Source organism: Halobacillus seohaensis (assembly GCF_042663045.1).
GTDB lineage: Bacteria > Bacillota > Bacilli > Bacillales > Halobacillaceae > Halobacillus_A > Halobacillus_A seohaensis.
The window spans coordinates 57672-115342 of record NZ_JBHSZV010000011.1; the positions used below are offsets into that span (position 1 = coordinate 57672).

The 57671-nt window shown below is 40.9% G+C and carries 46 protein-coding genes, 2 tRNA genes and 3 pseudogenes (2 of these 51 cut by a window edge); 13 read left to right on the forward strand and 38 right to left on the reverse strand.

Going from position 1 to position 57671, the window contains the following annotated elements:
• On the forward strand, positions 1-900 hold the 3' portion of the coding sequence (gene dnaB / locus ACFQIC_RS04125; protein ID WP_204708859.1) for a replicative DNA helicase. Its footprint begins 360 nt before the window's first position; only the last 900 of its 1260 coding nucleotides appear in the window; its start codon lies off the left edge, out of view; its stop codon occupies positions 898-900.
• 182 nt (positions 901-1082) lie between these two features.
• Here the strand turns inward: dnaB and ACFQIC_RS04130 are convergent, their stop codons facing one another.
• From ACFQIC_RS04130 to ACFQIC_RS04225, 20 genes and pseudogenes are all read right to left on the reverse strand, one after another.
• Positions 1083-1382 carry a DUF2254 family protein gene (locus ACFQIC_RS04130; RefSeq protein ID WP_390216959.1) on the reverse strand — a complete coding sequence of 100 codons (300 nt, stop codon included), beginning with the start codon at positions 1380-1382 and terminating at the stop codon, positions 1083-1085.
• 119 nt (positions 1383-1501) lie between these two features.
• Entirely contained in the window at positions 1502-3784 is a 2283-nt protein-coding gene (locus ACFQIC_RS04135; protein ID WP_204708858.1) for a glycoside hydrolase family 65 protein, read from the reverse strand.
• A gap of 12 nt (positions 3785-3796) precedes the next feature.
• On the reverse strand, positions 3797-4471 hold the full coding sequence (pgmB, locus tag ACFQIC_RS04140) for a beta-phosphoglucomutase (RefSeq protein ID WP_204708857.1): 675 nt from the start codon (positions 4469-4471) through the stop codon (positions 3797-3799).
• 43 nt (positions 4472-4514) lie between these two features.
• On the reverse strand, positions 4515-6599 hold the full coding sequence (locus tag ACFQIC_RS04145; protein WP_204708856.1) for an amylo-alpha-1,6-glucosidase: 2085 nt from the start codon (positions 6597-6599) through the stop codon (positions 4515-4517).
• A gap of 15 nt (positions 6600-6614) precedes the next feature.
• Positions 6615-7634, reverse strand: coding sequence for a LacI family DNA-binding transcriptional regulator (locus ACFQIC_RS04150; protein WP_204708855.1), 1020 nt, complete (start codon positions 7632-7634; stop codon positions 6615-6617).
• A 42-nt stretch (positions 7635-7676) separates the two neighbouring features.
• Complete coding sequence (locus ACFQIC_RS04155) at positions 7677-8363, reverse strand: YesL family protein (RefSeq protein WP_204708854.1); 687 nt, start codon at positions 8361-8363, stop codon at positions 7677-7679.
• A 25-nt stretch (positions 8364-8388) separates the two neighbouring features.
• Positions 8389-9225, reverse strand: a complete 837-nt coding sequence (locus ACFQIC_RS04160; protein WP_204708853.1) for a carbohydrate ABC transporter permease — start codon at positions 9223-9225, stop codon at positions 8389-8391.
• Complete coding sequence (locus tag ACFQIC_RS04165) at positions 9225-10100, reverse strand: carbohydrate ABC transporter permease (RefSeq protein ID WP_204708852.1); 876 nt, start codon at positions 10098-10100, stop codon at positions 9225-9227. The genes ACFQIC_RS04160 and ACFQIC_RS04165 overlap by 1 nt, the downstream gene beginning before the upstream one ends.
• Positions 10101-10193: 93 nt before the next feature.
• The gene (locus ACFQIC_RS04170) at positions 10194-11444 is read right to left on the reverse strand and encodes a sugar ABC transporter substrate-binding protein (RefSeq protein WP_204708851.1); all 1251 of its coding nucleotides are present in this window, start codon (positions 11442-11444) and stop codon (positions 10194-10196) included.
• Positions 11445-11790: 346 nt separating this feature from the next.
• Positions 11791-12075: pseudogene (locus tag ACFQIC_RS04175) on the reverse strand (butanediol dehydrogenase); the annotation flags it as partial.
• Between the two features lie 612 nt (positions 12076-12687).
• Entirely contained in the window at positions 12688-13293 is a 606-nt protein-coding gene (locus ACFQIC_RS04180; RefSeq protein WP_204708850.1) for a pyroglutamyl-peptidase I, read from the reverse strand.
• Positions 13265-16243, reverse strand: a complete 2979-nt coding sequence (locus ACFQIC_RS04185; RefSeq protein ID WP_204708849.1) for a M14 family zinc carboxypeptidase — start codon at positions 16241-16243, stop codon at positions 13265-13267. Before ACFQIC_RS04185 ends, ACFQIC_RS04180 begins: the two co-directional genes overlap by 29 nt.
• Before the next feature lie 8 nt (positions 16244-16251).
• On the reverse strand, positions 16252-17154 hold the full coding sequence (locus ACFQIC_RS04190) for an ABC transporter permease (protein WP_390216960.1): 903 nt from the start codon (positions 17152-17154) through the stop codon (positions 16252-16254).
• Positions 17154-18086: a nickel ABC transporter permease gene (gene nikB / locus ACFQIC_RS04195; RefSeq protein WP_204708848.1), complete on the reverse strand. Its 933-nt coding sequence runs from the start codon at positions 18084-18086 to the stop codon at positions 17154-17156. Before nikB ends, ACFQIC_RS04190 begins: the two co-directional genes overlap by 1 nt.
• A gap of 68 nt (positions 18087-18154) precedes the next feature.
• The gene (locus ACFQIC_RS04200) at positions 18155-19717 is read right to left on the reverse strand and encodes an ABC transporter substrate-binding protein (RefSeq protein ID WP_204708847.1); all 1563 of its coding nucleotides are present in this window, start codon (positions 19715-19717) and stop codon (positions 18155-18157) included.
• Positions 19718-19720: 3 nt separating this feature from the next.
• The gene (locus tag ACFQIC_RS04205; protein WP_204708846.1) at positions 19721-20533 is read right to left on the reverse strand and encodes an IclR family transcriptional regulator; all 813 of its coding nucleotides are present in this window, start codon (positions 20531-20533) and stop codon (positions 19721-19723) included.
• Position 20534: 1 nt separating this feature from the next.
• Complete coding sequence (locus tag ACFQIC_RS04210) at positions 20535-21536, reverse strand: ABC transporter ATP-binding protein (RefSeq protein ID WP_390216961.1); 1002 nt, start codon at positions 21534-21536, stop codon at positions 20535-20537.
• On the reverse strand, positions 21514-22530 hold the full coding sequence (locus ACFQIC_RS04215; protein ID WP_204708844.1) for an ABC transporter ATP-binding protein: 1017 nt from the start codon (positions 22528-22530) through the stop codon (positions 21514-21516). Before ACFQIC_RS04215 ends, ACFQIC_RS04210 begins: the two co-directional genes overlap by 23 nt.
• 661 nt (positions 22531-23191) lie before the next feature.
• Entirely contained in the window at positions 23192-24232 is a 1041-nt protein-coding gene (locus ACFQIC_RS04220) for a 5-methylcytosine restriction system specificity protein McrC (RefSeq protein WP_204708843.1), read from the reverse strand.
• Positions 24207-26672 (reverse strand): AAA family ATPase, encoded by a 2466-nt coding sequence (locus ACFQIC_RS04225; RefSeq protein ID WP_204708842.1) that lies wholly within the window; start codon positions 26670-26672, stop codon positions 24207-24209. Before ACFQIC_RS04225 ends, ACFQIC_RS04220 begins: the two co-directional genes overlap by 26 nt.
• A gap of 215 nt (positions 26673-26887) precedes the next feature.
• Between ACFQIC_RS04225 and ACFQIC_RS04230 the strand changes: the two are divergent.
• From ACFQIC_RS04230 to ACFQIC_RS04265, 8 genes and pseudogenes are all read left to right on the forward strand, one after another.
• Positions 26888-27430: pseudogene (locus tag ACFQIC_RS04230) on the forward strand (GntP family permease); the annotation flags it as partial.
• 1037 nt (positions 27431-28467) lie between these two features.
• Positions 28468-29442: a sugar-binding transcriptional regulator gene (locus ACFQIC_RS04235; protein ID WP_204708841.1), complete on the forward strand. Its 975-nt coding sequence runs from the start codon at positions 28468-28470 to the stop codon at positions 29440-29442.
• Positions 29439-29885 (forward strand): transcriptional regulator GutM, encoded by a 447-nt coding sequence (locus ACFQIC_RS04240; RefSeq protein ID WP_204708840.1) that lies wholly within the window; start codon positions 29439-29441, stop codon positions 29883-29885. The genes ACFQIC_RS04235 and ACFQIC_RS04240 overlap by 4 nt, the downstream gene beginning before the upstream one ends.
• A 1-nt stretch (position 29886) precedes the next feature.
• Positions 29887-30447 carry a PTS glucitol/sorbitol transporter subunit IIC gene (srlA, locus tag ACFQIC_RS04245; RefSeq protein WP_204708839.1) on the forward strand — a complete coding sequence of 187 codons (561 nt, stop codon included), beginning with the start codon at positions 29887-29889 and terminating at the stop codon, positions 30445-30447.
• Complete coding sequence (srlE, locus tag ACFQIC_RS04250; RefSeq protein WP_204708838.1) at positions 30440-31450, forward strand: PTS glucitol/sorbitol transporter subunit IIB; 1011 nt, start codon at positions 30440-30442, stop codon at positions 31448-31450. Before srlA ends, srlE begins: the two co-directional genes overlap by 8 nt.
• A 24-nt stretch (positions 31451-31474) precedes the next feature.
• Positions 31475-31837, forward strand: a complete 363-nt coding sequence (locus ACFQIC_RS04255) for a PTS glucitol/sorbitol transporter subunit IIA (RefSeq protein WP_204708837.1) — start codon at positions 31475-31477, stop codon at positions 31835-31837.
• A 48-nt stretch (positions 31838-31885) separates the two neighbouring features.
• Positions 31886-32686 carry an SDR family oxidoreductase gene (locus ACFQIC_RS04260; RefSeq protein ID WP_204708836.1) on the forward strand — a complete coding sequence of 267 codons (801 nt, stop codon included), beginning with the start codon at positions 31886-31888 and terminating at the stop codon, positions 32684-32686.
• A 73-nt stretch (positions 32687-32759) separates the two neighbouring features.
• Positions 32760-33443, forward strand: a complete 684-nt coding sequence (locus tag ACFQIC_RS04265) for a transaldolase family protein (RefSeq protein WP_204708835.1) — start codon at positions 32760-32762, stop codon at positions 33441-33443.
• Positions 33444-33835: 392 nt separating this feature from the next.
• On the opposite strand, the pseudogene ACFQIC_RS04270 reads toward ACFQIC_RS04265, so the two are convergent.
• The 3 genes and pseudogenes from ACFQIC_RS04270 to ACFQIC_RS04280 all read right to left on the reverse strand — a co-directional run.
• A pseudogene (locus ACFQIC_RS04270) lies at positions 33836-33991 on the reverse strand (NAD(P)H:quinone oxidoreductase, type IV); the annotation flags it as partial.
• A gap of 306 nt (positions 33992-34297) precedes the next feature.
• Complete coding sequence (rlmH, locus tag ACFQIC_RS04275) at positions 34298-34777, reverse strand: 23S rRNA (pseudouridine(1915)-N(3))-methyltransferase RlmH (protein ID WP_204708834.1); 480 nt, start codon at positions 34775-34777, stop codon at positions 34298-34300.
• A 160-nt stretch (positions 34778-34937) separates the two neighbouring features.
• Positions 34938-35909 carry a DUF3231 family protein gene (locus ACFQIC_RS04280; protein WP_204708833.1) on the reverse strand — a complete coding sequence of 324 codons (972 nt, stop codon included), beginning with the start codon at positions 35907-35909 and terminating at the stop codon, positions 34938-34940.
• A gap of 168 nt (positions 35910-36077) precedes the next feature.
• On the opposite strand from ACFQIC_RS04280, the gene ACFQIC_RS04285 reads away from it, so the two are divergent.
• Complete coding sequence (locus ACFQIC_RS04285; protein WP_204708832.1) at positions 36078-36473, forward strand: hypothetical protein; 396 nt, start codon at positions 36078-36080, stop codon at positions 36471-36473.
• A 103-nt stretch (positions 36474-36576) separates the two neighbouring features.
• On the opposite strand, the gene asnB is transcribed toward ACFQIC_RS04285, so the two are convergent.
• The 3 genes from asnB to ACFQIC_RS04300 form a co-directional block, all read right to left on the reverse strand.
• The gene (gene asnB / locus ACFQIC_RS04290; protein ID WP_204708831.1) at positions 36577-38490 is read right to left on the reverse strand and encodes an asparagine synthase (glutamine-hydrolyzing); all 1914 of its coding nucleotides are present in this window, start codon (positions 38488-38490) and stop codon (positions 36577-36579) included.
• A 189-nt stretch (positions 38491-38679) separates the two neighbouring features.
• The gene (locus ACFQIC_RS04295; RefSeq protein WP_204708830.1) at positions 38680-38844 is read right to left on the reverse strand and encodes a hypothetical protein; all 165 of its coding nucleotides are present in this window, start codon (positions 38842-38844) and stop codon (positions 38680-38682) included.
• Positions 38845-39261: 417 nt separating this feature from the next.
• Positions 39262-39705, reverse strand: a complete 444-nt coding sequence (locus ACFQIC_RS04300; protein ID WP_204708829.1) for a hypothetical protein — start codon at positions 39703-39705, stop codon at positions 39262-39264.
• Positions 39706-39932: 227 nt separating this feature from the next.
• Between ACFQIC_RS04300 and ACFQIC_RS04305 the strand changes: the two genes are divergently transcribed.
• Positions 39933-41264 carry an FAD-dependent oxidoreductase gene (locus ACFQIC_RS04305; RefSeq protein ID WP_204708828.1) on the forward strand — a complete coding sequence of 444 codons (1332 nt, stop codon included), beginning with the start codon at positions 39933-39935 and terminating at the stop codon, positions 41262-41264.
• Positions 41265-42573: 1309 nt separating this feature from the next.
• Here the strand turns inward: ACFQIC_RS04305 and ltaE are convergent.
• From ltaE to ACFQIC_RS04365, 12 genes are all read right to left on the reverse strand, one after another.
• The gene (gene ltaE, locus ACFQIC_RS04310; RefSeq protein WP_204708827.1) at positions 42574-43596 is read right to left on the reverse strand and encodes a low-specificity L-threonine aldolase; all 1023 of its coding nucleotides are present in this window, start codon (positions 43594-43596) and stop codon (positions 42574-42576) included.
• Positions 43597-44505: 909 nt separating this feature from the next.
• Positions 44506-45723, reverse strand: coding sequence for a S1C family serine protease (locus tag ACFQIC_RS04315; protein WP_390216962.1), 1218 nt, complete (start codon positions 45721-45723; stop codon positions 44506-44508).
• Between the two features lie 74 nt (positions 45724-45797).
• The gene (locus ACFQIC_RS04320; protein WP_204708826.1) at positions 45798-46592 is read right to left on the reverse strand and encodes an MBL fold metallo-hydrolase; all 795 of its coding nucleotides are present in this window, start codon (positions 46590-46592) and stop codon (positions 45798-45800) included.
• 20 nt (positions 46593-46612) lie between these two features.
• Positions 46613-47518 (reverse strand): two-component system regulatory protein YycI, encoded by a 906-nt coding sequence (locus tag ACFQIC_RS04325; protein WP_204708825.1) that lies wholly within the window; start codon positions 47516-47518, stop codon positions 46613-46615.
• Positions 47499-48842, reverse strand: a complete 1344-nt coding sequence (locus ACFQIC_RS04330) for a YycH family regulatory protein (RefSeq protein WP_204708824.1) — start codon at positions 48840-48842, stop codon at positions 47499-47501. Before ACFQIC_RS04330 ends, ACFQIC_RS04325 begins: the two co-directional genes overlap by 20 nt.
• Positions 48842-50680, reverse strand: coding sequence for a cell wall metabolism sensor histidine kinase WalK (walK, locus tag ACFQIC_RS04335; protein ID WP_204708823.1), 1839 nt, complete (start codon positions 50678-50680; stop codon positions 48842-48844). Before walK ends, ACFQIC_RS04330 begins: the two co-directional genes overlap by 1 nt.
• Positions 50681-50689: 9 nt before the next feature.
• Positions 50690-51394 (reverse strand): response regulator YycF, encoded by a 705-nt coding sequence (gene yycF, locus ACFQIC_RS04340; protein ID WP_204708822.1) that lies wholly within the window; start codon positions 51392-51394, stop codon positions 50690-50692.
• 127 nt (positions 51395-51521) lie between these two features.
• Entirely contained in the window at positions 51522-52901 is a 1380-nt protein-coding gene (locus ACFQIC_RS04345; protein WP_204708821.1) for a peptidoglycan DD-metalloendopeptidase family protein, read from the reverse strand.
• Positions 52902-53906: 1005 nt separating this feature from the next.
• Positions 53907-53979: transfer RNA gene (locus ACFQIC_RS04350), tRNA-Phe, on the reverse strand.
• A 64-nt stretch (positions 53980-54043) separates the two neighbouring features.
• Positions 54044-54120: transfer RNA gene (locus tag ACFQIC_RS04355), tRNA-Asp, on the reverse strand.
• Positions 54121-54212: 92 nt separating this feature from the next.
• Positions 54213-54767 carry an LOG family protein gene (locus ACFQIC_RS04360; protein ID WP_204708820.1) on the reverse strand — a complete coding sequence of 185 codons (555 nt, stop codon included), beginning with the start codon at positions 54765-54767 and terminating at the stop codon, positions 54213-54215.
• Between the two features lie 103 nt (positions 54768-54870).
• Complete coding sequence (locus tag ACFQIC_RS04365; RefSeq protein WP_204708819.1) at positions 54871-56160, reverse strand: adenylosuccinate synthase; 1290 nt, start codon at positions 56158-56160, stop codon at positions 54871-54873.
• A gap of 235 nt (positions 56161-56395) precedes the next feature.
• On the opposite strand from ACFQIC_RS04365, the gene ACFQIC_RS04370 reads away from it, so the two are divergent.
• Positions 56396-57160 (forward strand): DeoR/GlpR family DNA-binding transcription regulator, encoded by a 765-nt coding sequence (locus ACFQIC_RS04370; RefSeq protein ID WP_204708818.1) that lies wholly within the window; start codon positions 56396-56398, stop codon positions 57158-57160.
• Between the two features lie 4 nt (positions 57161-57164).
• On the forward strand, positions 57165-57671 hold the 5' portion of the coding sequence (locus tag ACFQIC_RS04375) for a Cof-type HAD-IIB family hydrolase (RefSeq protein ID WP_204708817.1). Its footprint extends 348 nt past the window's final position; the window shows 507 of its 855 coding nt (coding positions 1-507); it begins with the start codon at positions 57165-57167; its stop codon lies off the right edge, out of view.

Here is a 57671-nt window from a genome sequence, read left to right on the forward strand (position 1 = left end):
CTCGATACGCTGATGCACCGCTTAGAAGAATACCGCGGCGAAAGCATCGTGGAAGAAGAAACATCAATCTATGAGACCTTAATAGAAATCGCCAGCGACATGATCACGCCTCCTGCTGAAGGCATGACCGGATTTGCGACCGGCTACAAAGAAGTCGACGATATGACCGGAGGCACCCAGCGCGGCGATCTCATCATACTAGCCGGCCGTCCCTCCATGGGAAAAACAGCCTTCGCCTTAAATATAGCCGCCCACCACTGCCAACAGCAAGGCAGTGTCCATCTCTTCAGCTTAGAAATGGGGCAAAAATTCCTGCTTCAGCGTATGATTTCCGCCCAGGCTGAAATCAACGGACAAAAATGGCGCTCCATGAGCTTTTCCTCCGCCGATTACGAAAGATGCCTCACGGCTATGGGAGAAGTCGCCGACTGGCAACTCCACATCCACGAGAATCAGCAGACCGTCGAAGGCATCCGGGCATGTGTACGCGAATCGATCAGAAAGACAAAAGAAACAAAGCCGATGATCATTATCGACTACCTGCAGCTCATGGCTCCCTCCGGCCGCCACGAACGCCGCGACCTAGAAGTAGGCTCCATCACACGTCAACTGAAACTGCTGGCTCGCGAGCTCAACGTGCCGGTCATTCTCTTATCCCAGCTCTCACGCGGCGTGGAGCAGCGCAAGGACAAGCGCCCGATCATGGCAGACTTAAGGGAATCTGGCAACATTGAACAAGACGCCGATGTGATCGGCTTCTTGTACCGCGAAGATTACTACAACCGCAATGCCGAGGAGAAAGATGAGGTGGAATTTTCAATCAGCAAGCAGCGGAATGGTCCAGTGGGGAATGTGCAGCTGAGGTTTAGGAAGGAGTATGGGAAGTTTGTGAGGGCTTGATACAGGAACTTATTGATGTTATCAAGTGTAATCTTGGGGTCACCTACCCGAATTTTTCAAGATATGATTTTATACAATCTTATCATCTGACTTATGAGTAGAGTTATTATCAAGCTACATTTTCAATTTCAGATTTCCTGTTAAATAAACTACACCGAGCACATGCTGTGTGATTCTGCTCTTCATAAAGTCTGCAAGGTACGAGGAGAGAACTGTGTCGTATACGTAGTAAGGACAACCAGGATGGTAGAGAAACTGATCGTCGTCATCGTAAGTATCGAAGTGATCAGGGATCCGCACATCGCCTGTGCCACGCTTTTCTCCATGAAGAAAAAGAAAGGCATACTGTCCTGAATGAGAGGGACAAGCCACGTATCCAATCCATTCACAATAGTTACCATAATCAGCGCCAGCAGGCTGTACACTGCAGGGAGAAACCAGAAACTGTCACGAATTCTCACCCATACTTGCGTTCTGTTCAATGTCATCACTCCTTCTTAGTATGTACAGCATACCACCTGGATGCATTACAAAGCTGATAACAAAAAAGCTCTCATAGAACAGGGTTACTGTTTCCATAAGAGCTTATTCACATCGTTTATTAAACTTTTGTATCTTTCTCTACAGGGATGCCCGATTCCAGAGTCACTTCCGCACCGTGATGGAAGATATCGACAGGTTTTCCTTCTACTAATGTATAAACGACCTTGCCTTTTGTCAGTTTGAGATTGATCAAACGACCCCTGTACCTGATATTGAACTCTAAGGATCCCCACTGCTCAGGCAGATAAGGAGAGAAATGTACATTCGATTCTTTCACTCTCAATCCTGCAAAGCCGTAAACGATACCCATCCAAGTGCCGCCCATGTTAGCCATATGCAGTCCATCTTTGGTGTTGCCATGGAGATTATCCAAATCCAATCGAGACGTTTTGCTGAAGTAGTCGTACGCTTTTTCTTTCTGATCGAGTTTGGAAGCCATGATACTGAAGACACAGAAAGATAACGATGAATCATGTGTAGTGACAGCTTCATAGTAATTATAGGAATTCTCGATCGTTTCCTGGTCAGAGAAATCCTCGAGCAGAAAATGAGCAAGAACGGTATCCGCCTGCTTACATACCTGATAGCGGTACAACAACAATGGATGATAATTCAGCAGTAGCGGATATTTGTCTTTAGGTGTGGCGTCGAGGTCCCATTTCCCTTTTTGCAGGAAGGTATCGTCCTGTTCATTGATTTTCAACGCTTCGTTGTACGGGAGGAACATTTTCTCGGCAGCTTCCTGCCACTTTCCGATTTCCTCTTCATCTGCGTCCAAGTCGCTCATCAATTCTGATAGTCTCTGCGGATCTTCACTCTTCAGGTGGTCGTAGACTTTCCCTGCCCACAGCAAATTATTCTTCGCCATGACGTTCGTATAGTAGTTATTGTTCACGATACACGTATATTCGTCTGGACCGGTAACACTATCGATTCGGAATTGTCCCTCATGAAAGTGGCCTACTTCGAGCCAGAGACGGGACGTTTCAAACAGCACTTCCGCCATTTCCTTTTTGAAGAAGTCTTCGTCCCCGGACACCATATAGTATTGGATGTAGCTATAGGCTATATCGCCATTGATGTGGTACTGTGCGGTGCCCGCAGGGAAGAACGCAGAACTCTCTCCTCCGGTAATGGTACGCCAAGGGAACAACGCTCCTCTCGTATGCCCGATTTCTTTCGCCCGCTGACGCGCACTATCCAATAACGAATACCGATGCAACAGCAGGTTCTTCGCTATCTCCGGGTTCGTCATCAGGAAGAACGGAAACATGTATATTTCCGTATCCCAGAAATAATGGCCTTCATATCCTTCTCCAGAAAGTCCTTTGGCTGCAATGTTGCTTTTAGGGTCTTTCCCGACGGATTGCAGCAAATGATACATATTGAAGCGGATGCCCTGCTGCAGGTCATCATCACCTTCAATGAGAATATCAGACGTTGCCCAGAAGTCTTCCAAGTATTGAATCTGTTCTTTCAGGAAGTCATTGAACGTATAACTTTTTACTTCTTCCTGAAGCTGTATCGCTTTCTCTTCAAGGTTCTTTCCGTATCTTAGAGAGTCCATGTAGACGTTACGTTTCGTGAAGGTGACTTTCTCTTCTCCATCAAAAATGTACGTCTCCTGTGCTGTCGTTCCTTCGATGTTACTCTCATAGGTATGGTTTTCCTTATCCGAAAACGTTTTCGAAACGCAACAAACGGACATCCTCGTTTCTAACGTCTCTGCCCCGGTGACATGACACCCATTCTTTTCATAAATGTCCTCTGCGGAAAGTCGCTTAGCATGCCCTGAAGCGACACGCGGATCGTCCGGGTCCACAAAGTTGGATACATCGCTCTCAAGCTCAGAATAGATGGAAATCCTGCTGACATCCTTAATCGGCTCTATCGTAATCTCCTGCACAAACACTTCTCGTTTCACAAACGACACTAGTCTTTTAAAGCTGATGTTCACTTCTTTGCCTTGCGGAGATCTCCAGTGCACGGTTCTTTCCGAGTATCCTTGATTCATCCAAAGATTACGCTGATAATCCAAGAGCTCCCCTTCAAAAAGGGAAAAACGTTCATCATCCACCCAAATTTGTACGCTTTGGGCATCCATGATATTTAGCAGTTTCTCCTGCGTATCCGGGAACCCATGTAACTTTTCCCCATATTCAATATCTACCTTGTCATGGAAAGCGTTGATATAGGTGCCGCGTATGGATTTATAATCTTCCGGGTATCCCTCTTCGAAATTGCCCCGCACACCGAGGTAACCATTCCCCAGGAAAAAGAGACTCTCATTCGTCAGTAAATCACTCTTGTTCAATTTGCTGCTTTCAATATTCCATGACATAGCTCTCATCCTTTACTTGCTTATATTTTCAAACCGATTGATGATTGTTTCGAATTTCAGTTCTGCCGTGTCTTCCACGACGTAATCAGCGTGCTTTAAGTGTATTTTATCGCCCACACCTATCGACAACATTCCTGCCTCGTTGATCGCTGTAACCCCGGCTATAGCATCTTCGATTCCGACGCACTTATCATACGCCACGCCCAGCTCGTCCGCCGCTTTCTGGAAAATATCCGGAGCAGGTTTTCCATTCTCGACCGTTTCCGGATCGACGACGTAATCGAAATAATGCTCAATCTGCAACTGCTTTATAATGAAGGGCGCATTTTTACTTGCAGACCCCAAAGCAATTTTTATATCGTCATCCTTCAACTTCTCCAATAACTCACCGATTCCCGGGTAAATGTCTTCAGGCTCAATGGACATAATCAGCTTGCGATAAGCATCGTTTTTCTTCTTCATCAATTCAGCTTTTTCTTCCTCTGACAAATGAAGATCCTTGTTTAAGTTTAGGATCTTTTCGAGAGAATCACCTCTCGACACTCCTTTTAAACTTTCATTGAACTTTCTATCAATCTCTATACCGATCTCCTGCGCCATTTCTTTCCACGCGATGTAATGTTGCTCGGCTGTATCAGTGATCACTCCATCTAAATCGAAAATGAAAAGTTGCGGATATAGCTTCATGGTATTCCCTCTCCGTATCAGAATTCTTTTTTGATAATGGCTTCTACTCCATTACGAACTTTTCCCTGAAAGTGAGCTCCCATCCTGAAGTGTTCTCCAACACTTCAAACTCGTAACATTCCTCTTCCTTCGTAATCTTAAGTGATAGTTCCCCTTTCCCGATACGCATACCTTCTACTTTCAAATGGCTCATGCCTTGAGGAAAAGCAGGCTCAACAATGATCTGTTCCTGATAGGCATCCGGCTGCACTCCAGAAATGGACTGAAGGAACACAAATGAAGCTGTAGCTGCCCAAGCCTGTGGAGAACACGTCGTCGGGTAAGGTACAAGATGATCGTCTTCTTTACTGTAGCCGCAGAACAATTCTGGTAAGCGGAGATGCTCAAAGTATTCTGCCGCTTCCAACAACCCTTCGATGACTTTCACCGCTTCCGCTTTGCCGACCTGAGATAGACCTAGAAGAATCATCGCATTATCGTGTGGCCAGACGCTTCCGTTGTGATAACTCATCGGATAGTAGCCTGTGGAATCTTCGGACATCGTACGGATACCAAAGCCACTGAACAGCGATTTCCCGACTAATTTCTCCGCCACTAGTCTGTTGCGCGTCCCTTCACTGATTCCTGACATCAATACGTGTCCCGGGTTCGAAGTGAGAGCTTTGATTTGGTTCCCTTCTCCGTCTAATCCAAGCGCATAGAATTGTTCTTCTTTCATCCAGAATGCTTCCTCGAATCGGTTGCTGAGCAGCTCGGCTTCTTCTTTCAGCTGCTGGGCCCTATCTGTTTCTCCAAGCTCTTCATAAACAGCAGAGAGAGTATTCTTCGCCTGATAAACGTAGCCCTGCACTTCCACTAGTGAAATCGGGTCCTCGGCAAGTGTTCCATTTTGATGAACGTTCGAGTTGTCCGAATCTTTCCATCCCTGGTTCACGAAACTGTCGGCAGTCGTCTGCTCATATTGGACGAACCCGTCCCCTCGTATACTTCCGTATTGATCGATCCAGTCGATGGCCTTTTCAAGAGATGGTTTGATTCTTTTGATGAACGCAGCATCTTTTGTCCACTTGTAGTACTCCGTAGCAAGGATTACGAACAAAGGCGTCGCGTCTACCGTTCCGTAATAAGGTGTAAACGGCACCTGACCTGTCGAAGCCAGCTCACCAGAGCGGAGTTCGTGCATGATTTTGCCTGGCTGCTCGTCTCTGTATAAGTTTTCTTCCTTACCCTGATAATGTGCCAGTGTCTGCAAAGTCCCTTTGACTTCTCCCGGATGAAACGGCAGTAGAAACAGGGATGTAATCAAACTGTCCCGACCAAAAGGGACGGAATACCACGGTACTCCTGCTACGGGTACGTTCCCGAAGCCGACATCAGTCATCAGCATACGCGTATCCATCACTCCGCGTTGATATACTTTGTTGAAAATAAAATGATCACTTTCCACTTTCGTTCCCTGATCAATCCACTCTTTATAAGAGTTTTCAAGACGCCCGAGAGCTTCATCAAACCCGAGGGTCTGCTTTCTTTTTTCGTTGATTATCGGCTGAACCATAAATGTGAGTGTTTTTCTCTCCTGAGGCGCGAGCGTCCATTTCGCTTCCACTTCCCCTTCTTTAATGACACGAGCTTCCGATTCTTTCCATTCAATCAGTGTTTCACGTGAAACATCGTCTTTTCCTTTGTAGCCTATTTCCATAGATTGATCATTATATGTAAAGCCCGTTTTCTCCCCAGTTTCCCCCGTGAAGAAGTCTCGCACGATAAACATATCCTGAAAGTCTACGTCGAATTTGACATTCACTTTCAGCTCTCTCGCTTCAAGGAAATAGTTAGTGAAAGTGATCCTTTCATACAAAATACCCTCGTAGATAAAGCGCTCACGAAAAGCTTCTGTAGCACCCTTATCCTCTTCTACTTCCACAAGACGCATAGAAGCCATATAGTTTTTATCATCATTGGAAGAGAAAAGCGACGGTCTGGAATCATTAAGCATCAATTCGAACTTACTTAAGAATCTTGTATCTCTTGTATAAAGCCCGTATCCCATCTCTTCAGACCCTTCAATATCCCCGTTCTTCTCTGTAGTCAGAAACAAATCATCTTCTTTGATTACGCTATATTCCATTATCTTTCTCCTTTATCATTTGTGTAAATCTTTCACGCTTCCCCGTCCAACAAGCTCATGCTCCACCATGACATGCTGGCTCGATTGCTTCTTCTCCATAACTTTCACGAGGAGCTGTGCTGCTTCATTCCCTATATCAAAGAAATTCTGGTTAATCGTCGTAAGCGGCGGATCGGTTATAGCACTGAAAGGCAAATCATCGAACCCTATCACAGAAACATCCTCCGGAACATCGAGACCTGTTTCTTTCACCGCCTTCATCACTCCGTACGCCATCAAGTCACTGCAGCACAGAAACGCGGTAGGCTGTCGTTTCTTCAACACCTTCTTCGCTTCCTGATAAGCTTGGTTTTCATCAAAATCGGCATGGATGATCGACTCCTCAGGCAAAGGAATTCCGTGTTTACGAAAAGATTCCCGGGCCCCTTCCAATCGTTTGGTATTGACGAAGGTTTCTTCCACTCCACCTATAACAACGATATCCCGGTGACCCCTTTCCAATAGATGATCCGTCATTTCTATTCCGGCGGCATAGTTATCAATAGAAATACTGCCTATATTTTCGGATTTTTCATCAGTAATAAGGTCGATATAGACACAGGGGATATTCGTATCCACCAACTCCTTAAAATAAGGATCATCGGTACGCAACCCCTGAAGAATAGCTCCACCTATATTTCGTTCTCTGCAAAACTGAGTGTAGCTTTTCTGCTTTTGTTTTTTGGAATTTATCAGAAAAATGGACAACTCATGATCGTTGTCCTCGATTCCTGTGTAAATGCCTTTGATCACTTGATAAGCGTTCGTATCTTTCTCACTTGTATTGAAGACAGCAGATGAGATCAACCCGATGTTCATCTGTTTTTTCGAAGAAAGGTTCCGCCCTGCCAGATTCGGAGAGTAGTTCATCTCCTCAGCAATTTTCACTATACGTTCCCTCGTATCCGGATTGATGTCTGGATAATTGTTCAAAGCTTTCGATACAACACTGACTGATACGTTAGCCGCTTTTGCTACCTCTTTGATCGATGTCATACACTCATCTGCTCCCTTCCCATTGCCTGCCTTCTATCTAACCTATATATTACAGGCTTCCTGGCGGATTTTTAAGTAAGATCTATAGAACAGATAAAAAGAGATGGTAGCTATCAGGGAACCTGCGAAAAAGATGATGACAAACCATAGGGTACTCGCAATATAAATGATGAAGGAGACGATCAAAGCTGTAATTACAGTAACGCCCGGACGTCCGACCGTCATATAAAAGCTGTTGAAGAACCGTTCACGTATCGTCATTTCGTAATGGACAATCATGGAAAGAAAGTGTATGTTCATCACAACGAGCAGTATCCCCAAAATCGAAAAGACGGTAGCCAGTAAATCGTTATTCTCAGCGAAGAAGCGGAAATCGAGGATCCAGATGCTCCATAGAAGTGTCCAGATCAATCCTGATACAAAGCTTGTTCTATAATTACTCCTCAGGTAAGCGACATACATTTTCAAAAGAGAATCGTGCTCCTCATCTCTCATCCAATCCCTTGCCATCGCAAATAGAGCAGCTGAGGCCGGATAGAAAAGAAGCGGCAGTAATACAACAAGAGGCAGAGCATATATATGCGTTCCTTCATCATTGATGAGATACGTCCAGACCACTATCGTTACCGGAATATTAAGAACAAACCATAGAAAGTTAGTGACAGATAACCTCATGAACCATGAAGCCAGCAAGTAGATGAAACCGAAAATACCATTATAATTCTGCATAGGGCTCTCCCTCCTTCTTTTCGTATTATTTTACTGCCCCGTCTCCTATACCTTGTATAATGTGCTTCTGTGCCAAAGCGTAGAAAATGATGACCGGGATAACGGTCATGACAAGTCCGGCCATGGCGAGGTTCCATTCAATTGTGAATTCACCGAAGAAATAGAATGTCGAAAGCGGAATGGTCCGCAAGTCTGTAGACGTCAAAACCAGAGATGGTAATAGATAGTCGTTCCAGATAGTTATGACATTGATGATCAGAACTGTCACTGTAATCGGTTTAAGCATAGGGAATATGATTCTCCAGAACACTCCCATTTTAGAGGCTCCATCGATCGTCGCCGCTTCTTCCAAAGAAATAGGGATCGATTTCACAAATCCGTGGTATAGAAATACGGAAATAGCTGAATTGAATCCGACGTGCATGAAGATCAGACCTCCACGTGAATCAAGCATCTTGAACCCTGTGATATCCATGATCCAGCCCATTTCCTGTATCAAAGGCATCATAATCGTCTGGAACGGGATGAGCATCGTAGAAATGAACAGCATGAAAATGATGTTACTGATTTTATGCGGAGTCCGGGCAAGCATCCAAGCCGTCATGGATGAAAGGATGACGATGATGATGACGGAGATCGTCGTAATAACAAAGGAATTGAACAAGGACATCATGAAGTTCATATCATCAATCGCCTGCACATAATTTCCAAAATTGAACTCTGTAGGGAAGGCCAGTACGTTTTCATACAGGGAGGCACGATCCTTGAAGGAGTTTACGGCAATGATGTAAATGGGAGATAGAAATACAAGAGCCAAAAGGAAAAGCGATATTTCTCTGATATAGGCATTCGACTTTTTCATTACATCTCGACCTCCCTTTTCTTCGTAACATATACTTGTGTCAGAGCTACCACGGCGACGATAAGGAAGAAGACAATCGCCTTCGCCTGGCCGTATCCGTAATTACCATAACCGAAGATTTCATTGAAAATATTCATCGCGAACAACTCTGTCGCATTCGCAGGGCCACCATTGGTCAGTGATAAGTTGACGTCATAGATTTTGAACGCCATCGATAGCGTCAGGAACAGACTGATCGTGAATGCCGGCATTAGCAAAGGGAACGTGATGCTTTTCAGCTGTTGCCATTTGTTAGCTCCGTCGATGTGGGCAGCTTCAATAATATCTTTCGGAATGCCCTGCAAACCTGTAATATAGATGATCATGACATACCCTGCCATCTGCCACGTAAAGACGAATACGAGTGCATATAGAGCGAACTCCGAATCATTCAGCCAGTTGAAGAATACGCTGTCCCATCCTGTCCATTTTCCCACCATTTTCAAAACGTCAGAGAAAACGAATTGCCAGATGTAACCGAGAATCAAGCCACCGATCAAGTATGGCATGAAGAACATCGTGCGCGCCGTATTGGCAATTTTCAATTTGGAAGTTACGAATAAAGCAAAGCTCAAGCCGACGACATTAATAGTAATTACTGAGAATACTGTAAATTTCACCGTTAGCCAGGCAGATTCAAGAAACCGTTGATCCTCAAACAGATTTTTATAGTTTTCAAGCCCATTGAACACCATCGGGTTTGCGCTGATTCCATCCCATTGAAAGAAAGAATAGAACGTTCCTATAATGAATGGAACGATGACGACTGTCAGAAATATAAGCAGTAAGGGTCCGGTAAATAGTAAGAACCAACCCCATTTTTTACGTTTGGTCACATTTATCCCTCTTTCTTCACCGTGCTTTGTCTGAAAAGAGAGCGTGGACACTCTCTTCTATTAGAGTGTGCCCACGGATTCTCTTGTTGCTAGTTATTTCGTTGCGTTGTCCCAGGCACTGTCAAGACCTTCGATCAGGTCTTCCTCCGTTGCATCTTCGTTCAGGAAGAATTCCTGTGTTGCAGGGGTAAAGTCATTCTGAATGACTCCTGCAGGGAAGTAGTTGATCGCCCACGGAATCGTTTCGCCGCTATTGGAAGCTTCTAGTACATCCTCGGAAAGCGGGTCGACTTCTCCGGCGTCAATGTTCGTCATTGCCGGCAGGAATCCGAATTCTTCTACAACGTACTGCTTACCAGTTTCACTTGTGTGCATCCATTCAAGAAAATCATTTGCTGCTGCGATTTCTTCTTCGCTCTTCGTACCGTTTACTGCCCAGTTCCCACCTACACCTACAGACAATTTATCATTACCCATAAGTGGGAATGGCATCATGCCGACTTCGAAGTCCAGGTCATAGTCCTGAAGAACTCCGTAAGACCAGTTCCCCTGGTGGACCATTGCTGTTTCGCCGTTCGCAAAAGCTCCCATCTGTTCATCGTAGTTCACATCCATCGGGTTGACCCCGTGTTCTTTGATCGCTCCCATGAACTCACCGAACTTCTGGAACTCTTCCGTTTCTGTCATCGATGTATCGCCAGCTGTCAGATCATCGATATATGTTCTATAGTCATCCTGAAGCGCGAATGGATAGTTGCTTGGATGGCCGATAAGGAAAAACGCTTCCTTAGAAAGACTGATTGGATTGACGTCCTCGCCTTTCAATCTCTCCATTTCACTTACAAACGACTCATAATCCGTGATGTCTTCTTCATTTACAAGATCCTTGTTATAGACAAGGCCGAACCCTTCGATACCATAAGGGATGCCAACAAGCTTTTCACCATTCATCAGCCCCATGTTAGGAGCGATGTTCTGCGTATAGTCCAGATCGCTCATGTCATGGACGTAAGACTCAAGTTTTTTTGCTTCCCTTTCATTTCCCAGGGTAAAAATAGAAGCGCCCTGCTCACTGTTCAACTTGATCTGCAGTTGAGAGAAGTAATCGTCACCGGTCGTACCGACGATTTCCACTTCCACCCCTGTTTCTTCTGTGTATTTGGCAGCAAGGTCTTCGAGCGCATCAGAAATTTCAACCTTACTTTGGAAAATGGTGATTTTCTCCCCATTTCCGCCTTCCCCGTCTCCGGAACCTTCTTCACCGGAATCTCCTCCGCAAGCTGCTAGAACCATTAATAAACTGATAAAGACCAACGAAAAGAGTGACTTCTTTCCCATTTTCATTTGAGTTCCTCCCTAAATGTTTTAAGATATACCTTGAAATGAAAGAATCATTTCCCACGAACGCCGTTGTCGAAAACGTTTTCGTGAAAAGGCTTACATGTAGTGTAGTCCTTTATCCTTATCGGAGTCAACACTATTTCACGAATATGTATATACAAATTTACAGAGCGGCAAATGAAACAGTGAAAAATGTTGATTTAACGGCCCTCCAGAGGTTTTAATAATATACGATTTTTTGTTGAAAAATCTGACGTTTCAATAAAATAAGAGGTGAATTCCTATAAAAAAGGACTCATGGAACAAATCAACTGTTCCATGAGTCCCTTTTCTCTATTATTATTAAAAGTTACTTTTCCCCACTCAATTCCACTAGAATCTTCGCTTGGGATTTGTCGTTACTAAGAGCTTCAAATCCTTTATCTACAATATCTTCGAGTTGAATCTTATCGGTAATGATACCTCGTGGATCCAACTGCCCGGTTCCTATAAGGTCGACCGTCTGCTGAAAGGTGGTCGGTGAATAAAAGATGGTTGATGTCACTCTCATCCCACTCCCGGTCAGCTGCTTTGGATTCCAGTCGTTCGATTTCGCAAAAATAGATACAACAAACATCATTCCAATCATCTTGGTTTTCGCCTTTTAATCTCTATATTCAATTCCAAGATGGTTTTTCACCCACTCCTAGAAAGGAAGAAGTTTGGAAAATGAACTTGGTGATGAGAATTCCAGCTAACAACATTCAGGCGCAATTAGGCATGGAAATAGTAGCTGAGAATGACAATGGGTCATGAACAATCAGAGAAATGAAATTTGGGGATCAAAAAAAAGCTTTACCAGGATTAGAACAAATTATAAACAAGAAGAATTTAATAATATTATTGATCAATAGGAAGAAAATGGAGAAATAATTGTGCCACTTGAAGATGTCTATGTCCTAGAAATGGGCTATATTTTAAAATTTAAAGAACGGGATATTGTAACATTCAATTAAACCAAAATTATGTGTTGATTAAAATTAAAATTAATTATTATCGTATTCTATAGGAAAGCGCGGGGACGGTTCGAGACCAGTGAATATAAAACTACAAAAACGCTTACCACCAAGAGTTAAAACCCTTGGTGGTAAGCCATTATTTAGTTCTCTAAGCTATGTAGTGAGGGAGGCACCGGCATTTAGGAAGCGCACGAACCGTCCCCGTGCTTCACCCGCGCTTCAGAGAAGTGTTTATTGCCCCTTCCCCATTAAGGCAGTAATTGAACGATATGTTTGACGGCATCTGTCAAATCTTTTTGGGACCAGCTTGGTAATTTCCCGTGCTGAACGGCGAGTTCATGAGAAGCCGGAATATGGATAAATCCAGAAGGTATTTTCAGATGATTTGCATGAAAATGATAAAGCGCTTGATACATCACATGATTACATAGGTAAGTTCCAGCGCTATTTGAAACCTCAGCCGGATACCCTTGCGATTGTAATACTTCTACAAAGCTTTTTATTGGTAACGTAGAAAACAATCCATCCGGTCCCTCGTTTTGGATCGGTTCTCCATCTGGTGTATTTCCTTCGTTATCTTTTTCATTACTTTCGTTGCAGTTGATTGCAATCCGCTCAGGTGTGATTTTGTGGCGGCCGGCAGCAAGTCCGAGCGAGATGACTGCATCCGGTTCGACGTCATCTATATGCTCTAAGACTTCACGGCCTGACTTGTTATAATCTACGGATAGAATCCTCCCTTCTATCCGGTATCCATTCAACTCTTTTCCTTTCAACTCCTCCACGATTTGATTTGTTGGGTTTATCGGGAAGTCGAGGAATGGTTCAAATCCTGTGAGTAAGAGTTTCTTCATTGATTGTTTCTCCTTTCATGATTAAAGGTCTTTTTCTTTCGATAATGTGATATCCACCTTCTTGATAATTGGATGTGGATTGTTTATGAGAGATTACTTCTAAGATTGATGTATTAAATACTTTCTGTGCTTCTATACATAGCTTTAAGTCGTTCCCATATACCGTTTCGTCTGCCGCCTCAGATATCAAATCCGCACTGACCCAGTCTGGGAACCTTGAAATAGCCACATGAGATTCCGGGTCTGGATGTGTCTCCCATGTAAAAAACAATAATGATCCTGTTTGCTCTACAGGGAAGACATCAGGGAGCCACTGGTGGCCATACTTTTTATATCGGTCCATCCATTCCTTATTCTTCTCCTCAAGTATGGTTCCCTGGACCTTTTCCATCATATGATTTTGGATTTGTTCTAATAGGTCCCTCTGCTTCTCATACCTGGATCCTTGCAACTTACGCGCAATGCCGTAAATTAAAGCATTAGGAAGCCAGTAAGATTTCTTAAAACGCGGGGGGCTATTATATCCAGCAAAAGGCTGGATCCATTCATGAGCCGGAATCCCATGATTATCAATCACAATGTCAGGAGCCCAGCGGTGCATAATATCAGTAACGACTCGGGCTTCCCCGAATGGAGTAGATTGATAACGATGTTCCGCATACTCCAATCCGACAGCATTATACCTTGCCGCATGATGCTTCCATTCTGGGTTTTCCTTCGTCATTTCCTTGTGAATACAATCTCCATCTGGGTTTGCATTAGGGATGACAACTATGTTCAAATGATCGATCCTCTTCTTCTCAGATAATTCATCCATAAGTTCAATGACGGATGGGCGACTAGAGACCTCATTAGCATGGTGTCCGGCTTCTATGAGAACAGTAGGCTTATAGACAGAAAGTTTCTTCCGAGATAGGTAAGATTCATTGGTTTTTGTAAACCATTCATAAACAGGGATCCATCTCCCTTTATAGGATTGCTCAGGAATCCACCTAAATGATGCACTTTTACTGTTTAGTACATGTTCACCAACTTTGATGGAACTCGGGGGAGGAGACGATGTCTTCTCCGATTTGAATACGCCGTCTATATCCTTCATGATTTCGGTTGGATACGTGTGGTTTGAAGAGAAAGTGAGACCAATCACAGCCCCCTCTTTAAAGCCTGCATGTTCTCTTTGATAGATTTTAATATAGGCTTTAGGTTTAGAGCCTTCCCGTACTTTCATAAATGGGTAGACCCCACCCGGAGAATGCTGATTTTTGCTATGGATATCAAAGAAATGGAGCGTATTAAAATACAGATCTTCATGTAAAGCTTCCAAGGAAGAAATACGCTCATGTTCTACAGGAAGCTTTTCCTCTGGTTCACTCATTTCAACATCGATTTCTATTCTGTCGAATAACGGCTGGCCTTCATTCATTTTCAAGTTAGCTAAAAAGGAGTCTAAGACGTGTGACTGATAAAATTGGTAAAAGTTTTGACGGTCGGTTGAAAAAGCTTTCTGTTTACATACTTCGCCACCTACCATCCAACGAACCTCGTTTGAAACAGGATAAACACGTTTCTTTCCATCTACATAATTCATAGAATCAATCGGGACGAGAATCGTTTCTTCTAAAATAACACACCCGCTTTTATCATAGACTTCCATAATAACCTGAGAATCTTGTTCATCATTCAGTTCAAAGGTAACGACATCCTTATGTAAAGAAAGTTCTTCTCCAAGCCATTCATCCAAAGGATAAAGCTCCTGAATCCAGCGAATAGGTAACTCACACCCATCTGCATTCATTTCTTCCTTACAAACAAATTTGATGTGACCAATCTCTGAAGCTACTTTCCTCAAACCTTCAATCCAATCTTCCATCACTATACAGACAATCGGTTTGAAAGAAGAGTAAACATTCACCTTTTCTACACCCGTCATCTTTTGAACTTTGTTTCTGATTTTCTTTCTTTCAGATAATGGCTCTGATAAGAAAATGGTGATTTCATCAGCTTCATTTGAATGATGGGTGCGGATAAGGTCTAAACAAACAACCGTTTCACGTTCACCTTCCCACTCTAAACTTGAAACGACATACTCTTCCTGTGTTGGATCTAAATCAGGCCGTTCCCAGAACGAAACATTGCCGCCTTCACGCCAATGCTTATCATGCAGCAAATAACGGACAGCATGACGTAAGGCAAGGCCTTTCCCTTGTACCTTTATCCTTTCTCCTTCTAACTTAATTTCACACTGTCCTTTGTTCTGAGTCTCAATTTGAAGAAAGACATCGGCCTCCCCAACGTTTGTCATTGGTAATTGCAACGCTGTGGATGACATTCCTATTCTAGCTGCCCCATAACAAATATCGAGGAAAATTTCCTGGGAAATACCTTTATCAACATGAATAGACAAGGATTGTTTGTGAGTAGGATTTGGTGTCGAATCACTAATAAAGGCATCATATTCCCAAAGCTCTGTGAGACTTTTGACTGCACTTTTTTTATATTGGGGATCTTCATCACATTTCGGAAAAGAAACAGGGGTTTTCTCCCCTTGTTCCACCCACCATTCTTCCTCACTAAAATAAATCGTTTCCACGGGCTTTTTGTCCATATCGGCTACCGGCCACTCGCAAGCAAGAAATTGAAGGAACCGACTTACTTCCTGCTCAGACCTGTAGTGAACAGATAATCGTCTGGATGTTTGGTGAAGTTTCAATGCCGTGACCTTCTCATCCTGAACGAAGTCCATCTGATATTCTGCTTGTTCGTTCCCGTTGAGAAAGTCAAAAGTCAAAGCAGTGGTTTCAAAGCCAAGCCGGGCACAAAAATCAATAAGACCTGAAGGAGTGAACTCTTCAGGCAATTGAAGGTTGACGTTGATGTGATCTGGAACTCCGTCTTGATTTTGATCAGCAATGAGATAACCTGGTTCCCAAAACTCTTTTAAATCATTCATTTTTTCACCTACACATCAAGATTTGGATCAAACTTATCCCTGAGCCAATCGCCGAATAAATTGAACCCTAATACAGTAATCATAATCGCAATACCTGGGAATGTAGCGGTCCACCACGCTGAACTGATGTAGTTACGACTATCTGATAACATACCTCCCCAGGAAGGAATCGTTGGATCCACTCCTAAACCTAAAAAGGTGAGAGAAGCTTCGAGTAATATGAACTCAGCAATGAAAAGTGTACTTAGAACCAAGATGGAGGAAACTACATTAGGGAAGATGTGTTTCCCTATAATTCTAAGATGAGACCCGCCAACCACTTTTGCAGCTTGGATATATTCCAGTTCTTTCAGCGACATGACCTGTCCCCTGATCAGACGGGCAAAACCGACCCAATAAGTTAACCCCAGGATGATAACAATTTTCCAAATTCCAGTACCTAGTACACTCATAATAATGATGGCAAACAAAATAAATGGGAAAGCAAGCTGAATGTCAGCAAGTCGCATAATAAGATCATCCATCCATTTACCAACATAACCAGAGATCAATCCTAGAATTGTTCCTACAACCATTGCCAATAGGACGCCAAAGAATCCAACCATCAAGGAGATTCTTGCCCCATAAATGATTCGGCTGAATAAATCACGTCCGATCTGATCAGCACCTAGTAAATATTCTGTATCCGCCCCTGATATAGAAGGCGGAGCAAGTCTTGAAATCAATTGGGCTTCCGTTGGGTCCATAGGTGCAATCCAAGGTGCGAATAATGCACAAGATACGCTGATTAAGACAAGCAGCAATCCGAACATTCCCGACGCGTTTTTCAATAGAAATGATCTCAAACGAAACTTTTTCTTCGGTGTATCCTGTTGCACTTCTTCTTTTTGTTCATACATTACAGGTTCCATTAGCGACTGCCTCCTCCCGCTTTGATTCTCGGGTCAATCAAGCTATAGCTGATATCAACAATCAAATTCACCAAGACCATAATTATGGCAAGCGTAATGACGCCACCTTGAATGACAGGGTAGTCCCGTTGATTGATGGCATCGATGATCATTCGACCGACTCCGGGCCATGAAAAGACTTGTTCAATAATCACGGTTCCGCCCAACAGGGAACCAAACTGAATCCCGAGGAAAGTAATTGTCGGAATCAAAGCGTTTCGGAAGGTATGGCGCATGATGACGACCCACTCTTTCAACCCTTTTGATCGGGCTGTTGAAACATATTGTTGCGATAAGTTTTCAAGCATGGAAGACCGGACTAATCTCGCAAGAATTCCTGATAGGATCATCCCAAGAGCAATGGAGGGCAGGATTAAATATTGAATCCCCTCATAACCCGAAGCCGGCAGCCATTGAAGGTTCACAGAAAAGATCAAAATCAGCATAATCCCCAGCCAAAAGTTCGGAAAGGATATTCCGATAAGGGAGAAGATACGACCAAAGAAGTCTACAGATGTTCCTCTTTTCACGGCTGATAAAATGCCTACAGGAAAGGCGATCAACATAGCAACAAAAACCCCTCCGAATGCTAGCAGCAAAGTGGCTCCCATTTTGTCTGCCACCATCTCTGTCACTGGTAGGCCGGTCCGAAATGATTCTCCAAGATCAAATATTGCTAGATTTTTCAAGAAGACTAAATATTGAACTGGTAAAGGTTCGTCAAGACCAAGGTTTTCTCTTACACTTTCAATCGCTTCCGGAGAAGGTTCGCCAGCGGCAAACATGACGGTGACCGGATCACCAGTCAGACGGATACTAAAAAAGATAATAACGGAAATGGCCAATAGAACTAATATACTATGTAATAGACGTCGAATAATGAACTGTAACACAATGTCCCCTCCTATCAATTAATGATATAGAAGAAGGCAGGGGGTTCCTCCTGCCTTCTTCCATTCAACTATTCGACGGTTACTTCTTCTAAACGCATACGATCTTCGTGAGGTGGCTGGAAGTTTTTCACACGGTCATGGACAGCATAAAGAGCAACTTCAGAGTAAAGGTTCGCTTCGGGAGCCAATTCATGCAGGCGCTCCGTCAGCTTCATGAAGATTTCTTCACGTTTTTCCTGATCGACTGTTGTACGTTCTGCTTCCAACAGTTTCTCTACTTCTTCATCATAGAATGAAGGGTTCCAATGCTCTCCTTCGTGGTACATGAGATAAGCCGTGTTATCAAAGTCGAGCGTCCATCCGCCCCAGCCTTGACGGTACATGTGCCCAGCTTCACCACTTGGAATAAGGTCAGAAATCAAGGTGTTACTATCGACACTTTCAATGTTCGCTTTCAACCCAACTTCTTCAAGGTAGTAGGACACGACTTGAGTAATTTCTTTGAAGTTCCCATCGTTACCAGGAATGAAAATGTCTACTTCCGTCCCTTCAGCGACGCCAGCTTCTTCAAGAAGTTGCTTCGCTTTTTCAGGATCATGTGGATATGGCTCTAGGTCAGGGTTATTACCGAAAGAAAGCTCACTTTGGAACGTACTGATTTTCTTTCCGTACCCTCCCAGGATTTCCTCAATGATGGCATCTCTGTCGATTGCATAGTTTACCGCTTGTCTTACACGCTTATCATCGAATGGTTCTTTCGCTGTATTGAACCGTAAAGAATAAGCTGTTGGGGTTCCTACCTCTTCAACTGAAAGAGATGGGTGATCCGTCAAAGATTCGACCTGACTGATTTCCACACGTTTCATGATATCGATTTCGCCTGTTTGTAATTCAGCCAGACGTGTGGATGCTTCAGGAATAAAACGGAACGTCACTTTATTAAGTTTCGGAATGCCGTCTTTCCAGTAGTTTTCATTCTTCTCAAGCACAGCATTTCTATCCTGTTCATAAGAAGTCATCTCGAATGGTCCTGTACCTACAGGGTTTGTATTGAAATGCTCATCCCCATTTTCTTCAATATACTTAGGAGGAACGATCACGGCACCATAACCAGCAAGTTTCGTCAAAAGGACAGGGTCTTTTTCACTCAAGTTGAAATTAACCGTATATTCATCAACAACTTCTACATTATTAATGGATGTATAGTTGGCTTGTTGTGGCCCTTGGGCACCTTCTTCACCAAGTAAACGATCGAATGTAAACTTAACAGCATCTGCATTGAAAGGTTCTCCGTTATGGAAAGTCACCCCTTCACGTAGTTTGAATTGTAGAGTTGTATCGTCTACATACTCCCAACTTTCAGCGAGGCCTGGTTGCAGTTCAAGGTCCAAGTTACGATCAACTAGCCCCTCGAATACTGATGTCGCAACAGTACTCCAATCCAACAAGAACGTATCGATCGGGTCCCAGTTCTGTGGATCGCCAGGAACTCCTATCACTAACTCATTTTCTCTGTCTTCTACTTCAATCTCGCTTGTATTTTCGCCACTACTTTCTTTTGACTCCGAGCTGCAGGCAGCTAGCAATAGAACGACAAATAATAACATGAAACTCCATCTTGCATTCTTCATATTCTACTCCCCCATTTTTGTGATTTTCGGTACATATGGATAAGGTTCTGAAAAACCTAACTGATCGGAAAGCGTCTCACAGACTTCCCACATGAATGATGCATATTTTTCCGCCTGTTCTGGCGTGACAGTCGACGCGAATCCAGCCACACTGATCCCTGCTGCAATTTCCCCGAACCGGTCAAAAATCGGTGTTCCTACAGACGCTGTCCCTTCTTCAAGTTCCGATTGACTGTAGCTATACCCTAGCTCTCGGGTTTCTTTTACCTTTTTCATAATCTGCTCATCATCCATCATCGTTTGAGAGGCATACTTCTTTTTCTCCTGCTGTAAAATCCGTTGAATCTCCTCATCCGGTAAAAAGGATAACAGTGTACGAGGACAGGCCCCTGCATAGAGAGGAGCTCTTCTCCCGATTTTCGTGTATAACCGGACAGGCTTATCACTCTCTACTTTCTCGATGTATATCGCTTCATCCTGATCCATGATAATTAATTGAACGGACTCTCCGAACTCCTGCTGCAGCTTCCTCATATGAGGAAGAGCGAGCCCACGGACTTCGAACTGACTCGAAACCATATTTCCAAGCTCGATCAGACGTGTGCCTAACTGATACATTTCTCCATCGATAAATACACCATTCTGATAAAAACTCACCTTTTGAATAAAACCTTCCTCTTCAAGTGTCTTCATTAACCGGTACACCGTCGCTTTCGGAAGATCTGAGGCCTCAGAGATTTTATCGAGCCTCCAATAAGGGTTTTTTTCTGTAAAAAATCTTAGAAGTTGAAGTGCTTTCGCTAATGTTTTACTCATCCTACCCAGTCCGTTCTGGTTCTGCAGGCTGATCATATAAATGGCAGGCTACATACCGTCCGTTTTGATTTTCCAGCTGAGGTCGTACTTCAGAACAGATATTCATTTTCATTGGACAACGTGGATGGAAAGCGCAACCTTTAGGTGGATCGGATGGACTCGGGACATCTCCTTCTAAGATGATGTCCTTTTTCTTCCGCTTTGGATCCATCACAGGTACAGCAGATAACAATGCTTCTGCATATGGATGAAGAGGTCGGTCATAGAGTTCATGTTTTCCGGCCATCTCCACCATCCGCCCGAGGTACATGACACCAATACGGTCACAAAAATGTTTAACCACACTCAAATCGTGAGAAATAAATATGTACGTTAAACCCAATTCCTTTTGTAAGTCACGCAATAGATTCAGTACTTGAGACTGGATAGAAACATCCAATGCCGATACAGGTTCATCTGCAATGATGATACTCGGTTCACAAGCTAAAGCTCTTGCTATACCAATCCTTTGCCGCTGACCGCCACTAAATTCATGAGGGTGGCGGTCAATTTGTTCAGGTCTTAATCCTACCTGACCCATCAACTCAAGGACCCGTTCTCTTCTAGCTTTCTTCCCTTCACACAATCCGAAGTTAATGAGAGGCTCCTCGATAATTTCTCCAACTTTCATTCTCGGATTAAGGGAAGCAAAAGGATCCTGAAAAATGAATTGTATTTCTCTCCGTAGCTCTTTCATTTCCTGCTTGGAGGTTAGGGTTATATCCTTACCTTTATAAAGAATTTCGCCATCTGTCGCCTCGATTAATTGTAAAATGGTTTTGCCTGTGGTGCTTTTCCCACACCCAGATTCCCCAACAATGCCAAGGGTCTCTCCTTTATTCACATGAAAGGATACATCATCCACGGCTTTGACTTGATTCAACGTCTTCTTACCGAAGATGCCCCCTTTAATAGGAAAGTACTTTTTTAGATTTTTCACTTCAAGAATGGTCTCCTGCGCCAACTTCCTCCCTCCCTTCCTGAATATTTGAAGCTTCCTCATGATATAGCCAACAACGGCTCTTCGATTGTTCATTGACATCGAACAATGGAGGTGTCTTATGACAAGCTTCAAATGCATGCTTACAACGCGGAGCGAATCGGCACCCTGAAGGCATTTGCTCCGGTGTCGGCACCGTGCCGCTGATCGAGGATAAATACTCTTCATCCTTGTCCATATTTGGAACGGATGCGACCAACCCTTTTGTATAAGGGTGTTTAGGTGATTCAAACAGCTCTTCTACGGTCGCTTCTTCGACAACTTCTCCTGCATACATCACTATGACGCGGTCACAAGTTTCCGCTACTACACCTAAATCATGAGTGATCATCACAATGGACATATTCATCTCATCTTGTAGGGACTGCATGAGCCGTAGGATTTGCGCCTGAATCGTAACATCCAAAGCTGTTGTCGGCTCATCAGCAATCAATAATCCCGGATTACAAGACAAAGCCATCGCAATCATAACCCGCTGTCTCATACCACCAGATAACTGGTGCGGATATTCATGCAGGACCTGATCGGCACGAGGTATACCAACTAATTTCAACATATGTAATGCACGATCATACGCCTCTTTTTTCGTTTTTTTTGTATGATTACGCACTAGCTCAGCGATTTGGAAGCCAATGCTATAAACAGGATTAAGAGAAGTCATCGGTTCCTGGAAAATCATCGCCATTTCTTTTCCACGTTTTTTTCTATAAGCATTCTTGGATAACTGGGTAAGCTCTTCTCCATTAAGAGATAAGGAACCACCTGTCACCGATAATGCTTGCGGTAAAAGGTCCATTATGGACAAAGACGTCATACTTTTTCCGCACCCTGACTCCCCTACGATTCCGAGTGTTTCTCCTTCATTGACAGAGAAGGAGACCTTATTTACAATATTTCTTCTATTGTTGTCGATTTTCACCGACACTTCCAGGTCTTTCACATCAAGGACTTTTGACACGATCACCCCTCCATTTCATTATTTGAAATGCGATTTCATTTTCTGGACACCTATAATATTACATAGTAGTCAGAAAATTTTCAAGCTTTTTAATAATTAAAAATTTAATTTAAATATAAAAAATACGTAAGGAGCTTTCCCTACGCTTTGGTTTATTCAAGAATATTAAGATTTCCTTTGATAAGCTTTTCTTTGACAATACTCAGTTGACCAGTCTCATGAAGCAGAAATAGATACTTGTTGATACTTGGGCCTTTGTACCAGTTTATATAAACCTCGGGGTCCCCCACCCAGCTATCCCCTTGCACTGAGAAAAAGCAGAACCTTTACCAAAAGCCCCTACCGCGAGAACGTCACATCTGGGGTCAGGTCTCTCATACTCAACAACCATTGATTACTAATATCGTAGAAGGCCCTGACCCCACTTCTCGTCCAGTACACCACATCCAGCTGACGCTCTCTAATCAACATATGATCAAGGAAGTAGAAGCATGGGGACGGTTCTACCGCTTCCAAACCGAAGCATGAGGACCATCCCCGTGCGTCAACTGCATCCTAAAATAGCAATGAAACCCAAGGCCAGTCCCCACTCCGCTAACACTCTAGTAGAGTAGGTTACGGATAATTCTTCACATAACGGTTATAAATTATTGTATTCAGCTTAAACTAAAATCCCCTTCAACCTAGTCTCGATATTCCTCCAATTTTCCGCTAAATCAACACTGCAGATTTTTATGTTAAAACCCTGCATTTCATAATTCAGTTGAAATGATTGGTAGACTCTAGGATATAACAAAATTCCAACCGCTTTATCACCGTTCCGCTTTCTCCTGTCATTCTCTAAATAGGCATATATCTGATACAAATGACCACTCCGGACCATTTCCTTGCCTTTAAACTCAACCAAACCATGCTGATAGAATTTTGTATCAATAATGTATTTTTGATTGTCTGCTTCCATAGAAATGTCCGTATGCATCAGAGGCAAGTATTCATTATTCTCACCGATTGCTCCCCAGTCCAATGTTTCACTTCTGGCATTCGATCCTGAATACTCGTGCCTGTAAAAATTTTTAACAAAATTCTCAAAGAGCCTGGCCAATTTCATATGGTCTCGGGAAAAATCATTAAATGCGGATTCACCCGTTCCCTCATGCAATAACACATTTTCAGAGATAAATTGACAAATATTCAATATAAATCGATAGTGTTGATTATTTCGATGTAATTTAACCTGGTTAAAGAATTTCGGTTTTAATTCAATTCTTGAAACACCTCGAAAGTACATTAGCATCCTTTTCAAGTCTTCATAATACTCGTGTTCCAAATGCTCATACATACTCAATCTAAGCATTGTTACTTTTATCAATTGATTATGCAAAATATCAGGGGTAAATTCTTCATGTTTAATATGCATCTTTCCTTTTTTATAGGAAAAGTTCTCAATTGATTCTTTAAAAAGCAGCTTACCCCGAATAACCCCTGATTCTTCCCTCACTGGGGTATACTCTCTATAAAATCCTCTTTTGACTAAGGATTTAACCTTTAAAATAAGAATTTTACTCAATAGATTAATGATATCTTTCTCATCTTCACCATATACATCTATCATTCGGCTTTCATGGGGGTGGTCCCATGCATATGCCAGCATATAGTAAATATTTTTAACAGGAATTTTACTGGTATCTGTTGAGGAGTTCATGAACCTTATCCTCCTGATCAAACCAATATTCTTTTAAAAGTGGTTTGATTTCCAGTCGAAGAACGCGTTCAAACCACCCCTGCTCATCTGTAATATCATGATCTGGTGTAAAATAACTATGTCCAACTTCAAATCCTTTGCCAAGATTAACTTTGTCATTAACAATCTCCGTATTTATTTCCTTCATAAGTGAAACAATTGTCGCAATAAAACCCTGGCTAACACCTTTTGTCTGCAGAAATTCTTTAAATGAATCTGTATCAAATCCAGGCTCTAATTCAATAAAAGCAAACCGCCGGCGCAACGCATAGTCCACCATAGCCAAAGAACGATCAGCCGTATTCATCGTACCAATCACATATACATTTTCGGGAATGTAAAAATGCTCTCCTTCTTTACTGTATGTAGTCTGTATTTCAAACTCTTTTCCTCGTTTATCCGCTTCAACCAGCATCATTACTTCACCAAATATTTTAGATAAGTTGCCACGGTTGATTTCATCAATAATGAAATAGAAATTCTCTTCAGGCTGCTCCTGTGCTTTCCTGCAGAATTTATAAAACAATCCATCCTGAAGAACAAAGCGCCCTTCCGTATCAGGCTTAAACCCGCGAATAAACTCCTCATACGAGTATGATTGGTGAAACTGAACCATTTCAATGTTATCAAGAGATTTCAATTCCATATGGTAATAAGCCAGACGTTTCGCTACAAACGTTTTACCAACTCCTGGAGGGCCCTGTAATATAATATTCTTTTTGTAGTCTAACGATTCTATCGCATCCTCTACTTTTTCAAGATCCATAAACAAGTCCCTGGTTATGTCTTCAACTGTATACGGTTCACTTTCGTTTACTTCGTATTCACTTTCAGGCTCTTTAATAATTTCTATCTTCTGCAAAACTTCCTGTAAAAAGTCTTCGTATGGAGTAACATCTGTTAACGTCTTCTGATGAATAGGCAAATCGGAAACATCCCATTCACCATACCTAATCCATTCAACATCTCTGAAAGAATGCTGTGCACCATTTTCCGGACTATATTGGTATGGAGATACAACCTGGCCAAATGCAATCAATTGAGATGTACCAGCTTTAATGAAGACGTAATCTTCCTCTTTCATTTCTCTCACAAACTGCTCATTAGCGAGTGCATCATTTCTGGGATTGTGATCATAATCGTGCTTTTCTTTCAGTGACTGTGCTATTTCCTTCTTATCCTTATATTTGCTCAGATCACCCAGTTCGTTCCAGCCGATGGAAATTTGTTCTTTGTCCTTGAAATAGCTCCAATACTTTCCGTTCTCACCTGCAGCAAGCAACCAATATTTCGGTGCTTCATTTTCAATGGCGTGCTTATCCTTAAATTTATTAAAAATAAAACTGAAAAACTGATCGACTTCATAATAAATTGGCAGATTGGTTTGTCGGCCAATAACGTTTTCATAAGCTGGTGCTATATCATGGACTTTTATTGCTTTTTGATATTTCATAAACCTCGTTGAAAAAGTATCGCCTCTCTGATAACTAGGGTCTATTTCCAATTCATTCTCAACTGCCACTTTATCCCGTTGATTATAAAAACAGTACTCTTCTGGGAAAATGTTGCCTATTATTTCACTTAGAGCATTGGTGCCAATTCCAAACAGTTTATACTTTTCATTATTCAAAAATTGATCCATTCGATATTCTAATGGGTCACTTCCATGAACTAAATACAAAAAGCTCTCCCGGTATTTATCTATTGAGGCAGCATTCATCTGACCAAATGCACGACTTCGTGCAATTGCCATACGGTAAGCATTAACTTGCTGTCCTATAAGCTGAAAATCCTCCCATTCCATTGACTTAATATATTCTGGATCTCTAAACTTTTGAAAGTAACGATAACTTTTTTCCAGGTATTCAAATTCCTTAGAGAAGTTATCGAATTCCTCTTTATAGTACATTAAATATTTTTCAATTAACGATTTATCAACTCGTTCTTCCAACAGCTTCGGATCATTCCAAAATTTTAATAACATGTCAAATTCATCATCCGTTAATTTGTAATTGGTTAATTGGGCTAACCGCATTATTAATAAACTCCGGCTTTCAGGAAGTTCCTTTAACTTATGACGAAGAAGCATACCTTCCGACTCATTCAACCGGGTTTCTATAACCCCCAATTCAACTTGTGGATACTCTCTATCACTATCTAACGGTTCACTGTGCACCTCAGCTAAAGCAATTATTCCCCCTGTATTTTTTTCACCGCCGTCTGAACGCCAAATAAATACTTGGTCACCTTCCTTAACTTCATGCGTGTGGTGTTTCTGACGAATACTCCAGTCGATGATTTTTCCTTCTTTTACATACTGATTAATATCGTGCAAATCAGGATATTTATCTTCATTTATAGTGAACTGTTTTGGGTTTCCTTGGAAAATCCACTTTGACATAAATCCATTCCCCCGTAACTTCTTTTGCTTTAAGTATATCAATGAATCTGTTTCATGTCCTAAACACCTTAATTAATAGTCTGCTTTATATTTTAACTTCTTACTCCTTCAACACACCTCATTTTCATAAATTCTATCGTCCACCCGTAAACCCCTCCCATACTGGGAAAACAATTGCAAATACATCAATTTCGTAATAAAATCCTTTTGGATGAATTTCCCTATTAGTTGGTGTATTGTTCGCATTCCTATTGTTGCCTCGTTATAATGAGGAAACCTTAACCGAATGGATTGGAATTGGGATTAAAGAAGCAGCACCAATTCTGTTGATCACAGGTGCTGGTGGAGCATTTGGAACGGTAATTAAAGCAACCGCTGTTGCTGATTTCATCCAAGGATTCGGTGGAAATGCATTCTTCACAGGAGCAATGTTCTTACTCATTCCGTTCCTGATTGCTGCGGCGTTAAAAACAGCACAAGGATCGTCAACAGCTGCACTTGTTATCACTTCAACTTTAGTTGCACCATTACTTCCTGAAGTAGGTATAACTGGTGCCTTACCGCTAACTTTAGTCGTAATGTCGATAGGTGCAGGTGCAATGGTTGTTTCCCACGTTAATGACAGCTACTTCTGGGTAATTAAAGAATTTAGTGGTATGTCAGTAACTCAAGCATATAAAGCACAAACCGCCGGAACGCTATTGCAGGGATCTGTCGCGATTATAGTCACATTTGTTTTATGGATTGTGCTAGTTTAGTATTTAATGAACTTTGGTCAGCGTTCAAGAGAGTTAATCTCTTGGGCGTTTTTTCTTTGTGAAAAATCTTGAGCAGTAGAATCTTGGGGGTCTAATCTTGGGGTCTGACCCCACCCAAAAATAGAAGTGGAATAAATCCGCTTCTGTAAGTTAAAATTCGATATCTTCTTCCTCTTCAGGGGGCATGTATTCTATTGCTTCTATACCCTTTGGAAAGTGTACATTTTCCCTAGATATCATATAACCGAAACGATTAATGACTTCTTTTCCCTGAACTACATACTGGCCACCATCTTAATGGCTCACTATGGTGAATGGGTTAATTACTCTGATACAGCTGAAGTGGAATGTAGTGTTGAATTTAATTTTTGTTGGGATCTTGAGATGAAAATTTCTAAAATGAAATCAGAAAAACAAACAATTAGCAGGTAGGACACCCGAACCTTTCCTGCTGCAAGCTAAGAAGATTAAAAAAACGTCCATACACTTTCACGGCATATCCTTCGCTCTAGCTGCGGTATTCCATGATGTGGGTGGGGGTCACTGACCCCAGGATTAAAGATATTGCTGATTCTAATAGCTCATTTCTGTTTAGGTTCACTGGAAGGTTAGAAGATTTGTGCTGTTTTACGATTCGGAGAGCAAAAGGAAAAATAACCATAAAAAAAGCAGGCGTAGGCCTGCTATCCGTTGTATGTATTTAATTTTTGTTTCGACTCGTTCTGTTTAGTACCGAAGCGACACGTAGGGAATGACAAAAAATGATCTTTCCTTTTCGATCAATCCCCAGTACACCCAATTATACATTAATAGATTCGGGTCGATATGCTAATTGATTAGCGACATCTTAGATAAGCTAAATACCTTATTCACTTATTGAAAGTGCTTTGTGCACATTTGTGTGGTTATTGCACAAATCACACAAAATGTAATGAACCTGTTGACCTCTGTAACACAGTCATATATTATAAAAATCAACAAATGCACATTATTAATGCATCAAACACATATGTGCAAAAAATGAGGGGAGGGTACAAATGGATTGGGATGAAGAGAGAAGACTCATTAAAGTAGCAAAGATGTATTACAAAGATCAAATGACCCAGAATGAGATTGCTAAAAGTTTAGGAATCTATAGAACGACCATCACTAGATTGCTTCAGAAAGCAAGAGAAAAAGGCATTGTTCAAATCGATATTAAAGGTGAATATTCAGAGCAAGTTGACTTAGAGGAACAATTATTAAAGCGCTTTAGTATTAGTGAAGCTGTCGTCATTCCTTCAACGTCTCAACAGACGGAGCAGGAAAGAAAAACGGAACTGGGAAGGGCTTCTGTCAACCTATTAAATAAAACAATAAAAGATGGGGATGTTGTAGGCTTTGCTTGGGGAAGTACGCTTGGCAGCATGGTCAGTGCTTTAGAACGCTACAAATCAAGGAAAGCAGATTTTGTTCCTTTAGTTGGCGGCCCAGGAAAGATGAATGTGGATCACCATGTCAACACCATTGTGTATAATCAGGCAAAAGCATTTGGAGCTACTGCTCATTTTATTGATTCAGCAGCAATTGTCCCTTCTACTCAATCGCGAAATGAAATTTTTGAATCCGCTTACTTTAAAGATGTTTTAGACTTATGGGGGAAACTTACAGTGGCTGTTGTGGGAATTGGAACCCAATTAAGTTCATCGAATATGATTTTTTCGGGGTTCTTAGGTGAAGAGGATTACAAAAGTTTAGAAAATCAAGCAGCGATTGGAGATATTTGTTCCCGTTTTTTCGATGTGAACGGAAAGCCCATCGATGGGAATGTAGGTGATCGAACGGTAGCAATTGAACTCAATAAGTTAAAAGAAGTCAATTACTCTATTGGGGTTGCAGAGTCCGTTGAGAAGACGGCGTCTATAGTCGGAGCCCTTCGAGGAAACTATATCACCCATCTAATAACAAATGATTGTACCGCTAAGTCACTCCTAGAGTTTACTAGCGATGAGGAAGGAAGAGAATCTCGATGATTTTTGCATTACTTATGACAATTGCTTCTATGTTTCTAATTCAAACGGTTTTAGGTATGGGCCAAGTGAAAAATTTCAATAAGTATTATTCAGAGATGAGAAGTGAAGGCAAAGTATCTATTGGAAGATCAAAAGGTCTTATTAGAACGGGTGTAGTTTTATTAATCTCCATAGATCAAAAAGCAAGGATCAAAAGGGTTAAAAAAATGCAGGGACTAACTGTATTTGCTCGGTTTAAAGATGTAGATGGGTTGGAAGGTCAACATTTACTTAAGGTGGATAATCAAGTGTTAGATCATTTTGATCGGTTTACAACTAAAGCGCTTACGGATGCTCAGCATGTGTATAGAGTTGTTCAGGCAGGGGGAGAACCTCCTAAGCCAAAAAGTCCACTGCAATCTGTTTTAAAATTATTTAAACGAAAAGAAGAGGTGAAACAATAATATGGATTATCTAGTAAAAGGAGCAGAGGGATTTATAGGGATTTTTGAAAGAGGTGCGGAAACATTTACGGGATTTGTTACGGATATTATCCCTCTATTAATAATGTTGCTAGTAGCTATGAACGCACTTGTACACTTGATTGGGCAAGAGAGGGTTGAAAAGCTGGCACAAAAATCTTCTGGGAATATATTTACACGTTATTTAGTATTACCGACGCTAGGGACATTTTTGCTGTTGAATCCTATGACCTTGTCACTTGGCAGATTCCTACCAGAAAAATATAAGCCAGGATATTATGCGTCGGCGAGTTATTCCTGCCATTCAATGAATGGACTGTTCCCACATGTCAATCCAGCAGAACTATTCGTGTTCCTGGGTGTTGCAGCAGGTATTGAGCAGTTAGGCTTTTCCCAAGCTGAATTAGCTCTTCGTTATTTCCTTGTCGGTATGGTTATGAATATGTTCCGTGGCTGGATTACAGACATATGTGTGTATTATGTAGAAAAACAACAAAACGTGAAGTTGCCTAATACGTTGAAAGGGGAGCAGACAAGTGCCTAATCAATACAATACTGTAGTTATTAAAAAAGGAACAGGTGGATTTGGCGGACCTTTAGAAATCACGCCGACTCAAGGGAAAAATAAGATTGTCAATATTACTGGTGGTCCTATTTCTTCTGTTGCAGAGCGGTTGGCAGAGTTAACAGGGGCTGAAATCGTTAATGGATTTAAAACGAGTGTTCCTGAAGAAGAGATGGCCTGTGTCATCATTGATTGTGGCGGTACATTACGTGCCGGTTTATATCCTAAGAAACAAATTCCAACCATAAACATTATGTCTACAGGTCCAAGTGGACCAATGGCTGATTATATAAAGGAAGATATTTATGTTTCCGGGGTCAAGCCGGAACAAATTCAACAAGTTGATGAGCAAAGTGCAACAGTAGCTCAGGAAAAAGAAAGAGAGCAAGAAGACCTAAACCAAGCGACTGAAGAAAAATATGATACTTCGAAAAAAGTAAGTGAGCAATCTTCTGAGAACTTGATGACCAAAATCGGAATGATGATGGGAAATGTCGTTGGTGTCTTTTATCAAGCTGGGCGTGAAACTATTGACACCGTTCTCAAAACTATTTTGCCTTTCATGGCATTTGTGGCGATGTTAATCGGTTTAATTCTTGAAACGGGCATTGGGGACCTATTTGCAAACGTTCTTTCTCCTTTAGGAGGAAGTATTTGGGGATTGATATTAATTTCAGTCATCGTGTCATTCCCGTTGCTCTCTCCTTTCTTAGGACCTGGAGCTGTAATTGCACAAGTAGTTGGTTCACTAATTGGTGTAGAAATTGGAAGAGGAAATATTCCACCGCAATTTGCATTACCAGCCGTTTTTGCAATAAATTCCCAAGCTGCAGCAGACTTCGTACCAGTCGGTTTGGGACTAGCTGAAGCCGAACCAAAAACTGTTGAAGTAGGTGTCCCTGCAGTTCTTTATGGAAGATTTTTAACTGGTGCACCAACCGTATTTGTTGCATGGCTAGCCAGTTTCGGTATGTACGAATAATAGAAAAATAAAGGAGAGATCGGTATGACTCAAATATATAAAACGACAATTACAGAATTAGGTCCATCAGTAGAAGCTTTTTTAGAAGAAAAAATTCTTATTTTGTTTAAAGGCAATGCCCCTGCAGAGCTGGCAGAATACTGTGTGTTGCATGAAGAAAACAGGTTAGATAGTGAGATCGAAGCAAAAGATACACTGAAAATCAAAGAAACTTCCTACCAAATTACTGCGGTAGGAAGTGCTGTTAATAAAAACCTGGATGAATTAGGACACATCACATTGAAATTCGACGGAAAAGATGAGCCAGAACTTCCGGGGACCATGTCTTTGGAGAAAAAAGAGCTCCCTAGTGTTAGACCTGGCGATACGATAGAAATCATCCGATAAAAAAACAATTCAATAGAATACTAATATTACAATAGGAGGAGATCAATTATGACAACTTCATGGTTAGAACTAGATGAGAAAGTAGCAATTGTAACAGGCGGAGCATCTGGAATTGGTTCAGAAATCACAAGAGAATTAGTTAATAACGGAGCAAAAGTTGTAGTATCAGATATAAATGTGAAAACCGGGGAAGAACAGGATGGTATCTATCACATCCAATGTGATGTAACGAATAAAGAAAGTGTTGACGCAATGGTGGCTAAAACAGTTGAAGTATTTGGAACTGTAGATATATTGGTTAATAATGCCGGCGTCAATACACCAAGATTACTGGTAGATTTTTATGGGGAAAAACCAGAATACGAATTGTCTGAAAAAGATTTTGATTTTATGACGGCAGTTAATCAGAAAGGTCCATTTCTTTGCGCGCAAGCTGTTTCAAGAGAGATGATCAGGAAAGAAAAAGGAGTTATTATTAATACGACATCTGAAGCAGGTAAAGAAGGGTCAGCAGGGCAAAGTTGTTATTCAGCAACAAAAGGAGCTGTAAATGGATTTACTCGTTCATGGGCAAAGGAATTGGGCAAATTCAACATTAGAGTAGTTGGTATAGAACCAGGTATAAACGAAAAAACGGGAATGACTACAGATGAAAATTATAAGGCCTTAGCTTATACAAGAGGCGTAAAGGCGGATAATATAGATTCAGATTATAGTAAGTCTATTCCTTTACAACGTGTTGGCAAGTTGAGTGAAATGGGTAACTTAGTAGCTTACCTTGCTTCAGATCGAGCAAATTATATTACTGGAACGAATGTAAATATTACTGGCGGAAAATCTCGTGGATAATATATTTTTTCAACGATAAGTAAGCATCATTGTTGAGTAGAAAGCTAACGGAACAATAGATCAGGAGGAAAAAATGTTAAAATTATATATCGATTCAGCTGATGTAGATAAAATCAATGATTTAAATCAATATTTCCCAATTGCAGGTGTAACGACGAATCCTACCATTTTGGTCCAAGAAGGAAAGCCTTATCTAGGAATTTTGAGTGAAATTCGCAGTGTGATTGGGGATGAAAAAGATCTATTCGTTCAAATGCTTGGAGACACTGCAGAAGAAATAGTGGAAGAGGCTCACTACTTAATTACTAAAATATCAGGAAACCTTATTGTGAAAATTCCTGCCACAAAAGAAGGTATAAAAGCAATCAAGATACTTTCGGCAGAAGATATTTCTACATTAGCAACGACTGTTTATAGTCCGTTCCAAGCACTGCTTGCAGCCATGGCTGGTGCCGATTATGTTGCTCCTTACGTGAATCGTATTGATAACCTGGCTTTCAATGGAGATAAAGTTGTAACAGATATTGCGCAATTATTTAAAAGTTATGAGACGTCATGCAGTATTTTAGCCGCAAGTTTTAAAAATTTACAACAAGTACAAGATGTTTGTTTGTCGGGGGCAGATTCTGTTACAGTCAGTCCAGACTTGGTAGAAAAGATGATTGATTTTCCTTCAACTTCAGTTGATGTAGAAGTATTTAAAGATCAATGGAGAAATTTAAATGGAGAAAACTGCACCAATTTAATGAATACTTGATTTTTGTATAAGACAGAATAAATGGAAAAAAGGAGGGTTATGCTCATGCATTTCCCTCCTTTTTAAAATTGAAGGTGACGACTTGTTTTAGTTAGCTTTATCTCATGGCGTTGATCAGGCCCCCTTCGGACAATGTTGTAGTATCATTTTCCAAAAGACTACGATTTGAGATTTCCCCCCTTTCTTTACTCAATAATATGGCCCGATTCATAAGCATAGAAAGAGCGATCATCTTTTATTAGATAATCGCTCCCTTATCTGGAAGACTTAATATCAAGATAACTAAAAGAGACAACGGCTTTGACACTATTTCTCTATATAGATTCTTTCATACTTTTTTACATAAAAAAGAGCCAATCAAAATGTTGATTGGCTCTTCATATGGGATAAATTTATTGATTACCTTTTTTCACCCAATCTCCGACTGTAACTGTTCGCTTAGCTTGGTGTTTAACAGCATTTTCAACGTCTTCGACCATTTTGCCATCTTGATCAACGGTTACACTTGTTCCGTATGGGTTTCCACCTGCCCCAAACAGTACAGAATCTCACTGACCCCCACCCAGCTAAAGTCCACCGCGTTAAAGTAATAAAATGAGATTATTCCACTCGTACTGAAAAGAAGCAAAACCTCTACCAAAAGCCACTACCGGGAGAACGTCACATCTGGGGTCAGGTCTCTCATACTCAACAACCATCACTAATATCGTAGAAGGCCCTGACCCCACTTCTCATTCAGAACACCATATCCAGCTGACGCTATCTAATCAACATATGATCAAGGAAAATATGGCCCTAGTTTCAAGGAATTCACTTTTGTTGTCGGTTTCAGGAGATTTTTGTTAAAAAAACCATTACTTATGATATGGCTCCCCCCTCATAATCTTAAACGCACGATACACCTGCTCCACCAACATCAACCGCATCAACTGATGAGGAAACGTCATCTTAGAAAAAGACAACCCATAATTACTACGCGCAAGCACCTCATCACTCAACCCTAACGATCCACCAATTACAAAAGCCACTTTGCTTTTTCCGTAGGTTGCGAGGTCATCGAGTTGTTTGGCTAGTTTGTCTGATGTGAGCTGTTTGCCTTCGATTTCGAGGGTGATCACATGGGCATCTTGTTGAATTTTTGCGAGGATGCGTTCGCCTTCTTTTTGTTTTACTTCGGTCATTTGGGCTTCGCTTAGATTTTCGGGTGCTTTTTCGTCGGGGACTTCTACGATATCGACTTTGGCATAGGGGGTGAGGCGTTTGATGTATTCGTCGATGCCTTGTTTTAAATATTTTTCTTTTAGTTTGCCGACACTGATGATGGTAATTTTCATATCTGCTGCCTCCGTGTGGTTATTTTCCTTTAGTGTATCATTTTTGTTGAGCGGTTTTTAGGTTAGGGGGTTATCAATTTGAGTTAAAAAATAGCCCTTTCCCCAGCGGAATAGGAGATAGGACTTGTTCGGTGTAGTAGTTATTAGCCTATGGGGATTTTTATTGCCTTTTTCTTACTAACGGAGGTTCATCAAGCATTCTATATTTAATAAGTATATTTCCGGTGTCTTCGGCAAATAGGAGGGTTTCCGCCATTAGTTTTAGAAAAGTTGTACCAATATCCTTGCGAAGTGTTGCAGAAGCAGAAGTCCCAAATCGTCCACCTGCTGCACCGGCCATCATTGATGTTTTAAATAACATTAATCGTTCAGAGAAAGGGGCTTCTCCTTCGGTATCAACTTCAGACTCCCATGTAGGTAGTTGGGGTAATTCATCTTTTTCAAGCTTGCCTTGCATGGCTTCTAATTGCTTGGCACATAGTTTCTTTCCTCGCTCGAAATGGTTTTTAAGTTCTTTGTTTTTTGTTTTAGAAAAGGAGCGAAAGATCTCTCGAAGTACTTCCGTTGAATAATAGTTACTCGTAATCTGTAAAACCTCTGGAGCACTTAAAGGGCGATTTCCCCCGATAGAATTCCATAGAAAATCTTGATCTTCCACTTTGTCTAGTCCCGTGTCTCTCGGAATATGGATTAGAGGCTGGTGCATCCCGCTATTGATTATAAGCCCAATGCATTTTTCCACTAAGTCTGCTGTCTCATTCATTAATTTTTTATAAAACGTACAGACCTCGGGGTTAATGGATGAGGAGAGAGAAAGAGCATAAACATTTAAAGCATCCTGCCCTAACTTGTATTTAAGAAGAACGACAAAGTTATCTGAAAAGTATTTGGTATTAGGGAGTTGAATATCTCTTTTTGTGAAAGGCTCTGGAAGGGGACGATTGTCACTCGTTAAAAAATATTCAGCACCTTCGACCTCTTTATTTGCTATCTGAAGTCCTAATTCGAGCATCTCACGTACTCCTGGATCCTCTGCTTTTTTTAAGACGTCTGCAGTAACTACAGATGCCATAGTGTTAGTCATATATGATGTCATTAAGTTATGAATTTCCGCAGCAGTTAAGTCTTTCATATCTCATCGGCCCACCTATTCTGTACATTTAGGTATAGTTTCACACCAAAGCTATTTTTTATACGAATGGAAGTTGTAATAAGGAAAATTTTCCTTGATAAATATTTTACAGTCCATCGGCTAATTTTCCCTAAAATAGGGTAAGTTGTTGTTGAAGGAGTGCTTTGGATGTTTGAAGTTAGAACAGTTAGTGTTACGATCAATCAACCAATGGAGGAAGTGTATCACTTTGTGCATCAGCCGATGAATATGGCGGCTTGGGCGAAGTCTTTTTGCCTTTCGGTTGCGCAAAAGGGAGAAGAGTGGAGTATAGAGACAGGGGATGGCCATGCGAGAGTTCGGTTTGTTGAAGATAATCCCTATGGGGTGCTTGATTATTATGTGACAGTTGCTACAGGTGCGGAGATTTTTAATCCTATGCGTGTGATTTCTAATGGTGCTCATTGCGAAGTGTTAGCAACGTTATTCCGATCTCCAGAGGTTTCGGAGGAGGATTTTTTGCTGGATGGGGCGATGATGTCTAACGATTTGCGAAAATTAAAAGAAACGATGGAATTATTATAGGGTCAGCTCCTACTTTTCGGAGCTGACCCTTTGTTTGTTGTTATTCATCAATGAACTTCAGATTCTATCGGGCAAATCAAGCGAACTTTGCTGCCGATTAAGCTTAAACCATCGACATTTGCTGGCGTACCTTACTCTCGGTTTCATCCTCTTTTTGCAGTTCATCAAAGGAATAGACGCCTTCGATAAATATTTGGTGCCATAGCATAAACATTAGCACGGTCCATATTTTTCGTGAATAATCACCTTTTTGTTGAACATGAGCTTCTAATAAGTCATAAACGACGGATTTCCTAAGGAGATGGTCCGTATCACTAATTTGAATCAGCTGTTTCGCCCAGTCGTACAATTCGTTGCGTAGCCAGTGCCGCATTGGGACAGGGAAACCGAGCTTTTTCCTATCTAATACATGGTCAGGTACGATCCCCCGTGCAGCTTTCCTTAAAATCGATTTGGTTGTCCCGTCTGCGATGGTACTATCAACGGAAAGTTCACGAGCGACTTCAAATACCTTTTTATCTAAAAATGGGACACGGAGCTCTAATGAGTTGGCCATAGTCATCTTGTCGGCTTTGAGTAGAATATCCCCGCGTAGCCATGTATGAATATCGATATATTGCATTTGGTGAGTAGGATGATACTCGTTGGCAGTTTCGTACAGCGGTTTCGTAATGGACTGATAGGGATATTCTTTAGCGTATTGTATTAACAACCGTTCCTTCTCCGCTTCTTCAAACATTTTCGCATTGCCAATGTAGCGGTCACGCAAAGGGGTCGTGCCTCGCTCAATCAAACTTTTTCCACGGACACCTTCGGGTAACACGCGGGACGCTTGGTTTAAGGCTTTTTTCAAAAGGTTTGGCATGCTCGTAAAAGCTTTCAATGACTCTGGTTCACGGTAAATGTTGTAGCCGCCAAATAGTTCGTCCGCTCCTTCTCCTGAGAGAACAACGGTCACTTGTTTTCTCGCTTCACGTGACACGAAATATAAGGGAACACAGGATGGATCAGCTAACGGATCGTCCATGTGCCACATGACTTTTGGAAGCTTATCAACATATTCCTGGGCTGAAATTAAATATTCATAATTCTCTACGTTTAGCGCGTCGGCGGTTTCTTTTGCGACATCGACCTCTGAGTACCCTTCTCGTTCAAAACCAACGGAAAAGGTTTTAATGTTCGGATTAAATTCTTTGGCAATGGAAACGATTAAAGAAGAATCGATACCTCCAGATAAAAAGGACCCTACAGGTACGTCGCTGCGCATGTGGATGCCAACGGAATCATACATAACATCCTGGATCTGCTTCACTTGGCGATCTTCATTGGTCAGCACTGGATTAAAAGTCGCATGGAAATAGCGCTCCATTTGTAAAGGCTCATTTAATTTTTTTACAAAGTAGTGGCCGGGTTCTACCTTATGTACACCTTTTGTTAGCGTTAAGGGTTCTGGCGCGAATTGGTAACTTAAGTAGTGTTGCAGAGCTAGTGTGGATACTTTCTCATTCATATGACTTAAACTTTTTTTCTCAGAGGCGAAGCGAATGGATCCTTCTTCAGATTCACTATAATAAAGAGGCTTAATGCCAAAGGGATCACGCGCCCCATATAAATCTTTCTCCTGCTTATCCCAAATTAAGATGCTGAACATGCCGCGCAACTCTTCGAAAGCATCCACTCCTAAGTCTTGGAAAAGGACAGCAATCACTTCGGTATCCGATTCGGTTTGGAACTGGTAGCCTTTCTCCATCAATTGTTCACGAAGCTCAACGTAGTTATAAATTTCGCCATTAAACACCATCCAAAAGCGATCATCCTCGAAATGAAACGGTTGATTTCCACTGTCGATATCAATAATGCTCAGTCGGCGGAATCCAAGTGAAATGTAGTCATCGTGGTAGTAACCTTCTTCATCAGGCCCGCGGTGTTTAATAAGTTCATTGCTTTCCTCAAACGAACGTACATCATCTTGATTAGCCGAATGCCCCATACGCAAAACACCAATAAATCCACACATAGTTTAAATCCCCTTTTTAGTTTTAACAATTTTTTCAACATAACACAGAAAAACCTTTTGCAGTTACAGAATGACTATCCTTAACCCTCTTCAACGACCTCAAAGCTTTCTAGCATAGAATCGAATCTCACTCCGTGTCTTATGGATGTGGAAGCTAACGAAAACCTTCATCCTGTTGAGGATGACTCTTCAAATGGAGATGATGCACTTGAAGAAGCGTTGGAACAGCTGGACATTATTCATAAAACTTCGTAATGCGTAATCTGAATAGGCTTCATATAACTTTTTAAAGGCTCTCTGGTTGCCTTTTTTCACTTTTTGAATAAGTTTTTGTTCCTGCTGATCAATCTTCATGGATTTTCCACCTTTTAATCACTCTCTACTCTATATACCCATGATCATGTTTAAAAGTTTTCAATGACTCTTACTTTTATAAAAAATTATTTAAAATCTTCTTATCAAGTAAAATTTGTCCAGAAAATAATCGAAAAATAGCCGATACAAGACACGCTTGTATCGGCCGTTACTTTAATTATATAGGGATGTAATTTATTGTAAACATACATTATGGCCTATTATTTCGCCAATTTAATCTAAATTTCGATGGTTCTTATGTCACATTACCTTTCTGTGGAGGAATAAAGATTCGAAACCGTTTAATAGGAAACTACTGATCGATGCCTATAAACGAACAAACACGTGATGATCCATGATTCAATTGCTGCCGCACGAAAATTAAACCCGTCAATTTCACTGAAAATCGAAATGTCTTTATCGTGATTCCGAGAATTCACTTAATTGTCGCTCAATAAATTCAGCATCCCTTGAACCGTTTCCAATCATAATCGTTTGAAAAACAGCATCTCTCGTTTGAATCGGCATGTCCGTTATACTTTGATTGGAGACAAATGTAAGTAAGGTACGAGATGTTTTTTGATAAAAGTCATAGTCTGCTGTCCTTCCAGGATATATACTAGAGGATTCTGATAGATCCATTGTCATTCGATTTAAAGAAACAGCAATGGCTTTGATCTCTGACTCTGAAGCATCTTGATCACCAATTCTCATAGCTAATTCGGTGACCATTCCACGCATAGCCGTTAAGTCTGTAGATTTCACTTCTTTTAGATCGTCCTGATGAGATTGATACTGGTACACATTCGCACCAATACTGATGATTAATAAAATCGCTATTAAAAAGATCCACCACTTCAATTTCACATTAATCCCCTCACAGTTTAATCTTTTATCTATATTATATCTAACTTCTCGACAAACTGGGCACTAAACTCAATAAAATTTAAATTAATTTAAGTTCAGATTTAATTTTGATTGTGAAATATTGAACAAAAGTATTGTAATTCTTTTATCTAGCTATTATAATGAATTTAAGTTAATCATGTGAATGTTTTCACATATATAATACTAAGGAGGAATTACTAATGAAGATCGCAGTAATCGGAAGTACACATGCGGGAACTGCCGCTGTTTCAAATATGGCTACTCTTTATCCTGAAGCCCAAATTACCGTCTATGAACGAAATGATAATGTATCCTTTTTATCCTGTGGTTTAGCTCTATATGTTAGAGGGGTTGTTGACGACCCACAAGGCTTATTCTATTCTTCTCCTGAGCAGCTTCAACAACTCGGAATTACTATGAAGATGCAGCATGATGTTAGAAATATTGATACAACAAACCATTTAATTAAAGCAACCAACCTTGTAACCGGCGATGATGTCGTTGATTCTTACGATAAACTCGTTATGACTACTGGCTCTTGGCCGGTCACTCCTCCAATTGAAGGAATACATCTTGATAATATCTTGTTAGCGAAAAATTATAATCAAGCCAACACCATCATAGAGAAAGCTCAAAATGCTGAGCATGTGACAGTCGTAGGGGCTGGTTATATCGGAGTAGAGCTTGTTGAGGCCTTTGAAAAGTCAGGAAAAAAAGTAAGTTTAATTGATGGAGCCGATCGTATTTTAAATAAATATTTAGACAAAGAATTCACCGACCAAGTGGAAGATGATTTTCGCAACCGTGGCATTGACCTTCTTTTAAACGAAACGGTTCAACGATTTGAAGGCACGAAAAAGGGTGTAGAAGCTGTCGTAACTACTCATGGACGCGTGGAGACGGACTTAGTTATTATGTGTGTAGGGTTTCGACCGAATACAGAGTTATTAAAAGGCAAAGTAGATATGCTTGAAAATGGTGCAATCAAAGTAAATGAATATATGCAAACAAGCGATCCTGCTATATTTGCAGCTGGCGATAGCTGTGCCGTGAAGTATAACCCAACCGGTGAGCATGCTTATATTCCTCTAGCTACAAATGCAGTAAGAATGGGAACACTAGTAGCACGTAATCTAATGGGACCAATCATGAGAAACGTTGGTACACAAGGAACCTCTGGCTTACACATTTATGACTTAAATATGGCTTCAACTGGTTTAAATGAAACCTCAGCTCAACTTTTAGGTGTTCATGTGAAAAGTATCACAATAAATGAAAAACATCGACCTGAGTTCATGCCAACATCTGAAAATGTTCAATTGAAGGTAAGTTTCCATCCTGATACGAGGAAAATCCTTGGAGCCCAAGTACTCTCTAAGGTAGACGTTACCCAATCTATTAATACACTGAGTGTATGTATTCAAAGTGGTATGACCGTAGATGAGCTTGGCTTTGTAGATTTCTTCTTCCAACCTCATTTTAATCAACCATGGAATTTCTTGAACAAAGCTGGGTTAGCGGCTGCCCAATAGTGAAATAAAGGATCTCTCTCTAATACTAAGTAGTTCTGTTTCGGTGGAGAACTTACGAAATCGCAACCCAAATAACAGAACAGGATTGTTGAAGACTTGAATTCCTAGATGATTGTGTGGAGAAAGGGGCGGTGGGGAAGGAGTCGCTTTCCGTGGGCGTGCGCTGAGCCTCCTCAGGCTGGCGCCTTCCGGGGTCTCATCTAACCCGCGTATCCCACAGGAGTCTTCCCCTTCCCCACCGCCCCTTGCCGTATGTTTCTATCGGAATCATGCCGTTCTACTGTTAAAGTATGAGGTATATGTTATATCTATTGAGCCACTTAGATAAGTTGTTAAAAACGGGATAATTTCAGTCCATAAACAGTAGTTAGGAGCTTACCTAGTGTGTATGCCTACCATCACCACCTCTTCTGATTTTATAAATAGTACAGGATCTATTAATGGCAGAAGTGGATCATTTCAATAGCAATATTCACACAGCACCCTTGATTTAAACTAACGAAACAGTACTGATGAAGACTTGAATTCGATATGTTTGTGTGAATTTTGGGGCTACGGGAAACAGTTCGCTTTCCATGGGGCGGGCGCTGAGTCTCCTCGGACTTCGTCCTGTGGGGTCTCAGCTGTCCCGCACATCCCATAGGAGTCTCACCGTTTCCTTCCGCCCCTTTACCATATAAGTGTCTCGATACCACTTCAAGAAAAAGCAGCCATTCCTAAGTTTGCATGCAAATCTTGATAGCGGGCGGTCCTATTAAAATCCTTGATATAGAGAGGTTCATTGCAATAGAACACGGATAGTGGAAGATAGTCCTTCTGGGAAAGGGGTTCGTTTCTCACACATCGAATGGGGGGCTTGGGAATCTCCCCGTTTCCTAGCCACCCACTCCCATCTATGAATAGCCTACAATTTGAAGAACCCATTACTGAGGTTTCCGTTTGCCTCACAATGGCAAGGAGGGCCGGGAAATCACGAGACTCCTGTGGGATGAACATGATCGGTGAGATCCCGCAAGGCGTAGCCTGAGGAAGCTCACCACATGCCCACGGAAAGCGAGTGATTTCCCGGACCTTCAAACGTCATCCCTTGTAACGGAAACCACCGGAATGTCTTGAAGTTGATTTTTCCACAATCTAGGACTTTAGTTTAACAAGAAAATACAAAAAGAACGCTTGGACATAAAAAAAACCAAGCGTTCTTTTTTGTTGTTTGTACTGTTATTTTAGAATTTCTCCACAGTATCGGAACTACTTACTCTAATACAAGAGGGATCCTTTTGAATTTGGCCGCATACCTACGATTCCATCTTTAACGAATGACTTTATTTATTCGATCCACTACGTCATAGATTTCCTTACGAGTCACATCAAGATGAGTCACAAACCGGATCGTCTTCGGCCCAAAGGGAACAGCAAGAACTCCTACTTGCTTTAATTCTTCCAAAAATTCTTCCGCTGACATCGTGAGTTCACCAATATGAACAAGTACAATATTCGTTTCCACATGACCTTCTATACTCAGTCCAGGAATTTGTTCCAATGATTCAGCTAAAAGACGGGCATTTTCATGGTCATCCGCTAAGCGATCGACCATTTGTGTTAAAGCGATATAGCCTGGTTCTGCAATCACTCCGACTTGACGTAATCCTCCCCCGAGGCGTTTACGCCATTTCCGAGCCTTTCTAATAAATTCTGCTGATCCAGTAATGATGGATCCTACGGGAGCTCCTAGTCCTTTCGATAAGCAAAATTGTACAGTATCTGCCTGAGCAGCATAATGCTCGACAGAAACTCCAGAAGCTACGGAAGCATTAAATAAGCGAGCACCATCTAAATGAACCGGAATTTGGTTTTCACGTGCTATCTCATAGATGGCTTGCATATCCTCTAATGGAACGATCGCTCCTCCCGCTTTATTATGAGTATTTTCTATACAGATAAGCCCCGTTTCTGGAAAATGAATATCATCCGGGCGGATGGCTGTGCGTACATCCTCAGGAATCATGGATCCACGGTACCCTTCAATTGTACGTGGTTGAACTCCTGCTAAAGCAGACATCGAAGCTCCTTCATATAAGAAGAGATGAGCACTCGCTTCAAGTAAAACTTCATCCCCTGGATTGCAGTGAGTTAGTGCAGCAATTTGATTTCCCTGTGTTCCGCTGGTTACAAAAAGAGCCGCTTCTTTCCCTAACATTCTAGCTGCCGTCTCCTCTAATTTTAGAACACTGGGATCTTCACCAAATACATCATCTCCAACCTCAACATCAAAGGCTGCCTGCCTCATTTCCAAAGTCGGTCTCGTGACTGTATCGCTTCGTAAATCGATCATATGTATCTCCTCCTCATTAGGTTATTGTACGAAAAATTGTGGACAACTAGCAAATCCCTAAAAATCTACATAAAACTGACTCTCGAAAATCGTTAGTATCCTCAAATAGTAGTTTGCATAAAATTTCGGTTACTGTCGATTAATGTTTACTTATAGCGAGGGAATCGTTGAAGTGACTGTGCACATGTGGGTAACTTAACTAACGATTTGAGTTACCCACAATTGTCCACAGACTTATGCACAATTTTCACTCAATTTAAGCTATTCACAAGTTATCCCACCTTGTAAACGGTTTATCCACAATTCTATCCACATATACACAAAATGAATCGTCTATATGGTATTAGCATATATGTTCGCCACCATATATAGGTCTTATCCAGAAGCCTATACACATGGTGTGGATAAAAAATTCAGCCCTAGAATTAAAGAGCAGTTATCCTCTGGAATTAACAGTTAGGGTCAGAGGAAAGATATGCTTCCCACGGACGAACAGGTCAAGCCTCCGCTACGCTGCCGGGGCTTTTTCCATGAGTCTTACCTTTACCATTACTAAGGAGGAAAATATATACCAATGATTATTACAACGGAATTTCATCTCATAGATCAAAGTCGTTGAAAAAACCTTCTATTAGAAAGATAAAAACACCGGCCTTGCCATCCTTACGTTGTTCACCCTACTCTCAATAGCTTTAAAAGGATAGGAATCTGGCGAGACTCTTGCGGAAAAATGGGCTATCAAGGTCCGCAAAGAGCGACGAACAACTCCATACCTCCTTGAGCACAACAAGACATTTAAATGAAAACGCTTGGATTTATATACAATCCAAGCGTTTATGTGCAAAATTATACAGTTGTTTGATTCACTTTTTTCCCTACCTTAACTTAAGATGTCCACATTTCAATTGATTATTCTTGTGTTCCTAAGGTAATGGTTGTTTGGTTTTCTTCTCCATCACGATAGTAGGTAATTTCAAGTTCATCTCCAGGATCTTTTTCTTTATACAAATATTTACGTAAGTCGATAATATTTTCTACAGGTTCCCCATCTAGCTGAGTGATTACATCTAAAGGTTCTAAACCTGCTTTAGATGCCGGAGACATTTGGGTAATGCTGCGAATGTAAAGCCCACTATTAACACCATCCGGTAAATTTAACGTTGTTTTCCACTCAGAAGTAGGAACTTCATTGAGTCCATAAGCTTCAATACCTATAAATGCTCGATTCACTTGGCCAAATTCCTCTAATTCATCAATCAAAGGTTTGGCGGCATCAATAGGGATGGCAAAGCCGATTCCTTCAACAGAAGACTGAGCTACCTTCATCGAGTTGATGCCAATTAACTGTCCATCAATATTAATAAGGGCCCCACCACTGTTCCCAGGGTTGATTGCAGCATCGGTTTGGATAACCTCGGACTGCCAGTCTTCTGTTCCATCGTTATTAAAGTCTTGCGGAATAGCACGCTGTTTACCACTTATGATACCTTGAGTCACCGATCCTGCAAAACGCAGGCCTAAGGGATTACCGATCGCAATGGCGGGCTCGCCAACTTGTAAATTATCGGAAGAGCCAATTTTAGCAACTTGAGTAACATCTTCGTCAGACATTTTAAGTACAGCTAGATCTGAAAAAACATCCCCTCCGATTAATTCTGCAGGTATTCTAGTTTCATCGGAAAGGACAACTTCAATTTCACTAGCTCCCTCTATCACATGATTATTGGTGACAACGTAGGCTGACCCATCTTCCTTTTTATAAATCACACCAGATCCCACGCCAGCTTCTTGTGATCCATTCTGCTCCTCCCAGAAATTAGACTGTGATTGAAGATTGACTACACCAACAACAGAAGGAGTGACTTCTTCTACAGTTTCAGTAATTTGAGTATTTACATCCACTTGCATCTGTTCGCTGCTAATGCCTCCACCTTCGTCATCAGAGTCATTTTCATCGTTTGGAGCTGCAATGTTATAAGGCAGTAAATTAGATTGAACCAGCGCTGGTAACGCCAGCAAAACGAGAACCGCACCAAGAATAATCCCTATGAGGGTTGGCATCATGAATCGACGACTCTTCTTTTTCTGCTGTTGTGTGGCTGGTGAATGATCATCGTAGAATCCCACGGCTATCACCTTTCCTTTCTTTCCACATCTTCTTCTACTTTATTGTTACCTTAAATGGATAATTTTAAAACTTGTTATACGTCATAGATTGGAGTAGCTTCAGCAGGATCGGTATCATGCAATTCAATTCGTGAACCGATTTGAAAACCCCGTTCTTTTAAAACTTCTTTCACAGACATACGCGCTAAGTCTTTCATATTATTATCTGCACTTAGGTGGGCTAAATACACCCTTTTTGTTTGATCATTTATAATATCTGATAATGCCAATGCACAATCTTCATTTGATACGTGACCTGAATCACCTAAAATACGACGTTTTATATTCCAAGGGTATCGGCACATGCGCAACATGCTAACGTCGTGGTTCGATTCAAAAATTAATGCATCTGATCCTTCTACTGTCTTTTTAATTCGCTCAGAAACATATCCAAGATCTGTCACTAGGGAAATCTTTTTTCCTTCTTGATGAAACGTATAAAACATTGGATCCGCTGCGTCATGTGATACAGCAAAAGATTCGATATCAATCCCTCCAAAAGATCGGGTTTCTTCCATATTAAAATGAAATTTCTGATCTACAGAGAGTTTTCCAAGTTGACCTTCCATAGCCTGCCATGTTTTATCATTAGCATAGATAGGAAGGTTATACCGTCTCGCCATAATTCCTAAGCCTTTTATGTGATCACTATGTTCATGGGTCACAAGAATTCTTGAAAGATCATGAGGGTCAACCTGAATTTGTTCAAGTAAACCTTCAATTTTCTTCCCACTCAGCCCAGCATCTACTAAAATCTTTTCCTTACCAGATTCTATATAAAAAGCATTTCCTGTACTGCCTGAGGCAAGCACACTAAATCGTAACGTCATTTATGACACTCCATGTTGGTCTATTCATTAGAATTATCTCCTGTAGTTTCTTCATCATCTTCTGTATTTGTAATAACATCTTCTTCGCTATCCACAATTTTTTCTTGAAAATACTCGGATATTTCTTCAATAAATTCACTTTCCTCTATATCAATAATTCGTCCTTCTGCCGTTACGGCATTAACAAAATAATCTTCTTCACTATTAACCGTCACTTTCCATGTTGGTGCGAAAACTTGGGTAGGATCTGATCCAGCTGCAGAATGGTATCCTACCGTCATGTTGGTTATTTCATCTCCTGTGGAAATCGATTGATTGTCATAAAGAATACCGATTACTTCCGAGGGATCTAATAAATCACGTAGTTGCTCGTCCTCTTCACTCTCCGTTACTCCTAATTGAGAAACTTGGTAGCCCGTCATAGCACCGTCCTCTACATCCACGGTTAATACACCAGCCGGATTATAATAAATGGTTCGCGAATTGTTCGTCTGGAATAAAAGGATTTTATCTTCTTCCTCATTCCAGCCCCAATAGGAATACTGACTGCTAAAAGGAACGTATTCAGAAATTACTTCAACTATGGATTCTTCATCGTCACCAAGGTCAATAGGCTCATCTAATGTTGATATAAGTAATTCTTCCTCATACACACGTACATTTTGATCAGATAAATTACTAATTCGATCCAATTGACTCTCTGTAAATTTACTTGGCGAAGCAATTAAAAAACTAACTTCAGGGGCTTCATCTGGTACTGAGTCCGCAACTGTAATTTCTCCATCAGTCGGACTATCCTCATACATCGATTCTTGAACGGTTTCTAACTCAGAATCATTCTGCTTCGTCAAAAATTGTTGCAAAAGGAACAAGTCAAGTATGAGAAAGCTTAGAATAAATAATGTTTTAATTTGGCCCCACTGCATTTGCTTGTCCACCTTCTTCTTCAGAGGATAATTCGGTGATTTCTTTCCAACTACCATTTTCTAAAACAAACCAGGAAGGAATAAGATCATAAACTTCATAACCTACAGTTTGCTGGGATAATTTATATCCAATCATAATATCCTCAATTAATTTCATATTGTATTGGTCCGTTTCCTCAAGGAAGGAGGCCACATTCTCACCTGATGGAAGCTCTCCTTCCTCATTAGGGCTAGGGTAAGAAGTATCAAAATCACGAAGAGGCCTTACATAACTCCGTTCTTGATCTCCATCATATTCCACTTCAATTTTATGAAAATCATCTGAACTTGAAAGAAGTGGAAGACTATTAAAATACATATTAAATTGTACCGATGATTGTGACGGGTTAAGATCGCTTAATTGAAACGAATCGGTCCACCCTTTATGTGTATTTATAAAACTAACGCTTCTTTCCAATAGATCAAAAGAACTTAGTGCGGTTTGAACGCTTGACGCATTTGATGTCAAAGTAGAATACTCTAAGCGATTACCATTAGCTGGAACTTCTAATCGACGAGAATCATCAGTTAATCTTAGCTCTGACGTAGAACTCGATGAATCCCGAACGACAGGTGAATCTGATAACAGTTCATTCCGAAGTGGTAAGATATCAATTTTCTGCGAGTCCACGGAGTCTTTAGCAACCGTTACACTATCTCTAGGAATGAAAATTCTCTTTTCTTCATCGTCCGCAAATAAAATTTGTTCTATAAATTTTTCGTCATTATTCATACTCGCCTTCAGGCCATCAGTATCACCGCTTCTTAGCGTAGCTCTAAAGGAGGTAGAATTCTCTCCATCTGAAACAAAAAGCACCTCTGCTCTGTCACTTCCCTCATTAACCATAAAGAAGATTCGATTAAAATGGCCAGCAGGAGCATTTTGATTATCATTTTCAAATTCGAAAAGGTTCGGGATAACTTGTGCTGGAATGTCTGTTGGAAAAACGACTTCGACCATCTGTTCATGTTGTTCCGGTGGTCCCTTATGAGCCGTACTTAGCAGATTAGACATCGTCCAATTTTTCATTTCTCCAAACATTAATTGGGCATCTTCTTTATCCGTATAAGAGTAATGACTTGCTTCTTTATGAAATACAAACTGACTGGGAGCTATTAAAGAAGTAAGTTCTACTTCCTCCCCATTAATTGTGGTCTCCTCAATAAATCCTTCTTCATCTAAGCTGTCGACATTTGGCTGATAGTTCCACTGTGCGACAGTAAGCAACAAACTAAAGCCAATTAGAATAAAGAGTATGATAGATTTCAATGTTTCCACTTTCATTAGTTCTTCCTCCGCTTCTGATTAATGAGCGGAAGTGTAAAGAAAATTGTCGTCCCTTTTCCTTCTTGACTATTCGCCCATATTTGACCGTGGTGGGATTCGATTATTTCCCGGGCAATAGCGAGCCCAAGTCCTGTTCCGCCGATCTCCCTAGAACGAGCTTTATCCACTCGGTAAAAACGGTCAAATATTTTGTCGACCGTTTCTGTTGGAATACCCATGCCTTGGTCGCTGACACTCACAAGAAGTTGTTTCTTCAAAGTTTCTGCTTTAAAGGTAATCGTTCCACCTTCTGGAGAGTATTTAATCGCATTGGAAATAATATTGTCGAGGACTTGAGTTATTTTGTCTTTATCAATCCAGACAAAGAAGTTTTGATTTGCCAATTCTCGACTAAACGTGTTCTTTTCGTTACGACTCATCTCAAATCTATCAATGACTTGACTAAAGTGTTCGACAAATTCAACTTTTTCTTTAAATAATCCGGTAGAATCTTTACGATCCATTTTTGATAACTGCAATAAATCATTAACGAGGCGGATCATACGGTCCGTCTCATTTTGAGTCACATCTAAGAAACGAGGGGCTATTTCTTTATCCTCCCACGCTCCATCGGTTAAAGCTTCGAGATAACTTCTCATTGTTGTCAGTGGTGTACGCAGCTCATGGGAAACGTTAGATACGAATTCTCGTCGCTCTTGTTCCACCTTTTCCTGTTCAGTTACATCACTAAGCACCGTAATAAACCCGTCCATTTCGCCATGTTCATCCTGAACGACAGAAAAGTTAGACTTTAAAAGTAATGGTTGGTCTTCGCTACTTAAATCTATAATAACAGACCCGATTGAATCGATATCCCCCATGTCATTTATTTGATCTGTTAAGCCAAGAATATCTATCAATGATTGACCCTGTACTTCTTCAATACTTTGCCCAATTAGTTTCGATGCTGGAGCATTCATTAATGTAATGGCTCCTAACCGATCCGTGGCAATAACCCCATCTGACATATTTGAAAGGACCGAGCTGAGCTTTCGCCGTTCCCCTTCGGTTGTCGCCTGTGATTGTTTGAGTTTATCATTCAAATCGTTAAAAGTTACACCAAGCTGACCAATTTCATCATTTCCTTGCACACTTACTTTTTGTGAGAAATCTCCGGTTGCCATAATTTGAGCTTGTCTTCTCATTTCAGATAAGGGCTTTGTAATCGTTCGGGCCATTAATATGCCTAATAGGGCGGTTACAGTAATCGCTAATACTGTCCCTCGGGCAAAAATATTATTAATATCTTGAAGCTGATCATACACCTCGCCCATATTTGCTTGATAATAAATAGCGGCGTGAACTTTCTCCCCATTACTACTCTCTACAGGCCTAGCCCCTACTCTTAAACGTTTCTCAGTACTAGGGTCCAACTTAATATTAGAATCGGAACTTTTATAAAGAAGTGCACTTGTAATAATAGGATCATTCGCCTTTTTCCCGACATCTGATTGATCAAAATCATCACCAGAATATGTAGCGATCACCCGTCTATTCGAATAATTAATGACTTGTAATTTTCGGATGTCATTCTGATTAAAATCATCAATAAGACTTTGAACTTCGGATTCTAAAGATGGATCAGAGTCCCCTCGTTCCGCTTCATAAGAATTTTGCAGACTAAAGGTTAAAGAGCGGAGTCGGCTATCGATCGACTCATTAAAATTCCTTTTGAGTTCATCCTCTAATTCTCCAACAAAGTAGGATCCGATCACTTGAATTCCTAAAAGGAGGAGCAGAATATAAACGATCGTCAGCTTCAGTCGTACAGACTGAAAAAAACCTACTTTCTTCATACACAAACACTACTCCTGCTCTGGATTTCTTAAATAGTAACCGACTCCTCTACGAGTTACGATCCACACTGGGTTACTTGGACTTTCTTCAATTTTTTCACGCAAACGGCGGACAGTTACATCAACTGTACGTACGTCTCCATAATAGTCATATCCCCATACCGTCTCGAGTAAGTGTTCGCGCGTCATCACTTGTCCTATGTGACGAGCTAAATAATGAAGCAATTCAAATTCACGGTGCGTCAGTTCAATATACGAACCGTCACGCGTTACTGTATAAGCATCTGGATGGACGGATAAACGACCAATTGTAATATCCTTGGACTGCTGGGATTGGTCTTCTGGCTCCTGTTGATGTCTACGTAAATTGGCTTTCACTCTAGCAATTAGTTCACGATTGCTAAAGGGCTTTGTTACATAGTCGTCCGCTCCCATTTCAAGTCCTAGCACTTTATCAATTTCCCCATCTTTAGCTGTAAGCATTATGATCGGCATTGCATGGTTTTTCCGAACTTCACGACATACCTCATTGCCATCTTTATTAGGAAGCATAATATCGAGTAAAATAAGTTCTGGTTTCTCTTCATCCGTCTTACGAATCGCTTCATCTCCATCGTAAGCGCAAACGACCTCGTAACCCTCTTTTTCTAAATTAAACTTCAATATGTCAGCAATTGGCTTCTCATCATCTACAACTAAAATTTTCGGCGCCATCTTCTGTCACTTCCTTTTCGTCAACTTCTTCTCTTATCTTCATTTTAACTTATTTGACTGAAAATGTCTTACTTCATAATCAATCAAACAGAAAAGCCGCTACGAATTGAATCGTAACGACATTTTATTAAATATGCTCCAATGGGTCTTCTAGTGAACCATTTTTATAGACTTCAAAATGTAGGTGTACACCTGTGGAACGACCAGTCGTCCCCATCTTTCCTAGAGTTGATCCTTTTTCAACCGTGTCGCCTACGCTAACATCAATTGACTCTAGGTGAGCATAAATTGTCTTATAACCGTTGTTATGGTCAACTATAACCTTATTTCCGTAAGCTCCATCCTTACCTGCTTCAATGATCTTTCCATTATCCGCAGCCTTGATGGTGCGATTACTTACGCCTGCGATATCAATTCCTTTATGAAACGATCCCCAGCGTTTACCCTGCTCACTAGTAATTGTACCCTCAACGGCAGGCCATTCAAACTCTCCTGTTCCTTTTGAAGAGATTACTTTTGTACCTTGTACTACAATTTCTTTGACAGGTGCTGATACTTCTTTTTCTTCAATCGTGCCCTCGTCCACTATGCGATCATTTTTCATGTGTTTATAGTAATGTATTTCTTTTTCGCCGTCTTGTCCTTCTTGTTTGATCTCTGTTTCACCTTTTACTAAGTCATCAGTTTTAACTACTTCGGTTTTATAAGGGATGTTCTCTTTTTTAATCCCCTCTTTTTTAATGAAAACTTCTGTCCAAGGTTCAAAGTCGGCTACGTTAACTTCCTGATCGCTTTGTGATTGATCCTTTATGCTGTATTCATCATTAAAAGTCATCATTTGCTCTTGAGACAAATTATACTGGGGTGCGATTTTTCCAACTACTTCGCTAGTAGTTTCTTGGTAAGTCCCTTTTTTCAGAATTTCAACGGCTTCGGTAACATCGGTAACTTCAGAAGCTTCTACAACTTCTTTCTCTTGTGAAATTTCATTAGTTAGCTGGACTTCCATAACGGTAGAACCTTTTAGCTCTATCTTTTCATCGTTCGCTCTAGTTTCTACTTCTTTAAGATCTTCTGGATCGACGTATTGTTCTTTAAACTTTTGCACAACATCTTCAGCATCTGCTTCACTAGGAAGGTAAGCGATCGTTTGACTTTCCACCGTTAGACCAACAGCTTCCACACCGACATCGATAGAATCTCCAAGCTTACGCAACGTTTGATCGGTTTCAACGGACGGAGCAAACATTTTTTCAGAAACATAGGTTACCTCTTCTAAAGGTTCTAATTGATAGTCTTCATGCTGTTCCTGTACCTTATCTAACTGTTGTTGGACATAGGATTGTGCATTTTCTTTATTTTTCACTACACCTATATGTTTATCTCCCACATAAACGTGGAAAAACGTTTCTAGATTCTCTTCTGCATATGCTGTTCCAAAACTTAAACCCATCGCAAGCAAAGCAATAACGGAAGCTTTTTTCCAAAGCCCCTTCGTCTCTTTCACGTTTCATTTCCCCCTAAGTATATTTCTCTATTTTTCTTGATATTGTTTTAGTATGACCATCTTTATATACTTTACCAATTTATCATAGGTGAATAGGTTAGTGTTCCTTATTTCAAAGATGTAATGAATTTATAATATGACTTCCAAAATTCTCATGTATTCTCTGTATTTTTACACTTTTCGTGGTAAATCATCCGAATAATTGGCTGTTTCTGACATTGTTTTTACGCAACTATTACAAGAATATTAACTACATTGAAACATAAAAAAAAGCCCACTGATTGTTTAGTCACAGGAGCACTTCAGGGAGGGTGAAATAATCAATTCACAAGCTAATTTTCATATTAAAATCACAGCGTTTTTTTAAAGAAGCAGGATTAGGTAATAACACGTTTTGAATAGCTCGCCTTACCATCTATTCAACTAAAACTCTCGGTTTGTGAAAGAACGATTCCGTTCCTTCATTTAGAGAAAGGTGGTTCGTAAAACGACTCGCTTTCCGTGGGCGTATGCTGAGCCTCCTCGGTCGCTTCGCTTCCTGCGGGGTCTCACCTTATCCGCTTATCCCACTGGAGTCTCGCCGTTTTACGAACCCCCTTTACCTTTGTTTGGATGAACGGATCGTTGCGATGAGAAGCAACATAGATGAATCATGTTTCGATCCATAAGTGCGGCGAATCTTATCGCCAAATCCTGTGCTGAGGCATTCTCCCACTATGTGAATGCCTTATTTCTACATCATTCTCTTGAATTATCAGTTTTCAGTGGCTCGCTGTTTCCCCTGCTCCTCTGTGCTTGATATCTAGTAACGGACCACAGACTGCTTAACCCAACAATCACGGCAACGGAGATGCGAACGTTGTTATGTCAATGGTTATGGAACATTCTACCATTAGAGTTCCAACCACCTCACTCTCATATCAGTAAAAAACACATAAAAACAAGGCTTAGAGAAATTTTATCTCTAAGCCTTGTTAACTGTAATTTAGAATGTAATTCACAAAGTGGCTCGGGACGGAATCGAACCGCCGACACACGGATTTTCAGTCCGTTGCTCTACCGACTGAGCTACCGAGCCATGATAAAATTAAGTTTTAAAAGGATTTCTCGCTTATAGTGCTCGTCCTTTTGTAAAATATAAATGGCGGTCCGGACGGGACTCGAACCCGCGACCTCCTGCGTGACAGGCAGGCATTCTAACCAACTGAACTACCGGACCAAGTATGATGTTTCTTCTTTACTGCAACGAAGAATATCATACCATACGAGAAGAATAATACGCAATAGCTTTTTAGATTTAAAGTTTAGAAATTATAAATCTAGAGTTGCATTTTTCTTGAAATGTTGAAGTAAGTCATACGCTTCGGTCGATTCAATAATGAGACTGCGATTTTCTGGTGGGACAAATCCAGACTCAATGGCGTAATCCATTAATTCAATAAGCGGTGTGTAGTATTCTTTAATATTAAATACTCCAATTGGTTTCTTATGAAGGCCTATTTGCGCCCAAGTTATCGTTTCAAACAATTCTTCAAATGTCCCGAATCCACCTGGTAAAGCTATAAAGCCGTCCGCTAAATAACTCATTTTTTCTTTTCTTTGATGCATCGTATCCACTTCAATGAATGAGGTCAGTCCAGGGTGTACAATTTCTTTTTCAAATAAAGGGGTAGGCATGACACCGATCACACGACCTCCTTCTTGTAAGATTGCATCGGCTAATTCACCCATAAGCCCACTATTCGCTCCTCCGTAAACCAATTCAATATCTTTTTCTGCAAAAGCTTTTCCTAATTTTTTTGTCTGTTCAACGAAAACCGGATCGTGTCCTGTACTAGATCCTGCGAAAACACTAATTCGTTTCACTATAATAATGCCTCCTTTATTGTTTAAAAGCGTTTATACGAGTTTTATAAAAAACTAAACACGCCTCCCTCTATTATAAGGAAGACGTGCTGAACTATGACAATTATTCGCTATAAACGCTTCGTATTACATTCGTTTGGGAACGGTCAGGGCCAACGGAAAAGATTGATAGAGGAATGCCTGTCAGCTGAGACACACGCTCTAAATAATTTCTCGCGTTAACTGGAAGCTCGTGTAAAGACTTAACACCAGTAATATCTTCTTCCCATCCCGGCATTTCTTCATACATAGGCTCACATTCAGCCAATACTTTAAGACTTGCTGGGAACTCTTTCATTATTTCACCTTTATATTTATAGGCGGTACAAATTTTTAGAGTATCAATTCCCGTAAGTACGTCAATAGAGTTAAGTGACAAATCGGTAATTCCACTCACGCGTCGCGCATGTCGAACTACAACACTGTCAAACCAGCCGACACGGCGTGGACGACCTGTTGTGGTACCATACTCACGACCCACTTCACGGATTTGATCGCCCGTCTCGTTTTCTAATTCAGTCGGGAAAGGTCCATCTCCAACTCGAGTTGTATAGGCTTTTGAAACACCGACCACGTGTTTAATTTTTGAAGGACCAACGCCTGAACCGATCGTTACTCCCCCAGCAATTGGGTTAGAAGAGGTAACGAAAGGGTATGTACCTTGGTCAATATCGAGCATTACACCTTGAGCTCCTTCAAATAGAACACGACGGCCTTCATCTAAACTATCGTTAAGTACGACCGAAGTATCACACACATACTTTTTAATTTGTTGGCCATACTCGTAATATTCTTCTAAAATTTCTTCTACTGTGAATGGAGTGGTTTCATATACTTTTTCAAATAAACGGTTCTTTTCAGTTACGTTTTGTTCTAATTTCTCACGGAAGTCTTCCTTATCCATGAGATCGGCGATTCGAATACCTGTGCGCGCAGCTTTATCCATGTAAGCTGGGCCAATTCCTTTTTTCGTTGTACCGATTTTGTTTGCACCTTTTTCCTCTTCCTGTAGTTCGTCTAACTTTAAGTGATATGGAAGAATAATATGAGCGCGATTACTAATTCGCAGGTTATCCGTGGATACCCCTTTATCATGTAAGTACTGTAATTCTTCTAGTAAGGCTTTTGGGTCAATGACCATGCCATTCCCTAAAACACAATCTTTATCGTCAAAAAAGATTCCTGATGGAATTAAGTGCAATTTATACGTCACACCATCAAATTTAATCGTATGCCCCGCATTATTTCCACCTTGATAACGAGCAACTACTTCGGCATTTTGTGATAGAAAATCGGTAATTTTACCTTTACCTTCGTCGCCCCACTGGGTTCCGACTACTACTACTGAAGACATAAGGCACCTCCGCCTGAAAATTTACTTTTTCCTTTAGTCCACCGTCATTTTATCAATTTTACAACAATTCGTCAACGCAAATTCCGAACATTAATTTTTAAATTACAAATAATGTTCGATTTATTAAATGTCCCAAAATACTTATTATTACTTATTATAACTTAAAACACTTGATTTTATTCGCTTCATTACTTAAAATGACTTATATAATAGAAAACAGGATGGTGGATTTGCTGTGTATCAAGAAGAACGACTGATCGAAATAATGAACTATTTAAACCAGACAAGAAGAATATCAGTTGATAAGATCTGTGAGTTATTCGAGGTTTCCAGAGATACCGCCCGTAGAGATCTCGTTAAACTTGAAGAGAGCCGGTCCATCGTACGCACACGTGGGGGAGCTATTTTACCTTCTAGTCATAATGAAGTAAAAGACTACTCTAACCGATTACAAACTGTTTCTGAAGAGAAGTTGGCAATTGGTCGGACAGCCGCTTCGCTCATTCGTAACGGAGATGCAATCATTCTTGATGCCTCAACGACTGTACAGTCTTGCGCTACTCAATTAGATGATCTTGATTGTACAGTCATAACGAATTCCATCCATATTGCTGATATATTATCGAATAACCAAAATACACACATTCATTTATTAGGTGGCCAATTGCATAAAGAACATCGGTTTTTATACGGGACTTCTGTCATTGATCGTCTTGCCAAATATCGAGTCGATCATGCATTTATCGGTGTCGTTGGTATTTCAGAGCACGGATTAACGATCGCCCATGAGGAAGATGGCATGGTGAAGAGAAAAATGATACAGCAAGCCAAACAAGTAACTGTATTAGCAGACCATACCAAGATCGCTGTGACTGATTTTTATCAGTATGCCGAGCTAGGAGATGTCGACCTGTTAATCACTGATCAGACACCCGATCAGCCATTTCAAGAGTTATTAGCTGCTCATCAAGTTGAGTTGCTTGTGACAGAGGAGGAATAACAATATGAAAATGATTGCGATTGACTTAGATGGAACGTTATTAAATAGTGAAAGTAGTATTAGTGAAGAAAATTTAGAAGCCATTAAACAAGCCCAAGCTTCTGGTGTTGAAGTCGTCGTTGCCACAGGACGAGCAGAATTTGACGTTCGAGAAGTTTTTAAGAAAACAGGGCTGTCTACTTGGGTCATTGGAGCTAACGGAGCAACCATTCACACTCCAGACGGAGAATTGTTCGATTCTGTTCCTATTGCCCCAAATGACGCTGCTGATATCCTAACCTGGCTTGATCAGGAAGACTTTTACTATGAAGTATTCAGTGATACTTCAATTTTGACGCCTGAAAAAGGAAGAGACTTATTAAATATTGAATTGGACCGGATTCGCAGTGCCAATCCAAAGGCGGACATGACTAAACTCGAGCAAGCTTTACAAAAGCAATTTGGCCAGACAGGTTTTGAACAGGTGGAATCTTACCGAGATATTCTACAGTCTGGATCCCCGCTTTATAAC

Bases quoted from the DNA above. Each gene is read 5' to 3' on its own strand.
- asnB (WP_204708831.1), bottom strand. From the start codon at position 38,490: ATGTGTGGATTTATTGGTGTTTTGCGTATGGGGCATTCGGCTAATCAA.
- ACFQIC_RS04225 (WP_204708842.1), bottom strand. From the start codon at position 26,672: ATGTCAAAGTGGATTTTCCAAGGAAACCCAAAACAGTTCACTATAAAT.
- ACFQIC_RS04200 (WP_204708847.1), bottom strand. From the start codon at position 19,717: ATGAAGAATGCAAGATGGAGTTTCATGTTATTATTTGTCGTTCTATTG.
- ACFQIC_RS04325 (WP_204708825.1), bottom strand. From the start codon at position 47,518: ATGCAGTGGGGCCAAATTAAAACATTATTTATTCTAAGCTTTCTCATA.
- ACFQIC_RS04295 (WP_204708830.1), bottom strand. From the start codon at position 38,844: ATGAAGATTGATCAGCAGGAACAAAAACTTATTCAAAAAGTGAAAAAA.
- rlmH (WP_204708834.1), bottom strand. From the start codon at position 34,777: ATGAAAATTACCATCATCAGTGTCGGCAAACTAAAAGAAAAATATTTA.
- ACFQIC_RS04205 (WP_204708846.1), bottom strand. From the start codon at position 20,533: ATGAGTAAAACATTAGCGAAAGCACTTCAACTTCTAAGATTTTTTACA.
- ACFQIC_RS04255 (WP_204708837.1), top strand. From the start codon at position 31,475: ATGACTCAAATATATAAAACGACAATTACAGAATTAGGTCCATCAGTA.
- pgmB (WP_204708857.1), bottom strand. From the start codon at position 4,471: ATGAAGCTATATCCGCAACTTTTCATTTTCGATTTAGATGGAGTGATC.
- ACFQIC_RS04135 (WP_204708858.1), bottom strand. From the start codon at position 3,784: ATGTCATGGAATATTGAAAGCAGCAAATTGAACAAGAGTGATTTACTG.
- ACFQIC_RS04180 (WP_204708850.1), bottom strand. From the start codon at position 13,293: ATGAAGAAACTCTTACTCACAGGATTTGAACCATTCCTCGACTTCCCG.
- ACFQIC_RS04240 (WP_204708840.1), top strand. From the start codon at position 29,439: ATGATTTTTGCATTACTTATGACAATTGCTTCTATGTTTCTAATTCAA.
- yycF (WP_204708822.1), bottom strand. From the start codon at position 51,394: ATGGCGCCGAAAATTTTAGTTGTAGATGATGAGAAGCCAATTGCTGAC.
- ACFQIC_RS04220 (WP_204708843.1), bottom strand. From the start codon at position 24,232: ATGAACTCCTCAACAGATACCAGTAAAATTCCTGTTAAAAATATTTAC.
- srlA (WP_204708839.1), top strand. From the start codon at position 29,887: ATGGATTATCTAGTAAAAGGAGCAGAGGGATTTATAGGGATTTTTGAA.
- walK (WP_204708823.1), bottom strand. From the start codon at position 50,680: ATGAAGAAAGTAGGTTTTTTTCAGTCTGTACGACTGAAGCTGACGATC.
- ACFQIC_RS04260 (WP_204708836.1), top strand. From the start codon at position 31,886: ATGACAACTTCATGGTTAGAACTAGATGAGAAAGTAGCAATTGTAACA.
- ACFQIC_RS04330 (WP_204708824.1), bottom strand. From the start codon at position 48,842: ATGAAAGTGGAAACATTGAAATCTATCATACTCTTTATTCTAATTGGC.
- ACFQIC_RS04265 (WP_204708835.1), top strand. From the start codon at position 32,760: ATGTTAAAATTATATATCGATTCAGCTGATGTAGATAAAATCAATGAT.
- ACFQIC_RS04145 (WP_204708856.1), bottom strand. From the start codon at position 6,599: ATGGAATATAGCGTAATCAAAGAAGATGATTTGTTTCTGACTACAGAG.
- ltaE (WP_204708827.1), bottom strand. From the start codon at position 43,596: ATGATCGATTTACGAAGCGATACAGTCACGAGACCGACTTTGGAAATG.
- ACFQIC_RS04365 (WP_204708819.1), bottom strand. From the start codon at position 56,160: ATGTCTTCAGTAGTAGTAGTCGGAACCCAGTGGGGCGACGAAGGTAAA.
- ACFQIC_RS04320 (WP_204708826.1), bottom strand. From the start codon at position 46,592: ATGACGTTACGATTTAGTGTGCTTGCCTCAGGCAGTACAGGAAATGCT.
- ACFQIC_RS04190 (WP_390216960.1), bottom strand. From the start codon at position 17,154: ATGGAACCTGTAATGTATGAACAAAAAGAAGAAGTGCAACAGGATACA.
- ACFQIC_RS04170 (WP_204708851.1), bottom strand. From the start codon at position 11,444: ATGAAAATGGGAAAGAAGTCACTCTTTTCGTTGGTCTTTATCAGTTTA.
- ACFQIC_RS04160 (WP_204708853.1), bottom strand. From the start codon at position 9,225: ATGAAAAAGTCGAATGCCTATATCAGAGAAATATCGCTTTTCCTTTTG.
- ACFQIC_RS04305 (WP_204708828.1), top strand. From the start codon at position 39,933: ATGAAGATCGCAGTAATCGGAAGTACACATGCGGGAACTGCCGCTGTT.
- ACFQIC_RS04285 (WP_204708832.1), top strand. From the start codon at position 36,078: ATGTTTGAAGTTAGAACAGTTAGTGTTACGATCAATCAACCAATGGAG.
- ACFQIC_RS04185 (WP_204708849.1), bottom strand. From the start codon at position 16,243: ATGAATGATTTAAAAGAGTTTTGGGAACCAGGTTATCTCATTGCTGAT.
- ACFQIC_RS04235 (WP_204708841.1), top strand. From the start codon at position 28,468: ATGGATTGGGATGAAGAGAGAAGACTCATTAAAGTAGCAAAGATGTAT.
- ACFQIC_RS04150 (WP_204708855.1), bottom strand. From the start codon at position 7,634: ATGACATCGATCAAAGAGGTAGCAAAAGCGGCTAACGTATCAGTCAGT.
- ACFQIC_RS04280 (WP_204708833.1), bottom strand. From the start codon at position 35,909: ATGAAAGACTTAACTGCTGCGGAAATTCATAACTTAATGACATCATAT.
- ACFQIC_RS04155 (WP_204708854.1), bottom strand. From the start codon at position 8,363: ATGCAGAATTATAATGGTATTTTCGGTTTCATCTACTTGCTGGCTTCA.